The following is a 51,955-nucleotide window of genomic DNA, read 5'->3' as shown; positions in this document are numbered from 1 at the left end:
GAGAGGTTATTCTCCTCGTAGGTCTCGATGATCTTTTGTCGCAAGTCTAAAGAATAGGGCTTCATCGGGTCGTGGCTCCTGCCTAGGTCTATAATTTATTGTCCTCTTCTATTGTACCTCATGCAAGTGCATACCGCTATAAAGTCCCAAAACCATTTTTTAGCAAAGCTGCTACCGATATTCAGCCAGCCCTAATTAGTTAGAGCAAGCCTCAAGAATTCCTAGCAAATTAACTAAGGGGTTATCTTGATGCTTGCTGCTATCAGCTTAATTTTCTTCGTCCGCTTCTGGGGTTGGTTGTGGTAAACGAGCGATAAAATCTTTCATTTTAGGATGATTAAACATTTTCTCCGTGTCTTGCAGAAGACGTTGACCCCAGAGATTTTCCTCTAAAAATTCCAGACTGACATAACGACTATCGCTAGTGAGAGCGGCCTGAGCTAATTTGATGCCCTCCTCGGTTTTACCTTGACTATAAACAGCCACTGCAATAGCTAACTGAGGTTCCAGCTGTTTAGGATCGATTTTCAAAGCGGCCCGCCAATCTTTAAGGGCCGCTTCCTTGTCACCCTGTTCGTATTTAACTAAACCAATATTATTAATAGCGGGCCAAAAATTTTTATCTTGACTAACAGCTTTTTCGTAAGCTGCAATCGCCGCAGGATATTGTGCTAACTTGAGATAGGAATTACCGAGATCAAAAAGAGCGGGGGAGATATCGGGTTTAATTTGCAAACCCGCTTCAATCTGGGCAATAGCAGACTGGTAATCCTGATTCTGAAAATAGGCACTACCGAGGGAAAATTTAATATTAGCTTGGGCCTCGGCGGGAGCAAGGGACAAAGATTGATTTAATGCCTCAATGCCGGGTTGCACCTGATCGTCTTGCAGATATAAACTACCGAGAATAAACCAAGTTTGATAGAGATGGGGGGCTAACTGCACCGCTAACTTAGCCCGTCCGAGGGCCGCATCGGTACGACGAAAACGAGCTAATTGGATGGCATCTTCGGCCATTTCAATTCCCGCTTGTTCCATCTGTTCTAACTCCGGTTCGATGGCGTAGGGGAGTAGCGCTTGGGAAAAAGCCGGCGGGCTGCCAGCGACGAAAAAAATGAGCAAAGAAATGATTAATTGAAGTTTTGGCACAGTTTACCCCCGCGATAGGCCTTTTTTAATCAGTCTATCTCGCTTGGGAGTTGTTGGCTAAAGAAACAACAAAGGCAACTCTAGAGACGTTAGTATATAACCAATTACTTTTGGCTGATCGATGGCAATAACCGTGTTGGGAAAATCAAATCGCCCCCTATTTTGGATATTCGGACTCATGGCTAGTGGTTTTCTGGCGGTGGGAGTGGTTTCTTATCGCTTGCTGCAAACCCCTCCTCCTGCCCTAGAATTGGCGAAAATGACCGTTCCTGCTCAACGGGAAACCCTCGCTGTGGAAATTAAAGCTAGTGGTAGGGTGGAACCGATCCAAAGTGTTAACATTAGCCCAAAAAACCCCGGCCGATTAGTGCGATTATTGGTAGATCAGGGCATGATTGTTAAAAAGGGACAAACCCTCGCCGTCATGGATAATTTAGAGGTGTATGCCCAGGGGATGCAGTCAGAAGCGCATCTGCGGGAAGCTCTAGCCAGTCTGGAACAGGCTAAACGCAGTATTCCCGAAGATATCCGGCAATTACAGGCCCGATTTTATCAGGCCCAGGCCAGTTATAAGCAATTAGAAGCCCGTTTAGCTCAGGCCAAAGAAAGAATTCCCAAAGATTTAGACCAACTGCAAGCTCAGGTACAAGCAGCCCAATCCCGTTTTCGACTAGCAGAAAATCGGGTTAAACGCAATGAAAATTTAGTCCTGGAAGGGGCGATCGCTCAAGACCAATTTGATGCCGTCCTCAATGAATATCTCAACGCTAAAGCCAATTTAGACGAATCGATCCGCCGTTTGGAACAAGCGGATAAAACCGCTTCCCCAGAAGTGGCCGGAATTGAGCAGGAAATGATAGGAGCGGCAGCATCGATCGCAGAAGCGAAATTTGCCCTCGAACAACGCCAAAAAACCCAAGAAACCGAGCTGGCTCGACTAGAATCATCTGTAGCGGCCGCCAGGGCCGATTTAGAGCAAATCAAGATTCAATACCGCGATACGGTCATTACTGCTCCCTTTGATGGCATCGTCACCCAAAAATACGCCACCGAGGGTTCTTTTGTCACTCCCACCACTTCGGCCTCTAGTACCGCTTCCGCCACTTCCACCTCGATTATCGCCCTAGCATCGGGATTGGAAGTAATTGCTAAAGTGCCGGAAGTAGATGTGGGTTTATTGCAGCGCGGCCAACCCGTGCGAATTGTCGCCGATGCTTTTCCTGAAGAAGTCTTTGAAGGTCGAGTTATTCTCGTGGCTCCCGAAGCAATTATCGAGAATAATGTTACTTCTTTTGAGGTCAGAATCGGTTTGGTGACGGGACGGGACAAACTCAAATCGAAAATGAATGTGGATGTAACTTTTGTCGGCCAGCAGTTAGATAATGCTCTGGTCGTGCCGACTGTCGCCATTGTCACCCGGGAAGGCAAGTCAGGGGTTTTAGTTCCCGATGCCGAAAATAAACCCAGTTTTAAACCCGTTTCGATCGGTTTGGTCCTAGACGATAAAACCCAAATTTTATCAGGTTTGGAAGCTGGAGAAAAGGTCTTTATCGATCTCCCCGAAGGGTCCGAAGATACCTCGAAAACTAATAAAAAATCTCAATAATTTCTCTTAACAAATATCTTCAAATTGTCTTTTTTATGATATGGCAGTTTCAGTAATCAGTAATCAGCTTCTGAAGGCAAGAGACAACAGGCAAGAGGCAAAAGACAGAATCGGGCAATTCTCCCAAAAGCTTTTAGCTTAACAAATTAGGTTTTAGATTCGGCCTTTGTTATCAGATGTGAGTTTTCAGTTCACTGATTACTGTTCACTGAAAATACGTCCCAATTCATAATTCATAATTCATAATTCATAATTCCCACTTCCCACTTGCTAATTCATAATTCATAATTTCCCTATATGTTTATCATCGAAAGTTTAAAAATGGCCGTCTCCACCCTAAAGGCCAATAAAGTGCGTAGCGGCCTGACCATGTTAGGAATTATCATCGGTAACGCTTCGGTGGTGGCCATGATCGGTATTGGCCAAGGGGCGCAAACCTTAGCCAATGACCAGTTTGCTAACTTGGGACCCAATACCATTTTTGTGGTGCCGGGGTCGCGACAAGCACGCAATACCACCGTTGATTTACCGAAAACCCTGGTTTTAGCCGATGCTCAGGCAATCGCCGAACAGGTTCCCACCGTCGCCGAAGTCGCTCCGGAAATAAACGCTCGTTTCCTGATTTCCTATCGTAATCGCAACATGACGGCTCTAGTGACGGGAAGCACCTCAGAATACGCTTCTGTCCGCAATTTTACCCTAGAAAAAGGTCGTTTTATCAATAATATCGATCTAGCACGCAACAAACGGGTAACGGTAATCGGCCGTGAAGTGGCAGCGCAACTTTTCCCCACCCAAAATCCCCTCGGTCAACAGCTGCGGATCAAAAATCTCAGTTTTGAGGTGATCGGGATTTTAGAGGCGAAAGGCTCCTTTTTTGGCAATAATCAGGATGAAATGCTGATTATTCCCCTTAGTACCATGAACTCGCAACTGGTGGGCAAAACCTCCCCCTACGGTGTCGAGTTGAGTTGGATTAGTCTCAACGCGCGATCGGGGGAGGAAATCCGCGCTGCTAAGTTCCAAATCCAGAATCTCCTGCGTTTACGCCATAAAATCGTCGCTGAGGATGATTTTCGCGTCGAAACTGCTAAACAGATGATCGAAATCTTCGGTACGATTACCAAGGGTCTAACCCTACTTTTGGCTCTAATCGCCGGTATTTCCCTAATTGTCGGGGGTATCGGGGTGATGAATATTATGCTGGTTTCGGTTTCGGAAAGAACTGGGGAAATCGGACTAAGAAAAGCGATCGGAGCCAGAGAACAGGATATTCTCTTACAATTTCTGATTGAATCAACTCTCGTTTCCATCGCCGGCGGTGCGTTTGGTATTCTCTTCGGTGCAGGAGCGATCGTTCTCGTCTCCAGTTTCTCTCCCCTGGCTGCCACTGTTTCCGCCAGCGCCGTCGCCCTGTCTTTGAGCGTTTCCACGGGTATTGGTCTCTTTTTCGGCGTTTTTCCCGCCTATCGTGCCTCTAAATTGGAACCGATTGTCGCCCTCAGAAGTGTATAATTTTTTAAGTTTTTTCGGGGACGTTTTTGGCAAGGATTGCTTTTATAGCTAAGTTGGGGTTTAATGTGTGGGACGGATTTTATAATCCCGATAACGACGATAATCATTGAGGATGCGATCGTGATCAAAGCATAAAGGTTGGGGGAATTCCCAGAGATGAAAAATCCCGACTTTTTTGGCATCATCGGCAGCGATCGGTTTTCCTTTTGCCGTGGCGATAAAAACGATACTAATGGTGTGTTGACGTGCATCGCGGCTAGGATCGGAATAGACGTGAAATTGCTCGATTAACTGCACCTGCAAGCTGATTTCCTCGTAAGCTTCCCGAATTGCCGCCGTTTCCACCGATTCGCCGTAGTCCACGAATCCCCCCGGAATTGCCCAACCAAAGGGCGGATTTTTTCTCTCAATTAGTACGATCGGACGGTGGGGCGAGTCGATCAGTTCGATGATAATATCAACAGTGGGGGCAGGATTGCGATAGTTTGTCATTTTTTTCAGTTATCAGTGAACAGTTAAGTAAGTAGTTATAATTAAATTGAAGATAGATTTTGCCTCTGATCCCCCCTGCCCCCCTTGATAAGGGGGGTGTCTGACAACTTTTAACACCTACCTACTTATCGGTAATCGGTGAATAATTTCATTTAACACTCATAACCTTAAAATCGAATGCTTTCTAACCAGTCACTGATCAGGGATCACTAATAAGGAGGGGAATAAAAGTTGTTAGAAAATGCCAAGAAAATTACGGTTATAGGTGGGGGAATTTGGGGGCAAACTCTGGCTAATTTGGCTAGACTTAATCACTTAGCTGTTAGGGTTTGGTCGCGTCATAGTGGGGAAGATTTAGGGGCTATTATAGCAGATACTGAGGTAATTATTTCAGCAGTTTCGATTAAAGGAGTTGTTCCCACGATCGAACAATTACAGCAATTACAATTAAATTCTCGCACAATTATCGTCACCGCTACTAAAGGATTAGAGCCAATCACCACTCGTACCCCTTTTCATCTGTGGAATCAAGCTTTTCCCGCTAATCCCCTTGTGGTTCTTTCCGGTCCCAATTTAGCTAAAGAAATTAATCAAGGTTTACCCGCTGCGACGGTGGTAGCAAGTTATCAGCAAAAAGCAGCAATATTGTTACAAAAATTATTATCTGGCGAATCTTTTCGGGTTTATCTGAATAGCGATCCCTTGGGAACAGAGTTAGGTGGCACTCTTAAAAATGTCATGGCGATCGCTTCTGGGGTTTGTGATGGTTTACAGTTAGGTACTAATGCCAAATCTGCCCTATTAACTCGCGCTTTACCGGAAATAATTCGGGTGGGAACTTGTCTAGGAGGTTGTCAAGAAACTTTCTTCGGTTTATCGGGTTTAGGGGATTTATTAGCTACCTGTAATAGTCCTTTATCTCGCAATTATCAAGTGGGTTATCAATTAGCTTTAGGTTTATCTTTGCCGGAAGTTTTGGCGAAATTAGAGGGAACTGCCGAGGGAATAAATACCACAGAAGTTTTGATGAGAATTGCCCAAGAAAAAAATTTATATGTACCGATTACCTGTCAAGTTGATCGTCTTTTGCGCGGGGAAATTTCTCCCCAAGTTGCCGTTTATGAATTAATGCGTCGCGATCTAAAAGCAGAATTTGATTAAGAGACAAGAGATTTTTTAGTAAACAGTAAAAAGTAATCCGTGAGGGTTTGGGAAGTGGGGATGAAGGCTTAACGATTTGCTTTGTTGGTCATCTTAGTAATCAATAAAGTATCAAATAGCCCCAACGGGATTCTCCATTTTTTTAGATAAAGATAGTGCGTTAAGCAAATTATTGTTATTAACAAATATTTTACACACTTCATACAAGATAAGCAGCATGGCTCACCACCACTACCCAATCATTACCTAGTTGCTTTTTTGCTTGATCGATTTTTATAACTCCCCTAATGGCTTCAATTATTATTTACTCAGACTGAGAATCGGGGAGTAACTTAGGTTGAAATAATTGGGAAGGAAGAAAACGAAAACCGCTTTGATCTTCTTGACGAATTAATAATCCTTGTTCTTCCATCGATTTAAGTTGGGGCAAGAGAGCAACAAAGGTTATAGCATCAAGTTTAGCCAAAGTTTGATCAGAAATATTCTCACTAATGCCACCGGCTTGATGAGCAACGTATAATAAATGACGAAACTCAGGACTTAAGCGATAAATAAATTTTTCTTGAAGGATTTGCCAAATTGAATAAAAAGCAGTTTCATCAATAGTTTCATATCCTGCTGAAGCAGCTTGCCTTAATACTTTTTCACAGATAGTATTCAGTTCTCGAGGAATTCCTTGAGCGTAACCCGTAATTAAATTGATGACTTCCTCTGTGAAAGGATAGGGATCATTTCGCTGTTCGTTTCTCGCACTATTAAGATAATTAATAGCAATGTGACGTAAATCATCTTGACTCATGGGTTCAAGGGGAATATCTTCAGAAAAGATACCAAGGGCTTTTAAGGTTGCTTCTTGAAACTCGGTAAAGCCTCTTCCTGTCATGATAAATCCCCGATGTTTTCCCATCCGAAATAAATCTAAACTACTTTCTAAAATTGTCTGGACAACAATGGGGTCTTTTTTGTCAAAATCATCAATAGCAATAACAATACGAGAATAAATTTCTTCGGCTTTATTTAATAAACGAATGAGTAAAGGATAGGGATCAGCATTGGCAGTGGGAGTCAGTTGATTAGCAGGGGATTCTTCCTTTTTGCCAAAGGATAAAAAGCCTAATTTAACTTGTCCTTCAGTAGTGGTTTTATTGCGTTGAATAGAATACCCTAAAAGCGTATTAGCAATGTCTCTTGATTCTTGATCACTATCCGCTAAACTATCGGCTACAGCTAATAATAAAGCACGATAAAATTCCGTGGAACTTTCCCCAGGAATACTGCTAATATAAAGCAATAACATTTTTTCATTTAATTGGTTAACTTCCTGTTGTAACTGGTTAATTAAATTAAAAATTAAGGCAGTTTTACCAATACCCCAAGCCCCCCTAACTAAGATATTACGTCCTTCATAGAGGGTCGGAATAACTATATCTAAAACTTGATCTCGTCCATAAAAAATCTTTGCTAATTTTTTGCGATCATCGGGGGGAGTTGGTCGAAAAGGATTTTCTATAAGTCCCCATTTTTTGAGAGTTGATTGATAACGGCTGAGTCTTGACATTTTTTACGCAGATTGTAGAATTTTTAGTAGATAATTAATTTCCTCTAGTCGTTCCTTATCATTGTTTTCTTGATAATATGTTTGTGCCTCTTTTAAATGACTACAAGCTTGGGAAATCTTACCAATTTGTATTTCTAGATTGCCCAGTGCAGTTGTCACAGAAGCCACATTATCTTGATCACCTAAACGACGGAATAGACGTAAAGAATCTTTAAAATAAAGTCTTGCCTGTTCGAGCCTACCAGTGCGATGATAGAGACGGGCAAGTTCCAATAAAATTGGAGCCAAACTACTAATATCCTTTTGTTTTTGATAAAGTTGCTGACAATTTTCTAAGTGTTCAATAGCTTCTGTATAATATCCGCCCTCAAATAAAGCTTTTCCTAATTGATAGGAATAGTTAAAATATAAGGTTTTGTCTTCGGTTTTTTCAATAATTTCTCCAGCTTGTTTATAAGAGTTAATTGCTTGTTGAATGTCTGTCACTTTACCAAGAAATTTAAATCGTTCTCTGAGAGTATTGGCTAAATTATATTGTGTCTCTGCCCAATCTCCTGGAAAGGCTTGACGGGTATAAATTTTTAAGGCTTCTTGATAACAGACAATTGCATTTTCGATATTCTCGGCTTTATTCCCTCTAATTCGTTCACTGTAAGCATTACCTAAATTATTTTGAGTAGTTGCCCAGTCAAGAGGAAAGGCATCAAAAGTACGAATTGTTAAGGCTTCTTGATAACAGAAAATTGCGGTTTCTATATTCTCTACTATGTCTCCTTTGATTCTGTTTATGTAAGCAGACCCCAGATTATTTTGTTCCCTTGCCCATTCATAAGGAAAAGCATCACGGGTATAGACTTCTAAAGACTGGTTATAAGCAACAATAGCTAACTCTAGATTATCTGCTCTTTCCCCTCTAATACGATCACTATAAGCATTCCCTAGATTATTTTGTATTACTGCCCAATCTTCAGGAAAAGCATCACGGGTATAGACTTCTAAAGACTGGTTATAAGCAACAATAGCTAACTCTAAATTTTCTGCCCTTTCCCCTCTGATACGCTTACGATAAGCATTCCCCAGATTATTTTGTATCCTTGCCCATTTTTCAGGAGAAGCTTGACGGGTATATACTTCTAAGAGGGTCTGATAGCCTGTAATAGCGATTTCTGGATTATTAGCCCAACTTCCCAAGGGAAAATTTTGAATATCAACACATAAATTCTGAATCACCCCGACAATAGCCGCCACTTCTTCTGGTTTCCTTTGAGAAAACACATTTCTAGCCAATTGTTGCAACAGTTGGGCAAAGGTATCATCTAACAGATGTTGACGGCGTTGTAGGATAGGATAAACCACCGTAGGATCGCTATTACTCTCCCATTCTGCTTGTAAGACTTCTGATAAAAACTTCTGATATTCCTCTATACTTCCCGCTTGAGGGTTGAGAAACTGCCCCAATTGTTGCACCATATCGCGTAACCAAGCAGCAGGGTGATTATTTCCCTGTTCTTCTAACCCCGTTGCATAGTTTTCCATCACCTGCAAAAATTGGGGGTCAATCAATTCCTGATTAGCTTGCAGAATATTATTGAGTTCCTCATCATCGGCACGAGCAAGCAACTGTTCAATTAAATTCACATAAGCTTGAGCGCGTTGTTCCTTCATTGCTTTGATTGTGATTGATGTGATGGACGATGATTTTTTCGACAGACCGACCCTATGAATATACTAATTAAAAAAAGGTGGGTTAAGTCCCACCTTGATGACTGATTAGGATTTTTGGCTGAAATAGGCCTCTAGCGCCTCATTGATGATTTGATTCATCGGCCGTTTTTCCGTTTCCGAAGCTTCCTTGAGACGGACAAACATATCATCGGGGACGCTGACACGGTTTTGATTTTTACGCACGCGTTTGGGTTTTGATTCAGTGGTAGTAGTTTCGGTCATTTTAGGTGTGTAGGTGGCTGAAAATGCTTGTAAAGCAGGGAAATTGACTCGATGACAGAATTCTCCGAAGGTTTCGTTATTTTGTTGATCCTGTTGGAAGTAAACGAAAATCGGTTCTAAGACCTTTTCTAGATCATCGATCGCCATTTTATCCAAATAGGGGCGCGCTAGTCGAGTTTGATCGGCTGTTCCCCCTAACCAGAGTTGGTAGGAATTGGGAGCGCTACCCACAAATCCTAATTCTGCCATATAGGGACGCGCGCAGCCATTGGGACATCCTGTCATGCGGATGACAAATTCCTCTTTGCTTAATCCTAAGCGATTAAGCAGGGTGCGAATGCGTTCAATCACGCTGGGTAAAATTCTTTCTGACTCGGTAATCGCTAATCCACAGGTGGGCCAAGCGGGACAGGCCATGGCATAACGAGTTAAAGGGTCAATTTCGGCGGGATTAGTGATAATTCCGTGTTCTTTCAGGATCGCCTCGATCGCTTGCTGATCCTTGGGTTCAATTTCGTAGAGAATGATATTATGGTTAGCCGTCAAGCGCATGGGTAACTGAAAACGCTCGATAATCACTTTTAAAGCGGTTTTTAGCTGAAAACTGCCTTCATTTTTAACCCGGCCATTCTCCACAGAAAGACCAAAAAATAATTTTCCGTCTCCCTGTTCATTCCATCCCAAAAAGTCTTGATATTCCCAATCGGGGAGGGGTTGGTAGGGGGCAATTTTTTGGCCGAAATAACCCTCAACAGTGCTGCGGAATTTTTCTACTCCCCATTCTTCGAGGATATATTTCATTCTCGCATGACGACGTTCGCCGCGATCACCGTAATCCCTTTGGGTTGCCACGATCGCTTTTACCAGATCGTACACCTCTTCTTTGTCCACATAACCGATCGGATCGGCCATTCTGGGGAAAGTTTCCTCCTTATTGTGGGTTCTTCCCAGTCCACCCCCCGCAAGGATGTTAAAACCCTGTAATTGACCGTTTGCGTCGGTAATCACCACTAAACCGATGTCATTGGTGTAGATATCGATGGAGTTGTCTCCCGGCACGGTGACACCCATCTTGAACTTACGGGGCATATAATGTTGACCGTAGATCGGTTCGATCGGATCGTTTTTGTTAATGCCATTTGTATCTTTTTGTCTCGATGCCTTGACTTCTGGCGCTTCTTCTGCACTGATCACTTTTTCGCCATCGAGCCAAATTTCGTAGTAAGCTCCAGTTTGGGGAGTGAGCAAATCGGCGATATTATTGGCATATTCCCAAGCATAGCCGTATTCAGGGCGATTTTTGTAGGGGGCTGGCGGTGCAGTGACATTGCGGTTAACATCACCACAGGCCGCTAAAGTGGATCCCATACTGCGGATAATTTCCCCGAGGGTAGCTTTGAGATTTTTCTTTAAAATGCCGTGTAATTGGAAGCCTTGGCGGGTTGTCACGCGTAAAGTGCCGTTACCGTAGCGATCGGACAAACTATCGAGGGTAAGATATAGTTGCGCGGGAATAAAACCCCCCGGACTGCGGGTACGCAACATCATTTGATAGTCTTTTTCTTGACCTTTGGCTCTATTGTCGCGATTATCCTGTTGATAGGAACCGTGAAATTTGAGGATCTGCACCGCCGCATCGGTAAAATGGGTTGTATCTTCGAGGAGTTCACTGGCCAAAGGTTCTCGTAGATAATTACTGCGTTCTTTGATACCTTCGACTTTAGAAACCTTGGCGGTAGGAGAAATAGGAGTTGTAACCATCGTCTAACAGCACGATAACCTGTGGATAGGTCTTAGGAATAGGAATTTAGACAAGCTCGATCGATCCTAAGAAGTTTTACTAAGATGATCTCTAGAGTTCGTTCCAGACTCTGAGGTTAACAGTAGCGATCGAGACCTTAATTCTATCTTAGCTTCTTACCGTCCCCCGCGAACGCCATCTACCGATCGAGTTTTTATGACCAATTCTCCTAACATTAAAACGGTTATTAGTCAAGAACCCTACATTATTCTTAACAATCAGGGAGAAATTCTCCCTTCTATTAATCTGAGTCGTCCTAATTATAAATTGGGTCGGGATGGTCAACAGGTGGATTTAGTTGTTCCCCAACACTGGACGGTGGTGAGTCGAGTACAAGCTTGTTTTCGTCGTCAGGGAGATGATTACTATATCTACGATGGAGACGGAACTAATCCTAGTTCCAATCAACTTTTTATCAACAATCGCGTCATTACTCCCAAAGAGGGCCATCTTTTACAAAATGGGGATGAGATTAATATCGGTCAAGATGTCAAAAATTCGGTCAAGATTACCTATTATCATCCTAATCAACAGGTAAAAAGCCCACCTTTAGCTTTTAAATCGGTTTCCCTAAGCAATCGCAGTGTAGTTTTAGGACGAGATAATGCTGCCACTGTGGTTTTAGACGCTCCGACAATTTCCCGACAACACGCGATTATCGACAGCGATAACCAAAATCGTTATATTCTCCACGACAAAAGCACCAATGGAGTCTTTATCGACGGACAAAAAGTATCGGGTAGTGCCATTTTAACCAACGGTTGTACAGTGAGAATCGGCCCCTATAGTTTTCGGTTGCAGGGAGACGAATTAGTTTTATTAGATACGGGGGATAATATCCGTCTAGATGCCGAAAATATCGTCAGGATGGTGCGGGATAAAAAGAAACAACCTTTGATAATTCTCAATCATATCTCCTTACCGATCGAACCGAGTCAATTAGTGGCGATTGTCGGGGGAAGCGGTGCGGGAAAATCGACTTTATTAAAGACTTTATTGGGAATTGAACCCACCACCTCGGGGACAGTTTATCTGAATGGGGAAGAGCTGCGCCAGAATTTTAATATCTATCGCACCCAAATCGGTTATGTTCCCCAATACGATATCGTCCACAGGGATTTAACCGTGGGAGAAGTGTTATATTACGCTTCTAAATTAAGGCTACCTCCCGATCTTAATTGCCAAGAAGTGATCGAGAAAACCCTGCAGCAGGTGGAATTGTTAGCAAGAAGAAATACTTTAGTCAGAGACTTAAGCGGTGGTCAGTTAAAAAGGGTGAGTATTGCGGTAGAATTATTAGCCAATCCCAAATTATTCTTTTTAGATGAACCCACCTCGGGATTAGACCCCGGTTTAGATAAAAAGATGATGGAATTGCTGGCAAAATTGGCCAAAGAAGGCAGAACAATTCTCCTAGTCACCCATGCTACTAATAATATCAATCTCTGCGATCGATTAGTTTTTCTCGGTCAAGGAGGCAATTTATGTTATTTTGGTTCTCCGGGGGAGGCCTTAAATTTTTTCTCTTTACCTCAGGGGGATTTTGCCGATATTTATATTCATCTGGAAACTAGGGAAAAAGTTGAGCAAGAATGCCAACGTTTCCAACAATCCGACTACTACAAAAATAATATTGAAGCAAGAATTGGTAAAATATTTCAGCAAAATAATAGTAAACCGCAACAGGTTCAACAATCTTTTTGGCCACAACTACAGGTCTTATGTCAACGCTATAGCCAATTAATTATCCGCGATCAGGTTAGTTTAATTTTATACCTATTAACCGCCCCGATCGGAATTTTATTAATGGCTATGGTTTTAGGTGGCAAAAATCCTTTATTTTTGGGAGATAATCCTAGTTTTGATGAGGCTATCCAATCCGCACCTTTAGCCTTAAAAACTCTCTTTGTTTTTACCTGCGCGGAATTATGGGTAGGTTTTGCCTGTTCCCTACAGGAAATTGTCAAAGAATCGCCAATTTATCGGCGAGAAAGATTAGTTAATCTGGGATTATTACCCTATTTATTCTCAAAAATTCTGGTTTTAGCAGCCTTAGCTTTTCTGCAAACAATTGTAATTACCTGCGTGATATTTTGGGGATTTACTGACCCGCAACCGGAATTAATGACCTGGTTAATTGGCTGTTTTATTACCACATTTTTAACTATATTTGCGGCGATTAATCTCGGTTTATTAATTTCTGCTGGCGTTAATAATATCACCCAAGCAAATAGTGCCTTACCTTTAATTTTAATTCCTCAGATTATCTTTGCTGGGGTATTATTTAACTTAGAAGGTCTGGGAAAATATCTATCATGGTTGATGATTAGTCGCTGGTCGATTGGTGCCTATGGGGTATTAGTAGAGGTGGAAACTATGATTGCAGAAGCAAAAGAACAAAATAGTTTTAATTTCCCTTTACCCTTTGAGGATACCAATCAAGTTTATCAATTATCTATCAATAATTTGTTATTGAATTGGGGAGTATTAATTCTTCATTCTCTTATTTATTTTCTCCTTACCTCTTGGTTGCAAAAAAGAAAAGATATTTTATGATCTGAATGATATAGCGGTTCTCACACCTGGGTGTGACAGTTAAACCTTTGCTGATTAGGCTTTTCAACATCGATAATGTACCTCTTGCGAACAGGAAACGCTATAAATTATGAATGATAAATTATGAATGATAAATTATGAATGATAACTGATAACTGATAACTGATAACTGACGGCTAACCCTACTTAATTTAACTTCAGATCAAGAGCGATCGGACATTCCACTTTCGTTCCCCCTAAACCACAGTAACCGCCGGGATTTTTCGCTAAATATTGCTGATGATAAACTTCAGCATAATAAAATTCAGGTGCGTCGATAATTTCCGTGGTAATTTGACCATGGCCCGCTTTATTGAGAGCTTCTTGATAGATCGATCGAGATTTTTCCGCTAATTGCTTTTGCTGGGGACTATAAGTATAGATACCCGATCGATACTGAGTTCCCGTATCATTACCCTGACGCATTCCTTGGGTGGGATTATGACTTTCCCAGAAAACCTTTAACAGTTGTTCGTAGGAAATCACCCTGGGATCATAGACCACTAAGACCACTTCATTATGCCCAGTCATGCCGGTACACACTTCCTGATAGGTGGGATTGGGGGTGATACCAGCCGCATAACCTACGGCCGTGGTGTAAACACCTTCTAATTGCCAAAATTTGCGCTCTGCTCCCCAAAAACAGCCTAAACCAAACATTGCGGTTTCCATACCGGCGGGAAAGGGGGGCTGCAAAGGATGACCGTTAACGTAGTGGCCGCTAGGTACGGGCATTTTTTCCGATCGCCCGGGTAGTGCTTCCCTTGCTGTGGGCAAAGTTACTTTTTTTCCGAATCCGAATAACACCATAATTAAGAATTTGTCCAGAAAATTTTACCTTACTTTACATTGTCGCTTAATTTTGGGGATTTCAGTGATCAGATTTGAGTTTTCTGATTACTGTTCACTGAAAAAAGCTCCGTCGCTGCCGGTTCAAATTAACCGAAGTGAGGCATAAGAGTCAAAACTCCCAAGTCTAAATCTTTACTATCGATCGATTTTGCCTCGTAGAGGGCTAACATATCGTTTAATTGGGGATTACCGCAGGAGGAACCGGTTACGCCCATGGCAATAATCAAACCACAATAACCCTCGGTATTTTTGATGCGTTTTTGCCAATTGCGGCGTGCGTTACGGTGGTCGGGATCGTCTTCCTCAAATTCCCCAAACAGATAGAGATCACCATTAGCCATTTTCAGAATCCCCAGATCATAACGGGTATCTTCGAGGGGATCTTCGCCGGGGTTAAAACCAATGGCCGCCAAACCGCCAGCTTGTTCGATTTTTTCGATCAGTTCCTTGGCTTTCGGTCGGGAGGTCTGGATCATAACCACGGGGAAACCCTCTCCTTTTGTGGGTACGGATTGGGGTTGATAATGGACTTTTGGACGACTGCGAATTTTATCTAATAATTGCCAGGGAACCATTCCCAGACTCAGATGTGCATTATCAGGGACTAGATTCTCCTTGAGTACGGATTCTTCCTCATCATCCTCATCATCGTCGTCGTCGTCCTCCTCCTCCTCTAAGAGTTGCATAAATTCCGCACATAGATCGGGCATCGTGGCTACTGTCACCGCCACGGTTTCCCCTTTTGCTTGTTCGGGATCGATGGGAATGCGAAAACGACGCTGTAATTCTCCGATCGGTTCTTCGGATAAAGCGGATTGATTGCCTTTAAAAAAGCGCAACAGAGCTATTAAAGCTAAATATACCGTGATTGCTTCTTCTTCATCTAAATAGGGGCGAATACCTTCGTAGGGATGCACGCTGCCGAAAACTGGATGGATTTGGGAGGGGGCGGCCGAGGCTAGATCGTAGTCATCCTCATCATCATCCTCATCATCATCGGCCAATTCGTAGCTTAAAAACCAGCAATCTTGGGAAAGAAAGGCCTTTTCTAATCTTTCCATCGATTTTTCTTCTAAAGCGGACTGCCGGAATTGTTTGAGGGATTCTAGGGAACGATAGAGAATGACTCCGTATTCCCGACCGAGCATTCCCATGACACAGGCGTAAAGATTCGGGAAATCGGAGCGATCGAGCTTAATTTGCAAAATATCGTAATCGGCTAAACAGGACCAGGGTTCAGCTTTCCAAATTTCGTGAGCGGTTTTCACTAAAGCGGACTGCCAAGCGGGAGGAATTGCCGGGGGGCGGTTATTTTGGAATTCGTCGAATCCACGAAAGAGATCATCGATCAGGGGCAAACTGGGGACATAATCGATGGTGATATCGAGATCTTGCAGTACTCCGCGCAGAAAAAACTGTGTTTCTCGATCGCGGACGATAATTTTTTTCGGTCTGGCTGGCCGGGCGGGACTTTGCGGTGTTTCGATGGCGCGGATTAAGGTTCTGACCATGGCCTCCGGCCCGGTTTCGGGGGAAACTACTTCCATAGAGCGTACACAGCCCTCGCTACCATCCACCCAGATCACGCACTCGCCGCCGCTTTCTTGATTTGGTTCTAAGGTGGCCCGGGGCATTCTCTCGGATAAGGATAAAGCACGACGATCTCCTTCCCAAACACTGGGAATTTGGGGAATTTTTTTGAGGCGGCTTTGGGTTGTCCGGGGCAGAAGATTCATCGGAAAATTTAGGGGTAGCTGTGTTAGGATTTTAACCTTTTCTTTTCAAGGATTCCATAGAATTATTCTATCGATTTAGTCGATAACTTGATAAATAAACCGGAAACCTGACCAAGTTCCTAGATCAAAGGCGTATTCATCAATTACACTGCCAGAACTATCCATTTTTAAGCCTAAATCTAATTTTAGATCGCTCCAGAAAGCTCTGGCTATTTCTAGGGGGTTAGTCAGGGTGAGCAGTTGGGTGGCTTCTCCCTTGAGGCTTTGAGTGGCATTGAGAAGGGTCAAGGTGTTCGGGAAAGGATGGCGACTGAGGATCAGTAGATTTTCTCTGATGCCCTTGGGTTGACTAATTTTCCAATGCCCTTGGCGGTCATTGGGGATGGTGGCCTTGGTTTTGGCGGCCACGACAAAGGGGGCTAATGGGCTGGAATCGGTGAAATTATCGGGGTTTTCTGGACGGAAACAGTATAAAAGCGGCTGGCGATCGCTGTTGAGGACAAGGATCATTGCGTAGAGGGGTTGTTCTTCTTGATTCTCAATTTGATAGCGAATTTCCGTCCCGACGGGCAGAATTAAGTCGTTTTTAGCGATATTAGCCCCCCTGCTACCCGGTATTTTTTGGGTTTGGAGCGTCGAGATATAGGTTTGATCGAGGCTTTCCAGGGTGACAATGACGGCTAAACCGGAGGATTCTTGATTGATCAACAAGTGCCACAATTTGCGGGCCAGCAGGGTTTCTAGTTGCGATTGCAGTCGTTTGATCCCCGATTTAATCGCTTCGTTGGCCGCCCCTAAACTACCGATAATTGGGGAGCCATTGGCAGATAATAACTGATAATTGCCAGTTTCTTCGCCACCAACTCGACTTAAGAGACAATCTACCGTTTGTTCGCCAATGTTAACCACGGCGGCCACATCGGGCAAACTGGCAAAGGTACTGGTGGCATCTACCCGTTCAATCCGGGTTAAGTTACTATCCAAACCGACGATTAAGCCGATTTGACCCGGAAAAACCCGCAATTTTTCCTCTAGAATCTGTCCAGTTTCTAGGGAGGCGGTTGCTGATAATAACTGGGCTTTGGCTTTTAAACCCTGACGGGAGAGAATTTGTAGGCTGATTTCCTCCCCAGTCGCCTCAATAAAGCTTAAACAGGAGTTAATCCCGTAATTTTCTAGGATTTCTAAGGGCAGGCCGACCAGATTGACTTCTAGGGTGCGTTCATCAATAAGATTTGTAACAATTGCTGCCCCACCCCTTGACTTTTCTGACGTTGTATGATAGGGCGGCGCAGAATTATTTTTTTGATTACTGGTTAGGATTGCCGGCTGCTGTTGTTCACTGCTGTGACTAGCGACAAGATTACGGAGATGGGGAAAAGCGATCGCAATTGTCGGACTGGGGCAAGCTTGCCAGAGATACTGGGTGAGATCATAGGTGAATAAGCCGGCATTGGGGCTATTACCGCTCAATTCCAGGGCGATTTGCTCTGGTTTAGCGGCAGCGAGAATAACGCCGTTACTAGGCTTATTTTTGAGGTTAAAACGGGTTTTAATATCGGCAGCGAAAGTTAATTCGGCGGGGTTAAGATCAGTAATGGTTTTAGAATAGGAACGAACGCGAAGATTACCGAGATAGGGCTGAGGTTGGGGGAGATGACTACTATCAAAAATCAAGCTAAACTTATCCGTAGCTAGACAGCGAGCCATCAGCAGGATATTTTCCTTAAGTAAAGCATTTTCTGCCCCATCCGCAGCAATAAAAACCTCTTTTCCGGCCCCAACACTGCCATAACCGCTAAAGTGAAAAATTACCACATCCCCCAACCTGGCTTGGGCGATCAGGTGTTCTAAAAAAGCCGCTTTGATCGCTTCTCGACTGGCTTGTTGTCCCGTTAAAGTCACTATATCAGCATCCTGAAAGCCAAAACGATAACGGAGAAGGTCTTTTTGTAACTCCACATCGGTAAGACAGCCGGGCAGCGGCGGAATATTCGCCCCATACTGGTCAATACCGACTAAAAGAGCCAATTTTCGGGGATTGGGGGCGGCGAGAGCAGCCAAATGACGGTTAAGGGTTCCTTGACTAATCGCCAAAGTCAGCAACCCCCAACCTGTCTGCTGGATAAATTCTCGCCTAGTTATCTTCATGATCCTTGCATGGCGCGGATTAATTCGGCAGCTACTTCTGGACGGGAGAATTCCGGAGGTGGTAATTCTCCTTTGCGCAGCAGTTCCCGGACTTTCGTTCCCGAAAGGTGGATTCTTTCTTCCGGTAAACTGGGGCTAGTTTTGGTGGTTGCCATTCCTGAAGTGCGGGTACAGTAGAAAGCGTGTTCAAACTTCATCGGCACGATTCCCAATTCCCCCGGCTCGAACTCATCAAAGATATACTGAGCATCGTAGGTTCCGTAGTAGTCTCCGACTCCGGCATGGTCACGACCGACGATAAAATGGGTACAACCGTAGTTTTTACGGATAATAGCGTGGAAAATTGCTTCCCGGGGGCCAGCATAACGCATAGCTGAGGGGTTGATAGCCAGAATAACGCGATCTTGGGGAAAGTATTTATCCATCATGATCTCATAGCAACGCATCCGCACATCGGCCGGCACATCATCGCTTTTGGTAGCGCCGACAAGGGGATGCAAGAATAAACCATCTACCACTTCTAGGGCGCATTTTTGAATGTATTCGTGGGCCCGGTGGATGGGATTACGGGTTTGGAAACCGACAATCGTTTTCCAAGCTTTTTCGTGGAACATTTTGCGCGATTGCAGAGGATCGATCTGATATTTGGGAAACTGGGGATGAGGATCGCGCTGAAGTAACCATATTGGACCTGCGAGGTTAATTTCTCCCTGTTCATAGAGGACTTTTACCCCGGGGTGTTTCTGGTCGTCGGTACGATAGACGTTAACTGCTTCGTGGGCCTTATTATAACGGTATTTTTGGGTTAGTTCTAGGACTCCGACAAAGTTGCCTTCGCTGTCATCTAAACGAATCCAGTTGCCTTCTTTGAGGGGATCCGCCACTTCTTCCCTAACGGAAAGAGTCACGGGAATTGCCCAGGGTAAACCATTGATTAGACGCATATCATCGACGACTTTTTCGTAGTCGTCCTGTTCCATAAAGCCTTTGAGGGGACTGAAACCACCAATAGCAATCATAACTAAATCCGAGAGCGCTCGTTCATCTAAGGAAACTCGCGGTAGTTTTTCAGCTAAGGCCAGAAATTCTGCTTTTTCGGCAGCGGTAGCAATACGATTAATTAATTGCCCACCGTGGGGCGCAATTCCTTCGGTCAGTACAGTCATAAAAATTTCTTTACATTGTCACGGTTTATCCTATCAGAAGTTGGTTAACCCTTAATCAAGGGGTTGGGACTAGCGATGATTTTCCAGTCGGAACAGTTTACAATAAGATTTGTAAAGAATTATCAATAATTATGAGCGAAAAAGTTGTCCTGATTGTCGGTGCTACGGGGGGGATCGGTGCCACTTTAGCGCGTAAACTAGCTGTTAATGGTCATAAACTCGTATTAGTAGCCAGAAATGCCGATAATTTATCTAATTTAGCGAGTGAGTTGCCTTGTCCCTCTTTAATTGTGCCGACGGATATCACCAATCCAACCCAGGTAGAAACTTTGATGGAAAAAATTGTCTCCCATTACGGCCGGTTGGATGTGTTGGTTAATGCGGCCGGAGCCGGTGTGATGAAACAATACAATAAAATCACGCCGGAAGATTTAGATAAAATGCTCGACCTCAATCTGAAGGGGAGTTTTTATACCTGTCAGGCTGCCGCTAATGTGATGAAGGAAAATAAAGCCGGTCATATCTGTAATGTGGTGGGAATTTTAGGTAAGCATTCTATGGCTATGGCTGCCGCTTATTGTGCTTCTAAATACGGGGTGGTCGGTTTTAGTAAATGTTTGGCCGATGAGTTAAAACGCTATGGTATTAAAATGACTTTATTCTATTTTGGTGGTGTCGATACTCCTTTTTGGGATCAGGTGAGCTTAAAAGTTGATCGCACTAAAATGTTAACCGCTCAAACCGCCGCCGATGCTATCTATTTTGCCATGAATGCTGAACCCCAAGCCGTCCCCATGGAAATTAATATTCAACCCGATAGTCATCTCTTTTTTTAGTCATCAGCTTTTTCAGTTATCAGTTATCAGTTATCAGTTATCAGTTATCAGTGAATAGCATTAAGTGGCAAGTTCGGAGTTTTATTTTCACTGTTTACTGCTCACTGAAAAAACCCTTTTTTTGACTTTATCTATGTTTGTTGATCATATTCATTTTTATGTAGAATCGGCCAAAAAATGGCGAGATTGGTTTGTGCGGGTGATGGATTTTCAGGCGATCGCAAGTTTAGTTAATCTCCACACACACACGGAAATAGTTGGCAATGGCATCCAAAAAGATAAAACTAAACAGATTATTTTTATCTTATCTTCTCCCTTAAATTCCCTTAGTCCCGTGGCGGAATTTTTAAGTAAATATCCTGAAGGGGTGGCGGATGTAGCTTTTCAAGTAGAGGATTTAGACAGTTTAGCTAGGAAAATTAAACAGGATATTTTTATTCAGGAAACTGTTTTGGCTAGGGGTAAGATAAAAAGCTGTCAAATCTCTAGCATTGCTAATCTCAAACATACGTTAATTGAAAGGCAGGGAATCACGCCAATTTTAGCCGATCCTCATCTGATTCAATACGATGGTAGGGAACAATATAATCAGGATATTCTGGCAATTGATCACTTAGTTTTAAATGTTTTTCAAGGGAATTTAGAGTTAACAGCCAATTGGTACGAGGAAAATTTAGGCTTTAAAAAAAGGCAAACTTTTACTATTAAAACGGAGCGTTCTGGTCTTTATTCCCAGGTACTTGTTCACCCCAAAACCGAATTAAAATTACCGATTAATGAGCCAGATAGTAACAGTTCTCAAATTCAAGAATTTTTAGATATTAATCAAAAATCTGGCATTCAACACATTGCTTTAAAAACAGAAAATATTGTAAACTTAACTCAAAAATTAAAAGAAAGAAAAGTAGAATTTTTATCAGTTCCCGACAGTTATTATCAACAAATTAACTATCAAAAAAAAGATTTTAATATTGCTGATTGGGAATGGTCAGAAATAAAAAAAAGGGAAATTCTCATCGATTTTGAACAAAATAGTCATTCCCTCCCAGAAAAGCCAACTTTACTGCAAATTTTCACTAAACCAATTTTTTCCCAGCCGACTTTCTTTTTTGAATTAATCGAGCGACGTCATGCCGCTAGAGGTTTTGGAGAAGGCAACTTCCGGGCCTTATTTGAAGCGATCGAACGGGAACAAATACAGCGAGGAACTTTAGATTAGAATCAGGAAAGCGATAATTTTTCCCCTGAGACTAAGTAGGTAGGTGTTAAAATAAAAGTTTTCAGACATCCCCCTTATTAAGGGGGGATCAAGGGGGGATTAAAGGCAAAATCCATTTTTAATTTAATTATAACCAGCTACTTATCAACGATAACGTAATTCAATCACATCTTTTTTGATCGTGACATCATAGGAACCAAAAAAGGTTTGTCCCAAGAGTCCTAATCCTTCCATTTGGGGAGAAATACCAACAATCTGATTAGATAAAACCACCTCGCCAACTTTAACAGAATTAATGCGACCAAGATACACAGTAACGACACCGCCGGCGGTATGAGCGAGTACTTCCTTTTCCCGTTTGACTTTCATCGCCTTCGCCATGGCATCGGTGAGGACGATACCACTAGCACCTGTATCAAAAAGCATTTCATAATAGTGACGGTGATTAAAAACTACCATCACCGTGGGAATGCCGTTAACCCGGCGTTGAATCGGTAGCTGATAAACTTGCGGGGAATTTTTCCTATTTCTGGATGAACTGCCACAGAGACGGCTAAGATCTATGTGTTGTCCATCTGCTCTTTGGAGAAAGCATTCCGATTGAGCGAGAGTCGTAGGGGTGAAGGGAAATAACAGCAGAGTGCTGGCTAATGCGATCGCAGAAATAGACCTATTCATGGGTTTAACATCGAGAAGACCGACTCGGAAAAGAACGCTTCTAGCCCTATAATTGCCCAAAAATACGGGAAAATAACAGGAGTTTAACCCGGAGGCCAAGCCATTGGGCGATCGCCTAAGAGATGGACATGAAGATGATCGACGGTTTGACCCCCATGTTCCCCATTATTGATCACTACTCGATAACCTTGACTTAATTTAGCTTCGGCGGCCACTTTTTTAACAGTTAGTAACAAATGTCCCAATAAATCTCGATCGCTTTCGCTGGCTTCCTCTAGTTTCGGAATCGGTTTTTTGGGGATAATGAGGATATGGGTGGGTGCTTGGGGATTAACATCTCGAAAAGCGAGAACCAGATCATCTTCATAAACGATCGAGGCTGGAATTTCTTTACGGATAATTTTGCTAAAAATAGTCTCGCTCATAGACAAATTGCTTTTTTTTTCAACTATACCATTAAGCTCTCAGCTTTTCTGGCTAGGTTATCCCGAGAAATAGGCTGATTTTCAGGGTAAATTCCCAGATAAAATCATTTTTATGCGGAAAACTAGCCTAACATCCTGTTTCATTTTCCTAAGAACTCACTTTATTTTTACTTGAGCCAAAATGTTAGCAAGGGTTTGGAGTGCGGCAATTATCGGCATCGATGCCATTAAAATCGGGGTAGAGGTGGATGTATCGGGGGGATTACCCGGAATTGCCGTGGTGGGTTTACCCGATACCGCCGTGCAGGAATCGAAAGAAAGGGTAAAAGCTTCCCTAAAAAATGCCGGATTTGCCTTTCCCATCCGCAAAATTGTCATCAATTTAAGTCCCGCCGATATCCGCAAAGAGGGGCCGATTTATGATTTACCGATTAGTATCGGCATTTTAGGAGCCTCCGAACAGGTAGAAGCCGATTTATTGGGGGATTTTCTCTTTTTAGGCGAATTATCCCTCGATGGTAGTTTGCGTGCCGTGGCGGGGGTTTTACCCATTGCTGCTGCCGCCGAAAAAATGGGGATCAAGGGTTTAGTGGTTCCCGCCGATAATGCCAAAGAAGCAGCCGTGGTCAAAGGCGTACAAGTGTATGGGTTTCGTCATCTATCGGAAGTGGTAAATTTCTTAAATGAACCCGATCGCCATTCACCGATGACTTTTAACGCTGCCGAGGAGTTCGGGCGATCGCGGGTAAATCTCCCCGATCTCAAGGATGTCAAAGGCCAAGCGATTGGCCGGCGGGCCCTGGAAATTGCCGCAGCTGGAGGTCATAACCTAATTTTTGTCGGGCCGCCGGGCAGCGGTAAAACCATGTTAGCGCGACGTTTACCAGGAATTCTGCCCCAGCTTACCTTTGCCGAATCCCTAGAAGTCTCCCAGATTCATTCCGTCGCCGGATTACTGAAGGATCGAGGTTCCCTGGTGCGCGAGCGTCCTTTTCGCAGTCCCCATCACTCCGCTTCCGGAGCGGCACTGGTGGGAGGTGGCACTTATCCCCGACCGGGGGAAATCTCCCTTTCCCACCGTGGTATTTTATTTTTGGACGAATTAACGGAATTTAAGCGCAGTGTCTTGGAATATCTCCGGCAACCCCTAGAGGATGGTTATGTGAGCATTTCTCGCACTCGTCTTTCCGTCGCTTTTCCGGCCCGTTTTACCCTGGTAGCCAGCACCAATCCCTGTCCCTGCGGTTATTACGGCGATTCGGTGCAACCCTGCAGCTGTTCCCCGCGACAACGGGAACAATATTGGGCGAAATTATCGGGGCCGCTTTTAGACCGTATTGACCTACAAGTGACGGTAAATCGCCTGAAACCAGAAGAAATGACCCAAGAGAGTCGGGGAGAAGCTTCTGAGCAAGTGCGGCAACGGGTAGAAAGGGCCAGACAAAAGGCCAGCGATCGCTTTCAAAATACGGGGATTCGCTCTAATGCGGAGATGAATTCCGAGCATTTGCGGCGTTTTTGCGCTCTTGATCATAGCAGTCGCCATATTTTAGAAGGGGCAATCCGAAAATTGGGTTTATCGGCCCGAGCAATGGATCGCATTCTCAAAGTTGCCCGCACCATTGCCGATTTAGGAGATAGTGAAATGCTGAAAAGTTCCCACGTTGCCGAAGCAATTCAGTATCGCACTCTCGATCGTTTAAGTTAGGGTTTGCGGCAAAAAGTTTGTTGCTGGGGTTAGGAGTCGGTCGTCGGTCGTCGGTCGTCGGTCGTCTGGAGATAGGGTTTTAGGGTTTTAGGGTTTTAGGGTGTTGGGGTTTTAGTTGAAATTCCCCCAATACCCCACTACTCCACTTCCCCATTCCCCACTTCATAATTCATAATTCATAATTCCCACACCCTACACCCCACACCCCACACCCTACACCCTACACCCTCTTTCAAGTCAGGAGTCAGGAATCGGGCGATTCTAAGCGTTTTTGCCATTCTCGATCGATTTTATCCGAGCGCTCGATCTCTTGTTCGAGATAGTCTTGATCCGTAGAATAACTAATATCAGCATCCCTAATCACTTTTTGGTCAGCAAATTGACGAGAGTAGGCAAGTTTTTGTTCTAATTCAGGATTATTTTGGGCTAATAGATCTGCTCTTTTCTCTCGCTGTTGATTGCGTTGATTAACCCGCTCATTTCTCCACTGCAAAAAGAAATAACGACCGAGGGGAATCCCCAAAAAAGCAGCGGCATAACTGAGGAGAAAACCGTAGATCCCTGTGACTATCGACCCCAGAGAACCGCTCAAATCAACACTATCACTGTTGAGCAAATATCCTAAAACTAAAGCGAGGATAAAGTTAACCACCCCTAAACCTAAAGCTAAGATAATTTGACCGCTATCTGCTTCGCTAAACTTCCAGCGTTTTTCCCTTAGATAGGGTGACAATGCTTGTACTTTTCTCTCTTTGGTTGTCACCTGTAGATCGGGAAAATAATAGATAATATCGCCTCGATCGGACACTTGCGGCAATCCATTAAAGCGGGTTAAAACTGGGAGTATATAATCTTCTGTCTCCTCCTGACTGGGGGTAATACTATCGAGATAGGGGGCAATTTGTGGAGCGATAATCGAGCCACGATTATTTTGAATTACTTTACCGATAGTTTGCCAGCGTCTCTCCTCTAAATTAAAATTAGGATCGCCATCGCCAAAAAGAAAAGAAAAAACTGACTCGAGAAAATTCATCTTACTAGGGGGTTTTTCTGCCTTAACTTCCCTATCTCTTTTTTCGTAGTAGTTATTACCAAAATCGGGATAAAAAATCCAGAAAAAGTCCGTGGGAAAGAAGTTAATATTAATGTTGTTATTTCCCGAATTGTTATCCGAGTCACTATCTTTAAACATTGAAGCTATCAGGATCGCCAGAATAGCAAACAAGAGGATTAAAATCGAAATAATTAAAACAATGCCAAAGGAAATGCGAATAACATAAAAAACTACTTTCCAGATTTTACTGGCGAAAGCTTTTAACTGCAATTGCCAATATTTATTCAGAAGAATTGACCGAAAATTTTCGGGAAAAAGATAGATAATCTCCCCCGTATCTGCTACCTGTAAATGTCCCCCCGCTTCCGCCGCTAAAGCTAATAATCCCTGTTGTGCGGCGTTAATCTCTAAACCCGATTTTGCCGCCACATCACCCACCGTAACCCGATAGCCTAATTTTTCGATCGATTGTAATAGAGACTCTTGGGGATTCATAGAAAATACTGTTCCTGTCGATTATCCTATTTTCTAGTTTAGTTTTGATTTTGTCTTTTTGGCAGCGGCTATCTTGATTGACAGGTGCGGCATTTTGGACTCGATCGAGAAAATATCGTTATAATTGTTCCAATAGTCGCAAAAAGCAGGGCTAAACTGTATAAATAGTTACTTTATAAGCAATTATCAGAGGTGAGCATGAATGCGTCGGAACAGGCAAAAGGATTAGAATTAACGGCGAAGATCGCCACACTCGTCAACCTGTTTAAACAACAATTCCCCGATGCAAAGGCAGATCTGAAACCTTGGCGCAATGATCCCCACACAAGGGAGTTAACGGACCCCGACTCGATCGATATCGCTTTCCATTTTCCCGGCTGGAGTCCCAGAATTCAAGGGCGCAGTATTCTGGTACAAATTCGTTTTCATCTCGATAGCGAGGATCAGCATCAGCGTTTGATTGGCTTAGAAATGCAGGCTTTTAACCATCAAGGAACCGCTTGGCGACTATCTACGGTGGAAAATTGGCAATTAGTCGGCAATTATCAACCTTCTGCTAAGGTGGCTGATAAGTTAAAATATTTCAGCCGGCAGGTGTTTGAAGTTTTTAAAAATGAGCATCGATAGCTGATACTAAATCCGTTGAGTATAGGCTACATATCAGGGGAGGCAAAAGGCAAGAGGCAAAAGGCAAAAGAGGGAATAAATAATCAGTTTGTAATAGCCAGATTTAGGCTGATTTATCAATAATTTGATCTACAATTTTTCTAAGGCTTTTCTCTCTTTTTCAGTCACTTCTCGCCATTGACCGGGTTGTAATCCTGTTAAGCATAATTTATTGTTTTTGTCAATAGTAATGGCTGTTCTAATTAATCTTAAAGTGGGATAACCAACGGCTGCCGTCATCCGTCTTACCTGACGATTTCTCCCCTCAGTTAAGGTAATTTCTAACCAAGCGGTGGGGACAGATTTTCGATAACGAATCGGTGGCTCTCTGGGGGGTAAATCTGGTTCAAAATCTAGTAAATTAACTATTGCCGGTCGAGTGCGATAATCCTGAATAGGAAGACCTTGACGCAATTTTTCTAAAGCGTTTAGGTCTGGAATTCTTTCGACTTGTACCCAATAGGTGCGCGGATGTGCAAATTGACGATGACCCAAACGATGCTGTAATTGACCGTTATCTGTGAGTAATAATAATCCCTCGCTGTCCCTATCTAAACGACCGACAGAATAGATATTTGGGATGGGAATATAATCTTTTAAAGTCGAGCGACCATTTTCATCAGTAAACTGACATAATACATCGTAGGGTTTATAAAAAAGGATATATTTATTCAAGGGAAAAAGGAGTCAGGAGTCAGGAGTCAGGAGATAGGAGTCAGGAGCTTTTTGCTTTTATCAGTAAACAGTAAACAGTAATCCGTGAAAATAAAGCTCAAAACTTGCCACTTAATACTGTTCACCGAATACTTAAATCTGATAACTGATAACTGATAACTGATTACTGATTACTGATTACTGATCACTGATTCAATCCCGTTGATGGGAGAATTGATAAGCACCGACAATCGAGAGAAGAATAGCGACGATTAATAAAATAGGGATAGCGAACCAAGGAAATTGACTAATATCGTAGGCTGCGGCTCTTAATCCCAGACTAGCATAGGTGAGGGGTAAGGAATAAACAATAATTTTTAATGGCCAGGGTAAGGTTTGGGGATCGAAAAAAGTTGCTCCTAAAAAAGACATCGGCACGATTAAAAAGTTATTATAGAGACCGACACTTTCGAGGGATTTAACTCGCAATCCGACAATTGCCCCTAAACCGGCAAAGACGGCACAATTTAAGATTAAAACTAATAAAAAGAGGGGATTGAGAAAACTGACAAATTTTCCTGTAAATAAGATAGCAACGAGAATCACTGATGCAGAAGTCATTACACCGCGCAAAATTCCCGCGAAAACTTTGCCTAAAAATAATGAGAGGGGATGGACGGGAAGTAATAATAATTCCTCGAAGGTTTTACTAAATAAGCGATCGCCACAGATGGAAAAGGTGGTTCCCCCGAAACTGATCGCCATTGAGGACAGGGCCACCATTCCGGGTAAAATAAATTCTAGATAGGAATCGCCGAGCGAGGGTTTCATCGAGCGATCGAGGGCGCTTCCCAACCCCAACCCGAAACCGATAATATAGATTAGGGGAGAAACTAAACCTGTGGCGGCGATCTGAAGGACTCTCGCGCGTAAATCTAGCCATTCTCCCCAAAATACGGTTAAAGTGTCTGTTAATATCGTCTGAGCTTGAGCTAGTTTCACTGGTATTTTGGTTAATTAGTAAATACACTTTTAATAATAATTAATAATTGTCCCCTTTTTCAAGAGTGAGCTTTTCGCACCAGAAAAATAATCATCGTCTAAGGATAGGCAAGAGGCAACAGTAAAGGGATTGGGGGAGATTCAGCTAATTTAAGGATAGGCAAGAGGCAAAAGGCAAAAGGCAACAGTAAAGGGATTGGGAGAGATTCAGCTAATTTAAGGATAGGCGGTTAAAATCCGTTTTAGCTTACTTAAGTAGGTAGGCGTTAAAAATTATCAGATGCCCCCCTTATTAAGGGGGGATCAAGGGGGGATTAAAGGCAAAATCCATTTTTAATTTAATTATAACCAGCTTACTTATGATAAAATGCTATCAAAGACAGGTAAAGGGAACCTTCAATTATTCACCCGATAAAATAGCCGAGATGAAACCCTGTTACTGCATTAATCCCGATTGTTCTCAACCGGAGCATCCGAGTAATAATAACTCGAATACTCGTTACTGTCAAAGTTGCGGCTCTCAATTGTTGTTAAATGGTCAATATAGAGTAAGTCGGTTATTGAGTGATACGACTGGTTTTGGGGTTGTTTATGAGGTTTTTGAGGGTTTTACAGCCAAAATCCTCAAGGTATTACAAGAAAAATGGAATAATGAACCGAAGGCATTGGAATTATTTAAACGGGAATATGACGTTTTATTGGAGTTGAGTCATCAAAATGTCACCGGTGTTCCTCGCGCAGATGCCTATTTTCAATATGCCACGAGGGAGGGGAAAATATTACACTGTTTAGTTATGGAAAAAGTGGAGGGGATTAATTTAGAACAGTGGCTAAAGCAGTATGATAAGTTAAGTCAAAAACGAGCCTTAAAATGGCTGAGAGAAATTACTTTAATTCTCGATAAAATTCATCAACAGAACTGGCTGCATCGTGATATTAAACCCCCTAATATCATGCTGCGGAATAGTGGCGAGTTGGTGTTAATTGATTTTGGCACAGCAAGGGAAGAAACCCAAACCTATCACCAAAAGGTAAAAGGTCAACAAGTAACAGGTATTACCTCTGCCGGATATACACCCAATGAACAACAACATGGCCAAGCAGTGATTCAATCAGATTTTCATGCTTTAGGACGAACTTTTGTACATTTATTAACCGGAAAACATCCCTTAGAAATTTATGATCCGATTAATGATGTTTTACCTTGGCGAGAAGAAACGGAAAATATTCACCCGTTATTGTTGGATTTTATTGACGAGTTGATGGGAAGATTGCCAAAGAATAGACCGGCTAATACTAGGGTTATTTTACAGCGTTTGGATGAGATTGAAAGGCAATTAAAGTTACCTACTATAACTCCTAATAGACCATCTCCACCACCACCAAATCCGCAGCCTGTTGTAACTCAAAAACAACCGCTGGTTATTCCTAAGATTAATCCTTCTCCGCCGGTTTCACCCGTAGCTGTACCCAAAAAAACACCGGCACAACTGGTTAAAAATAATAATCTGAGAAATGGATTAATAGCGCTCAGTGGCGTTTTGTTATTAGGAATAGGAATAACTCAAGGTTACGGTTATTTTAAAAGTCAAGAAGTAAATCCTCAAATTGCACCAATAAACTCACCCACCAATAAACTCACCACAAGAAAAAAAATTTCAGAACATAGTTTTCTCGATAAAACCCTAACTGGTCATTCTGACTCAGTTCGATCAGTAGTATATAGTCCCGATGGCCGCTATTTAGCTAGTGGGAGTGGTGACAAAACTATCAAAATTTGGGAGGTAGCAACGGGCAAACAATTGCGTACTCTTACTGGTCATTCTGATACGGTTTCGTCACTGGTATATAGTCCCGATGGCCGCTATTTAGCTAGTGGTAGTAATGACAAAACTATCAAAATTTTGGAGGTAGCAACGGGAAAACAATTGCGTACTCTTACTGGTCATTATGGGGAGGTTTACTCAGTGGTATATAGTCCGGATGGCCGCTATTTAGCTAGTGGTAGTTGGGACAAAACTATCAAAGTTTGGGATGTAGTAACGGGAAAACAATTGCGTACTCTTACTGGTCATTCTAGCCCAGTTTTATCAGTGGTATATAGTCCCGATGGCCGCTATTTAGCTAGTGGGAATGGTGACAAAAATATCAAAATTTGGGAGGTAGCAACGGGAAAACAATTGCGTACTCTTACTGGTCATTCTGGTAGTGTTTGGTCAGTGGTATATAGTCCCGATGGCCGCTATTTAGCTAGTGGGAATGGTGACAAAACTACCAAAATTTGGGAGGTGGCAACGGGAAAAGAATTGCGTACCCTTACTGGTCATTCTAAGGTGGTTTGGTCAGTAGTATATAGTCCCGATGGCCGCTATTTAGCCAGTGGGAGTTGGGACAAAACTATCAAAATTTGGGAGGTAGCAACGGGAAAACAATTGCGTACCCTTACTGGTCATTCTAGTCCGGTTTACTCAGTGGTATATAGTCCCGATGGCCGCTATTTAGCTAGTGGGAGTGATGACGAAACTATCAAAATTTGGCGGGTGGGACGGTAAAGAAGTCCGAAGTCAGAAGTCCGAAGTCAGAAGTCCGAAGTTAACGCATCTACATCAACAAACTATAATCTACATGAAAGAAATGTCCTAATAATTTCGCCTGTTCTTGGGTAATTGACCCTTTTCCCTCAATTAAACTCGAGGCAATTTTGTCAGAGCCAAGGATTCTGGCTATGTCTTTCTTATTAACGCCTTGCTGCTCCATCAAAAACACTAACATAGAATGAGGCGTGGTTGATTCTTGTAGATAAAAGCTCTTTTCAAAATTCCCAATTAAAAAAATTAGAAGCTCATAAAGTTCATCTTCTTCGGGAGTTCGATGCTGACGGTGCATTAATTCTTCCACAATAGCCAAAGCTTTTTCATTTTCTTCCTCTGTTTTAATAACTTTAGGTAAATGGCGAGCTAGTAATTCTTTGTATTTTTCTGGATTAAAAGTAAGGGTCATTTTTCCATTGCTCCTTATCGTATTCAGCGTGAGTTAAAACATACTTGATATAAATTAGCCGCTTCTGATAATCGATACTGGTTATGAGACGATAACTATTCCCTTTAATGTTAAAAACAGTAAAGTTACCAACTGCTTCTGCTTTAGGAAATACTGTTTGAACCTCAACTAAATTATACCAAATCGCTTGACTGGCAATTTTATACCAATTCTCTAAAGCTATTCGGGAATCAGCGTGTTTATTCGTAAATTCTCGTAGTCTTCGATAGCTGATGACGTGCATTTATAAAAACAAACATAAATTATCTCTGGGGGTGATTCGCTGCCAAAGTTGTTTTTCTCTGGGTAATTCAGTTGCCTGTAATCGTCCAGTCTTCTGCTCTTAAACCGGCAATTTGCCCAAAATCTGAGAGATTTCGCGTCAGCAGGATAGCCTGATTAACCATTGAGATAGCAGCAATCTTCAAATCCATCGAACCCAAACGAGGGTAAGTTACCCGAAGTTCTTGAAAAACTTGACCTGCCTTTTCATCAAAGCCGACAATGGGAATCGTGCGATAATTAGCGAGGTGCTTTTCTAGCCTTCGATAGGCAACAACTTGGGTTTCAATCGAATTGGTCTTGGCTATGTAACTGAGCCATCCCCGCATTTGTTCTTCGTAGGTGATAATTGTGGTGGCAACTTTGCTGCTCGTAATAGCAGCCAGCTTTTTCAGCAATTGTTGTGCCGGTTGTCCCCCGCGATCGAGAATACTAATATGATCGGTGTCAAGGAGATACATTTCAGGATTCGGATGCTTCCTCGGCTAAAGGTTTTAGAGACTGGCGGTACTCTTGACCAAACTGCATTGCCTCTTCGTAAACCGGATCGTCAGCAAAAGTGCCGACAATTTTTTCCCACCAGGGAGTTTCGCTGACAGTAGGTAGCAAACGCTTAAGCAGTGCTACTTCAGCTTCTAAAGTTGCTAGTCTTATCTCTAGATCAGTGCTTAACATGGTTGACATATCCTCCCATTCTGCTCTTGCTCGAAGGTTAGCTCTAAAACAAAATTTGTTTCAACGCCAGAAGCCATACGATGAACTGATGAAACCATACACAGCACTCCGGGTAAAATTATTGATGAACGATGATTGAGTTGCGACTCATTTCTATTAGGGAATGTTGAGTAAAAAGTGCTTTTATTTGAGGTAAATTATTCTGAAATAATGCTTCTAATTCAACATTCGTAATATTACCCGTAGTCACTAGCAGAAGCTTATAAGGTTCTTGACTAATCAAAAATGAATCGAGAAAATCTGTGTCTTTGGTAATAACAATACGATTTTGTTGAATTGAAAGAGCGTTAATTTCTGCATCTGTCGTGGCATTTTGTTGGGGTAAATCTTTAGTATGAATTGTATCATGACCAGCAGCTTGCAAAAAACGGGCTAAACGAACTGGCAATTGGGCATCGACTAAAAAGTTCATGGTGCAATTTGGTAGATGCTTTTTACCTGAGTTAATCGAGTGGCAAACAATAACGCCGCTAGAATATCCTCCCGTTCCAAATCATCGTAGTCGGCTAAAATATCTTCGATACTCATGCCAGAACTAAGTAATTCTAGGATAAATTCAACAGGATAACGCAATCCTCGAAGGCAAGGTTTACCATGACAGATATTTAAATCGAGGGTGATTCGCTGCCAAAGTTGGTTTTCCATAGGTAATTCAGTTGCTTGTAATCGTCCAATCTTCTCTCCGCCTACTTCTACTATGCACAATTCTGTCTTTAAGTCAAGTTGCTTTAGAAAACTTTAAGCAATTTCTTGACAAAATTTAACCTTTTTTCTCATTTTTGAACCCTCACAAATTAATTATGCAAGAGGTTTAATCTACTATACACAACTAGGGATACTATGAGAACTAACACTGTCATTGATGACCAACTCATGGCTGATGCTCTTAAAGCTACTGGACTCTCCTATTCTTTGTGTGATAAATTTAACTTCTATAGTAGTGATCGATCTTTGTGTCCTTTGTGTCTCTGTGGTTCGTTCCCCTCACTATTTATTGCCGGCAGTCTTCATTGACTATCTAGACCAAAAAAAACCAGTCTTCCCTAATTTTTCGGGAAAACTGGACAAGCTAATCTCTAGATTTTAACCAACCTTAGCGGTTTGTTTTTGGCTAAAAAATGCCGCTAAAACCTGTTGGGCAATCTGGGGACTGGTTAAACCCAAATCAGCGAAGGATTCCTCTGGTGTTGCGTGGTCGACTAATTTATCGGGAACCCCGAAACGCTTGACCGGAACTAGAATATTAGCATCCTGTAAAGCTTCCAAAACCGCAGAACCAAAACCACCCATCAAACAACCTTCTTCTAAAGTCACCACCTTACCAAGACGTTGGGCAAGGGGAAAGATAAGTTCTGTATCAAGGGGCTTGACAAAACGGGCATTAACCACTGTGGCTTCGATACCGTGTTCGCTGAGGATTTCGGCCACCTGTAGGGAAGTGTTAACCATCGTGCCGTATCCCAACAGGAGAATATCATCACCACTGCGGAGAATTTCGCCCTTACCGATGGGTAAAGCCTCCCACCCCTCTTCCATCAGGGGAACCCCTAAACCGTTGCCCCGGGGGTAACGCATAGCAATGGGGCCGCTGGTATGATTAATCCCCGTCACCACCATTCTTTGCAGTTCTGCCTCATCTTTCGGGGCCATAATGGTCATATTGGGGATACAACGCAGATAGGCGATATCGTACATCCCTTGGTGGGTCGGTCCATCGGCCCCGACAATACCGGCCCGGTCCATACAAAAGAAAACCGGTAGATTTTGAATGCAGATATCATGAATAATCTGATCAAAAGCCCGCTGCAGGAAAGTAGAGTAAATAGTGACAACCGGGCGCATTCCTTCGCAAGCAAGACCACCAGCGAGAGTAACGGCGTGTTGTTCGGCAATTCCCACATCGATATACTGTTTCGGTAGTTTTGCCTGAAATTTATCTAATCCCGTCCCGGTGGCCATAGCGGCGGTGATACCGATAATGCGCGGGTCATTTTCCGCCAATTTAGTGAGAGTATGCCCGAAAACTTTGGAATAAGCGGGAGGTTTCGGTTTACTGGAGGGAATCGGTTTACCCGTGGCTAAATTAAAGGGATTTTGGGCATGATAACCCACTTGATCTTTTTCGGCCCATTCGTAGCCTTTGCCTTTAACGGTGGCAACGTGGACGAAAACCGGTCCGTGGACCTTATGGGCCTGTTTAAAAGTGGCGATTAATTCGGGAATATTATGACCATCAATCGGGCCAAAATATTTAAAGCCCAATTCCTCAATCACTGCGCCAACTTTGGGAACTGCTAACCGTTTCATTCCTTCTTTGACTCGTTCCATTTCGGGAGTGAGGGAGTCACCGAAGAAGGGTAGATTTTTCAATTGTTCCTCGAGATTATCGGCGATAAACTGGACGGGTTCGCTAAGACGAACTTTATTGAGATAGCGGGAAATTGCCCCGACGTTCGGGGAAATGGACATCTCGTTATCGTTGAGGATAACCATGATGTTGGTGTTCGGTAAATGTCCAGCATGGTTAATCGCTTCTAGGGCCATACCCCCGGTTAAAGCGCCATCCCCGATGATCGATACCACCTTGAAATCTTCCCCCTTGGCATCCCGGGCTAAAGCCATTCCTAACCCCGCAGAAATGCTCGTAGAGGCGTGTCCAGCCCCAAAATGGTCAAATTTGCTCTCGCAACGTTTTAGATAGCCCGCAACGCCGTTTTTTTGGCGCAGGGTGTGAAAATCGTTATAGCGGCCGGTGAGGAGTTTGTGCGGATAAGCTTGGTGTCCCACGTCCCAAAGGACTTTATCGCGATCGAGATCGAGGGTTTGGTAAAGGGCGATCGTTAGTTCTACGACTCCTAACCCGGGTCCCAAATGTCCACCGGTAGCGGCGATCGTCTGGAGGTGTTTTTCGCGAATCTGACGGGCAATATCTTCTAATTGACGGAGTGATAAACCATGTAACTGGTTGGGATGAGTAATTTCACTTAGGTGCATATCGGCTTCTTTTTCAAAGTAGTTTATCCCTATACCAACTGTATAGGATCTTCAGCCTGAGATGAGGGAAAATCTAGGCTAATCTGGCCGCCGTGCGTAAAATTTGGCCGGCTAACATGGCAGCCCCAAAACCATTATCTATATTAACCACACCGATACCGACCGCGCAGGAATTGAGCATAGTTAACAAAGGAGCAATACCGCCGAAACTGGTTCCGTAACCGATACTGGTGGGAACGGCGATCACCGGACGATCGACTAATCCCGCTACCACACTTGGTAAGGCTCCTTCCATTCCCGCAACAACAATTAACACATCGGCGGCATCCAGTAGATGGCGATGATTCAAGAGGCGATGAATTCCCGCTACTCCCACATCCCAGAGACGCTGCACGGAAAAACCGCATAATTGAGCAGTAACCGCCGCCTCCTCCGCTACGGGAATATCGGCAGTTCCCGCCGTTAGGATGGAAATTATCCCTTTTGGGGTATTTTCTGGAGCGGCTGCGGCAATGGCACAGATGCGGGCTAAGGGATAATAAACTAAGTCTGTTACCTGTTCCTGTAGCTGGGCTGCTATCTCTGCTTCAATCCGGGTGGCCATAACCACGGGACTATTTTGACGCAATACACCGATAATTTGGGCGATTTGAGCCGTAGTTTTACCCGGCCCCCAGATAACCTCCGGAAATCCCGTTCTTAATTGACGATGATGGTCAATTTTAGCGAAGTCTTCCACCGGTTCAAAGGGGAGATGTTTAAGTTTATTTAAGGCTGTCTCCGGGTTAATTTCTCCCCTGGCAACGGCGGTCAGCAGCGATCGCAAATCGGCAGCATGGAACATGATCAGTTATCAGTTATCAGTTATCAGTTATCAGTGGGTAAGTTAACAGTTATCAGATTTGAGTTTTAAGTGAGCAGTATGTGTTAAGTGACCAGTATTAAATAGCAGTTTCTTGCCATCTTTTCACTGTTTACTGATCACTGATTACTGATTACTGCTCACTGCTATTAGGAGGCCATGGTGGCTGCGGGACGACGGCGGCGATAAGTACGATTGTTCGCTGGTTGCGTTGCCGCCGCTTGCAGGAGGAAAATCACTAGAGGTTGACTCTGTAACTCCCGTTTGATTAAACGTTGCAAAGTCGTCTCGATTTCGGCCCGCAAACGGTCCCAATCCGGGGACCCCGTGGCGGTTTTAAATTCACCGATGCGATCGCTTAAACAGCGTTCGATCGCCCGAATAATTAACTGATTCAGCAGCGAGATTTCCACTTTTGTGACCACACCGCGCAAATTAATCTCTGGAGGTGCGCTTAATTGTCCCTCACCGTTAACGAAGGATGCGATCGTAATCACACCATCTTCGGCTAACTGTTGTCTTTCCTGCATAATGTGTTCGTGGACTACACCCGCTTGATCGACTAACTCGATTCCCGAAGGCACTGGAGCGCCGATGGCAATGCGATCGCCAGTTAACTCGATCGTGTCACCATTTTTGACAATCACCATATTTTCGGCAGCAATACCCATACTTTGGGCCATCTGAGCGTGTTTGACCAGCATTCGGTGTTCTCCATGCACTGGCACAAAAAACTTCGGCCGGGTCAAAGATAGCATCAATTTATGGTCTTCTTGGGAACCATGGCCGGAAACGTGAATTCCCTTATCGCGTCCGTAAACCACGTTAGCACCCTGCATCATCAGGCGATCAATTGTATTGACCACAGCGATGGTATTACCCGGAATCGGATTAGCGGAAAAGACAATCGTATCCCCCTGACGCACGCGAATATGAGGATGTTCACCCTTAGAAATCCGCGTCATGGCCGCTAAAGGTTCCCCCTGGGAGCCTGTGGTTAAAATGACGATTTTATCATCGGCTAAATTGCGGGTCGCTTTCAAGGGTTCAAACAGATCATCGGGACATTTTATATACCCCAAATTGCGCGCATGAGCGATGACATTTAACATCGATCGACCCACTACCACCACTTTCCGGTTAAATTTCTGGGCCAATTTCAACACCAGATTAATCCGATGCACCGAGGAAGCAAAGGTAGTGATCATAATCCGTCCCGTTGCTTGGTTAAAAACCCGCTCTAAACCGGGATAAACGGAAGCTTCCGAGGGAGTATAACCGGGTACTTCCGCGTTAGTGGAATCACTCAATAAACATAGCACCCCTTTCTCGCCATGTTCGGCAATTTTTTGTAGATCAAAGAATTCGCCATCCACAGGAGTATGGTCAATTTTAAAATCTCCCGTGTGAATAACTACCCCTAAAGGAGTGTGAATTGCTACACAAAAACTATCGGCGATCGAGTGGGTATTGCGGATATATTCCACCATGAAAGATTTACCTAAACGCACCATTTGCCGAGGAACTACGGTTTCTAATTTGGTACGATTTGCTAATCCTGCTTCTTCCAATTTATCCCGCAATAAAGCCATCGCTAGACGCGGACCGTAGATAATTGGTACATCAAATTGTTTGAGATGGTAGGGAATGCCACCGATATGATCTTCGTGACCGTGGGTAACGATCATACCCTTAATTTTATGGCGATTTTCTCTTAGATAAGTCATATCGGGAAGCACTACATTGACCCCGTGCATATCATCGGAAGGAAAAGCTAAACCGGCATCCAAGAGAATAATCTCATCATCGTATTCAAAAACACAGGTGTTTTTGCCGATTTCGTGTAATCCTCCTAGGGGAATGATCTTTAGTTTTGCTTCGGTTTTATCTTGATTCATTAGGTATCCTTTGATGGTAAGTTATGGTGATTTTTCAGGTGGGTTTTGTAGACAGGAAATCTCAAAAAATGAATAGTTAGAATAAGTCTGACTAGGGGAATAACACCTAGCTAAATTCACTTATATCAATACTTTCTCGCCGTTCTAAACTATATTTCTTTTCTTCTAGTTAAGCTATTAATATTATAACCTACTTTCTCGAAAAAATCCTAGTTTAGTTAGCCAAATTTTCTAGTATTTTTCTAGATTAAAGCCAATTCTTGCATAATTTTTGCTAATCCTTCTTCTAGTTCGGGACTTAAGGAACATAGAGGAAGTCTTAGACCCCCCACTTCCCAACCGACTAGATTTAAGGCCGCTTTAATTGGAATTGGATTAGTGGCACAGAATAAACCTTTAAACAGGGGAAATAATTTCAAATTAATCTCGATCGCTTTGGCCGCGTCTCCAGTTAAGAAAGCTTGAATCATCCCTTGGATTTCTTCTCCTACTAGATGACTAGCAACACTGACCACCCCCACCGCACCACAGGTCATCAGGGGTAAGGTGAGAAAATCATCGCCGGAATAAATAGCGAAATTTTCAGGGGTGTGACAGTAAATCTTGCAGGTTTGTTCTAAATTACCACTAGCTTCTTTTACCGCCACAATATTATCAACTGCCGCCAGTTTAATAATCGTTTCTGGGGTCATATTTTGACCAGTACGACCAGGGATATTATAAAGCATTACTGGCAGATCGGGACAAGCTTTGGCAATGGCACAAAAATGCTCGTATAAACCCTCTTGGGGTGGTTTATTGTAGTAGGGAACCACTTGTAAAGAACCATCTAAACCCAGTTTAGCAGCCTGTTGGGTAGCTTCGATCGCTTCGGAAGTGGAATTAGAACCCGTCCCCGCGATCACTTTTCCCCGACCATTAACCGCTTTTTTGACAATACTAAATAGTTCGTATTCTTCCTGCCAACTTAGGGTGGGTGATTCTCCCGTCGTCCCACAGACCACTATACCATCGCTACCGTGGGTAACTAGATAATCGGCCAATTTTTCCACCATCCCATAATTAACTTGACCCTCGACGGTGAAGGGTGTCACCATCGCCGTAATTACTCGTCCAAAATATGTTTCACTCATTGATCAGTTATCAGTTATTAGTTATCAGCAAAAAAAGGTTATCAACTAAGTACATTGAAGCTTTTAGCTTAACAAATTAGGTTTTAGATTCGTCCTTTGTTATCAGTTTTTGAGCGATCAGCAATCAGCTTTCAGACTTTATTTACCCGATTAATTAGCTATTTTTATAGTTATCATCGCCTTGATTTAGCTGATGGCTGATAGCTTAATTATCAAACTGTTGCTAATCTTGAACCGACGAGATTTTTCTTGACTAAAAGTTCGGCAATTTGTACGGCATTTAAAGCCGCACCCTTGCGAATTTGATCACCGCATAGCCACAATTCTAGACCGTTAGGATGGGAGATATCTTGACGGATACGGCCCACTAATACATCATCGCGACCGGTGGCATCAATTGGCATGGGAAAATAATTAGCGTCCCAATCTTCCACTAATTTTACCCCCGGAGCGGACTGAAGAATTTCTCTGGCTTTCACTACAGAAAAAGGCCGACTAAATTCTAGGTTAACCGATTCCGAATGGGCCCGCAGGACGGGAACCCGTACACAGGTGGCGCTAACCCGCAACCCCGGACAAGCAAAAATCTTGCGTGTCTCATTCACCATTTTCATTTCTTCCTCGCAGTACCCTTGACCATTAATCGGGGTATTGTGGGGAAAAAGATTAAAAGCGAGGGGATAGGGGAAAGAATTGGTCGGAGGTTGCCGATTGTCAAGAATTGCTTGTGCTTGCTGTTTTACCTCCTCCATTGCTCGCGCTCCAGCACCACTAGCGGACTGATAAGTAGAAACTACTACTCGCTCGAGCGCCTGTACTTGGTGAAGAGGCCAGATCGCCACTCCTAAAAGAATTGTCGTACAGTTGGGATTAGCGATAATGCCCCGGTGATTGTCCACACTGTCGGGATTGATTTCCGGGACAACCAGAGGCACTTCCGGATTCATGCGAAAAGCACTGGAGTTATCGATAATTGTCGCACCGGACTCGACAATAGTTTTCGCCCAAGCTTTTGAGGTGGAACCCCCCGCAGAAGCGAGAACGATATCCACGTCCTGAAAAGAGCGCTCGTTTACCGCTTCGATGAGGAGACTTTCGCCCTGAAAATTGAGGGTTTTTCCAGCAGAACGCTCGGAAGCGAGTAATTTTAGACTAGCGAGAGGAAATTGACGACTAGCTAATAACTCTAGTAATTCCGTTCCCACGGCCCCGGTGGCTCCTAAAATAGCGACCCGTACTTTTTGACTCAAATTGTGTGACCTCCTGACGAGTTGGGTGATGATAATGATCCGAAGAAATCGTTAAAGTAAAAATCTTTTTCTGCCCACCGAGTTATTCTCAAGCTTGGACTTATCGGCTTTTGATCAGCAAAATTTTCTGATTGGGCTTAACTGCCCCAAGGACGGAATAAATTAAATATACCCCATTGACCGCTAAAATAAAAAGATTGTGAGAGCTTGGGGAGCAACTGCAGCTATTCCCCTAGAATATCATGAGCGGGACGTATCCACCGCAGGCGTAAACACCGCTCACTCTATTATAAACGTTCCTTGTCGTAAGAGCTAGAAAAATCAATGAAAGTTATTCAGGAAAAGCTTCCTGCCAGTCAGATAGGTTTAGAAATTGAAATTCCCGCCGAAACCACGAAAAACACCCACGAGAAAGTGGTAAATAATTTAGCGAAGTCGGCCAATATACCCGGTTTTCGTCCCGGGAAAGTTCCCCGTCAGATTCTTCTGCAAAGATTGGGAACTAAGGCGGTAAAAGCGGCAGTAATTGAGGAATTAATCGAGAATTGCCTCGAATCTGCCCTGAAACAGGAGGGGATCGAGTCCCTGGGCAATCCGCAGCTATTGTCTAAGTTTGAGGATTTGATCGCTGCCTATGAACCGGGTAAAGTTTTGACTTTTTCAGCTTCCGTGGATGTGGCCCCGACAATTATTCTCGGAGATTACGAAAATCTGAGCGTTACTGCCGAAGAAACCGCTTATGATCCCGAATCCGTGGAAAGTTGGTTTAAAGAGCGTCAAGAACAATTAGCGACATTGGTTCCCGTGGAAGATCGCGGGGCGCAGCTGGGAGATGTGGCGATCGTTGATTATCGGGGAAAATCCGCCGAAACTGGCGAAGATATCCCGGATATTGACGGTGAAGATCTGCGGGTGGATATGGAAGCAGGACGCTTTATCGAGGGGATGGTGGAAGGAATTGTCGGCATGAAACCGGAAGAAGTCAAAGAGATGACTTTAACTTTCCCAGAAGATTATCCCAAAGAAGATGTGGCAGGAAAGCCGGTAATTTTTACCATTACGATGAAAGAGTTAAAAGCCAAGGAATTACCAGAGCTTGACGACGATTTTGCCCAAGAAGTCAGCGATCAGGAAACAATCGCCGAATTAAGAGCAAGTTTAGAGAAACTTTTCCAAGAACAAGCGGAAAAGGAAACCAAAGACAGCATTTATGAGGCTTTAACCAAGGAATTAGTCAAAGGTGCGACTTTAGATTTACCGGAGACGCTGATCGAAAAGGAAGTGACGCAAATTTTGACCCAAAGCTTCATGCAGTTCCAACAAATGGGGCTAGATGTCAACCAGTTGTTTACAAAAGATAATATTCCCAAACTGCGGGAAAGCACCCGTCCCGATGCGATCGAAAGTCTGAAACAGACTCTCGTGGTGCAGGAATTGGCCAAAGTCGCAGGCATTGAAGTCAGTCCCGAAGCGGTAACGGAAAAAATCGCCAAAATCATGGCGCAATTGTCCGATCGCGACATAGATAGAGAGCGTCTGGAACAGGTGATCGCCGAAGAAATCCTGGCGGAAAACACCCTGGCATGGCTGAAAGAAAAAGCTACTATCACCCTCGTCCCCAAAGGTTCCCTAGAGGAGGAAGCAAGCGAGGAGGAGGAAACAGAAGAAACCTTCGCATTCACCGAAGTGGAAGTGTTGGCAGCCGAGGAAGAATAACCGTAAGGAGTTAGCAGTCGTTTTGGGGTGTTGGGGTTTTAGGGTATTGGTTGAATTCCCCCATCCCCCCATTCCCTGATAACTGATCAGTGATCACTGACAACTCGACCGAATCTAAAACCTAATTTATTAAGCTAAAAGCTTTGATGTGCTTAGTTTCTAACCTTATTTTTAGGTAAGACAATTGCCAGATTCTTTCTTTTGCCTTTTGCCTTTTGCCTTTTGCCTTTTGCCTTCACAAGCTGATCACTGATAACTGATCACCGATAACTGATGACTGATTCCTGCCAACCGGGGGAAACTTAGGGCATAATAGATGGACAGAAGTGCTAAAGATGCTTAACATTTGCCAGTAAAAGCTCCACAGCCAAGCAAAACCCCTAAGATTGTGATAGCGGAACCGAAAAAATTATGCTCGAATCGAGATCACCTGACTACCCAATTACCAGTAATTGTCGCCCTGCTATCTACGCCAACACGGGGAGAAACTCCCTAGCTAACGTTTTACCCGTGGTAATCGAACAGTCTGGCATGGGTGAACGGGCTTTTGATATCTATTCTCGACTCCTGCGCGAGAGAATTGTCTTTTTGGGAACCCCCGTCGATGATCAGGTCGCTGATTCGATCGTCGCCCAACTCCTCTACTTGGAAGCAGAAGATCCCGAAAAGGATATCCAACTTTATATCAACTCCCCCGGTGGTTCCGTTTATGCCGGACTAGCTATCTACGACACCATGCAACAAATTCGCCCCGACGTGGCGACAATTTGTTTCGGTTTAGCCGCTAGTATGGGAGCATTCCTGCTTTGTGGTGGCGCGGCAGGTAAACGGATGTCCCTACCCAGTAGCCGGATCATGATTCACCAACCCCTCGGCGGCGCCCAAGGTCAAGCTAGTGATATCGCCATCCAAGCCAAAGAGATCCTCTATATTAAACAGAGACTCAATACCATGCTGGCTCATCACACCGGTCAACCCTACGATCGTATCGCCAACGACACCGAACGGGACTTTTTCATGTCGGCCGTCGAAGCCAAAGAATATGGGTTAATCGATCTGGTGATTTCCCGTCCCGAACTGCCCGATCCTACCGTTCCCGTTACTTCCCTGTAAATAAACTATGTCTAAGTACGACTCCCACCTCAAGTGTTCATTTTGCGGCAAATCCCAGGAACAAGTGCGAAAATTAATCGCCGGGCCGGGGGTCTATATTTGTGACGAGTGTGTGGAACTGTGTAACGAAATTCTCGATGAGGAATTGATGGAACCGCCCAGTCCGGTCGCCCCAGTGGAGGAACGTCCCAACAAACGGCGATCGGGCCAAAACAAAACCACTTGGGAACAAATTCCCAAACCCAGAGAGATTAAAAAATACCTCGATGACTACGTTATCGGTCAAAATGAGGCGAAAAAAGTGCTTTCTGTGGCCGTTTATAACCATTACAAACGCCTCAAAGATATCCAAACCCAAAAAGCCGGTGGCGGTAGTCCAGAAGATAGCATCGAACTGCAAAAATCCAATATTCTGTTAATTGGTCCCACAGGATCGGGAAAAACCCTTCTAGCTCAAACTCTGGCCAAAATCCTCGATGTACCTTTTGCCGTCGCCGATGCCACCACTTTAACCGAGGCCGGTTATGTGGGGGAAGATGTGGAAAATATTCTCTTGCGTCTGTTACAAGTGGCAGATTTGGACGTGGAAGAGGCGCAGCGGGGCATTATCTACATCGATGAAATCGATAAAATTGCCCGCAAGAGCGAAAATACCTCGATTACCCGGGATGTGTCCGGAGAAGGGGTGCAGCAAGCTTTACTGAAAATGTTAGAGGGAACGATCGCCAATGTTCCCCCCCAAGGCGGCCGCAAACACCCCTATCAGGATTGTATTCAGATTGACACCAGCAATATCCTGTTTATCTGCGGTGGGGCGTTTGTCGGTTTAGATAAGGTGATCGATCAGCGTCTCGGTAAAAAATCCATGGGCTTTATTCAACCGGGAGATGGCCAAGCTAGTAAGGATAAGGTAGCGGCAGGGTTATTAAAACAAATGACTCCCGATGATTTAGTCAAATTTGGCATGATTCCAGAGTTTGTCGGTCGGATTCCCGTCCTAGCGGCACTGTCACCCCTGGATGAGGAAGCTTTAATCGCTATCCTGACGCAACCCCGCAACGCTTTGGTGAAACAGTATCAAAAACTGTTGAAGATGGACAATGTACAGTTAGAGTTTAAATCTGATGCCGTCCTAGCGATCGCCCAAGAGGCCTATCGTCGCAAAACTGGGGCCCGGGCCCTGCGGGGTATTGTCGAGGAATTAATGCTCGATGTCATGTACGAATTGCCCTCGCGCAAAGACGTGAAACGATGTTTAATCACCCGCGAAATGGTGGAAAAACGTTCCACGGCAGATCTATTGGTTCATCCTTCCTCTCTACCCAGTCAAGAATCCGCTTAAGGGGAAAAATCGAGGTTAACCATGCTGAACACCGTTCCCGCGATCGTCAAAGAAGGCCGGATCGAACTCCTCGAATCTGTGCCGATTCCAGAGGGTACTAGGGTTTTAGTCACCCTCATCCCGGAGGAGACAAACTCGGATTTCTGGCAAAAAGTCAGCGAAACTGCACTGGCTAAGATTTGGGATAATCTGGAAGACGACATCTATCATGAAAACTCAAATAATAGATAAAACAATCACTGTCCGCGGTGTTCCCCACTATTACGAGTGGATTCGACAGTCGGAATCTGCCCAGAAAAAGCCAGTCATGGTGTTTATTCATGGTTGGGGAGGATCGGGACGCTATTGGCGATCAACGGCTGCGGCAATTTGCGATCGCTTTGATTGTTTATTGTACGATATGCGGGGTTTTGGTCGGTCTAAATTGCCGGAAAAATCCCCCGATCTTTCCTACGATTTAGAAGAATATGCCCTTGATTTAGCCTTGTTTTTAGATAGTTTGGAAATTGAAAAAATCTATCTCAATAGTCACTCTATGGGGGCATCGGTGGCGACTTTTTTTATTACTATGTACCCCGAAAGAGTAGTCAAAGCAATTTTAACCTGTAATGGCATTTTTGAGTATAATAAAGCCGCTTTTACTGCTTTCCATAAATTCGGTAAGTATGTGGTACAGTTTCGTTATGATTGGTTTTTAAAAGTACCTTTTGCTGATCGATTATTTATGGCGAGATTTTTGCATCGATCGATCCCAAAATCAGAAAGAATTGCTTTTTTAGAAGATTTTTTGGCGGCGGATTACGAGGCCGCCCTAGGCACAATTTATACATCTGTGAGTAAAAAGGCAGTGGAAATTATGCCGGGTAAATTTGCAGAGATTAAGGTACCAACTCTTTTAGTATCCGGGGAAAAAGATATTATCATCCCCGCCAAAATGGGCAAAATGGCGGCGGATTTGAATAATAATATCCAGTATGTGGAGATGGCTAATACCGCTCACTTTCCCATGTTAGAAGATGCCCCTACTTATCTAAAAAAATTGCGAGATTTTTTGGAAATTAATTAGGGTTTGCTAGGGGAAATGAGTTTCCATGATGTGACTCGCAAGTATATTGAGGATAAAGAGTTACGCCGTCAGGGTGGATATTTGGGGGTACAGCGTCGCCAGGATTTAAAACCAGAAATATCTGCTGCTGTGTTTGCTACGAAACCTCCTCAGTTGCTTAAACCTATTGTGAAAGCTAAAGGGATAAGCTTGATTTTAGTGGAGGAAATTATACAGCCAGAGTTAAATGATCAGTTACGCTATCAAATTTGGTCAGAGTTGTTTGGCGAGTGGCTTAAGGACAAGGTTGGAGTAGTTCAACTCATCAATAAAAGTAAATAGAAGCTATTTTAAGTAGATTTTTTATCCGAAAATAGCTTCCTATTTAGAGACAAAAAAATCAGGTTTACCTAGGTAAATCCTAGTCTTTTGTCTCTAAATAGAATTTACACTGTAAATTCTATGCTAAAATTGTAAGGATTCAGGTGTCTCAAATGCAGTCACAGAGCGGCTTCTAAAATCTCAGAACTCGCTAAACTAACAGTTTTATTCTCAATAAGCACGAAAATTAAGGCTTTCAGCGTTTCTTAATGAGAATGAGCATTTGTCGATAATTCCCCTAAATGCTTACACAGCAAGGGGTTGACTGCTTTTTGTATGACCTGAATCCTCACCTAAAATTTTCTTTACACCCCATAAAATGCCAGCCGATATAGCCGCCCCAACTGCCACACCTCCTGCGAAACACGCACCACTACTAACTGTAGGTGTAGTTGGTGTAGATCCACCATTGATTCTCTGGTATTCAGATTCATGTACTTCATCTAAAAAGCTTTCAGAATCAAGGAATAAATCATATCCAGCAGGACACTCTAAGTTGTCAATCGTGATTTTTTGCATAATACTCATCCTTTATTTTTATTCTGAGATCGTCCAAGCAATAACACCAACTGCGGCGATACCAACAACCACTCCACAAGCAAAAGTGGTCACAACAACTGTCTTTAACGTTGTCTTTGTCACTGTCGTTATCGTCCCTACGGCTCCACCAGAAACAATGTAAAGCTCGTCATCATTTAGATAATCTAAAAAGCTTTCAGAATCAAAGAGTAAATCCGCACCAGCAGGGCGTAACTCAGAAATAGTAATATTAGCCATTTTTACTTCCTCTTTGGAAAGGGGATAGAACTTACGCAGAGGTAATCAGATTTATGTTTTTCCTTTCCCTACGAGTAGTATTATTGCCTAACTCTCCAACAATGACAATAGGTTAAACAACTTTCAAATTCATCTAAATGACTCAATTATGTCTCAATTTTAGCGACTAAACACCGTAACTTCATGTAGATTATGACCGCAAATGCCCATACTCTCGTATCAACGAGGTTGGTTTTTCAAGACATAAATAACCCAATTATGTCTTTTTTATATCTCTCTGCCCAGGGTTCGGGAGGTGGCGGGTCAAAAAAATAGCCCCATGACCTAATGAGGCTAAAATCTACGGCTCTTCTCGACTTTGTGTGATAATTTTTGCTTATGTAATCCTGAAGTGCTTATTTGGCAAGACTTTTAGGACTATTTTGCGGATATTCTATCAGTATAGACCTCGTTTCCACACAGAAACCAGAAGAGCCAATCTACCGACGGGCCGATCACTCTTTGATTCCCAGATAGGCGACTAATATCAGTCTGCCAACTCTAATCCCTGATAAACATCCTCAGAATCAGCATTCAAATAAGGACGCTGCCAATCAATCCCCAACCCAGAAAACTGCTCAGAAATAGCAGCAATCCGACCCGCCGCAGAATTGTCCTCCTGTTGCCAAGCCATCAACAACCCATTGGCTATAATCTGACAGCGATTCATCCCAAAACTCTCCTCACTGCCAAACTTTTTGTCCGGTTCTTCCGCCAACCCCAAACCCGGCGCTAACTCCAGAGTAAACAAAGGTATTTCTGGCTTAAAAACAGACCGATTTTCTTGATAAACATGAGCCACAACCTGCCTGACCAAATCATAATCTGTTTTGCCAAAATAAAGCACCCCAGCATCATATCTTTGATAATCAACTGGATTATATAAAGCCTTAAAACTAAAAGGAATCCCCCTCTCATTTAACCTTTCAGTCAACCCAGTCATCACAGCCACTGCGCCTTCGGGAGTAACATTAAAATAGAGCCGCACCATAGCTTGCTCTCTCTGTAAACCGGCATTACCCACCGCCATATAAAAGCCATTTTGTACAAAATTCTTAGGCATCAAAACTGACACAAAACCGCCCACTGCCGCCGCTTGCTCAGACTCTTGAAGATGCTTTTCCCGTTGGATATGCAGTCGCAAACCGCCCTTAGTCACAGCCAAACTGCCATCGGTTTCCTCTCTCAAAATTGACCAACCCGAATCAAAATATCCCTCCCCCTTGTTCGCTGCTTCCAACTGTAAAAAAAAGTCCATAGCTACGCCAGCAAAACTATTATTCTCCAAATCTAATTGCTGACCCTTATTCTCAGAACCTAATGCTTGCGATGCTTGCATCGACCCATTATAATAAATGCCATAAAGAAAACTCCTCAACTGTAAACTCATATATTTATCCTGTATTTCCTTCGGTAAAGCCTGAATCCGAGACAACATCTCAGCAGGCATTTCCCAGGGTTGATAGTTAGGATGACGAATCGAAAAATCGGCGGAAATTTCGAGATTTTCAACAATATCTAACAAAGCTTCCTTTAACCGACCTCTAACCTCAGGGGCTAAATGATGAAATTGAGAATTAAGTAATGACATAATTTTTCAAGATACTCAACGATATTAAACTTGGCCAACAACAGAAGAATTCATCTGATTTAACTGAGTAGCAGTAGCTCCAAAAATCGTGGGCATTGATGATTCCGGACGACATAACAAAGCCTTGGCTACCTGAAGCATAGCAATTCCGGTATTATTAAAGATTTTTTGATACTGAACCATGGCCAAAATTGCAATAATTAAAGAAAAACCAGCCAACTGGACTACTTGCTTTAAGAAATCAGGACGATATTCTAAGATTTCTGGGAAAGTTTCTAAATAAGCTAAAGTTAACCCACCGATAGATGGCTGCAGTAATTCTAGGGGAGTAGTGGCTAGTCGCAGAGACTCTTCAATACTGAGAGAATTACTAATCACCAAGCTACCCAACCAAATTTGTAGATAACTAGCGATCGCCATGCCCAAATCAAATGCTGGATCTCCCCAATCAGACCTTTCCCAATCAATCAACCGTATCGCATTTCCATTAATATCTTCCCAGTTTCGATTCAGAAGAATATTATTCAGCTTGATGTCATTGTGAGTCAGACAAATAGGAGAAATAGTTTCACTGGCTCGATGAACTGCTTCTCCTAAGCTATCATATCGTTGATAAAGTGCAAAAAATTTCAATCCATCCATCGGAGCCAGTCCAAAAATTTCAGGACCGATCCTTTCCAAACTCTCTAATAATAGCGGAGATACTTTCGGTTTTCCAGCAAACTCTTCTTTGACAAAAAATTCCCGATAAATACTCTGATTCCAGGTATCACGGTGAATTGTCGCCAAACAACTGCCGATTTGAGTAGCAACCTGAGCCGGAAAGAGATTCTCTTTAGAATAAAACTCTGCTAAATCCTGATAATTATCCAGATAAGTAGAAACTAAAATTGAGTTATCAGCATCGTGGAGCAGTAATTCTGGCAGAAAACTACGCCAATGGTCAATTTCAGGAAAGTTCTCTAGAAATTTGGGGATTCGCCATTCCCCAAAAAACTCACCCACCGTTTCCTTTTGTAAATTAATAAATTGTTCTTGTTTAACCAGTAACTTTCGCCCCTCTGGTAAAGTCACTAATAAGTTAAAATTTTTAGCCTGAATCTGCTCTACTCCCGGATTTTCTAGAAAGCGATCGCAGATTTTTTGGTCGATTAAATAGTCATAAACATTTTGAGAACTTAACACAAATTTCATAATTACAATTATTCTCAAATATCGCTGATCTGTTTTTATTGATTTTAATTATAATTGATGATAGCCTTATTGCCAAGCTATTCATCTGCATTAAAAAAACATAATTAACACAATTATGTCTAAACTTCAACTAATCGCGCCAGTCAACCTACCTGTTAGATTGGTTTAGGGCTAATTGCGATCGCTCCATAGACAAAGAAACCCGGTTTCTCAACTGGAAACTGGGTTTCTCCACAGGGACAAGGCGGCTTTTGCTGCCTTCCATAAATTCGGTAAGTATATGGTACAGTTTCGTTATGATTGGTTTTTAAAAGTACCGGCTCTTTTGGATTTGGTGGGTAAAATGTATTCTGAGATACAGTCCTGCTGGCGAGGGAGTGGAGGGAACCACAGAGACACAGAGGACACAAAGATCGATCCTATGTAAGTTAAACTTATCACACAGAACCTAGAAGAGCCAAGTACCTTTTGCCGATCAATTATTTATGGCGAGATTTTTGCATTGATCGATCCCAAAATCAGAAAGAATTGCTTTTTTAGAAGATTTTTTAGCGTCGGATTACGAGGCAGCCCTAGCCACAATTTATACATCTGTGTGTGAAAAGGCAGTGGAAATTATGCTGGGTAAATTTGCTGAGATTAAGGTGCCAACTCTTTTAGTATCGGGGGAAAAAGATATTATTATTCCTGCCAAAATGGGCAAAATGGCGGCGGATTTGAATAATAATATCCAGTATGTGGAGATGGCTAATACTGCTCACTTTCCCCTGTTAGAAGATGCCCCTACTTATCTAAAAAAATTGCGAGATTTTTTGGAAATTAATTAGAATGCCAAAAAGTTAGGAAAAACGCCCCCAGGCCACACCAATCAGGATAGTAACCCCGAAAAAGAGACGATACCAGACAAAAACCCAGGTACTCTGTTTTTTGAGATAATCTAATAACCAAGCGATCGAAAGATAGGAAAATATCGCCGAGGAAATTACCCCAATACCCAGGGGAATTAATTCACTGGTGTTAATCTGGTCGAGAACGCCTTTAAATTCCACTAAACCGGCTAAAGTTATCGCCGGAATCCCCAGCAGAAAGGAAAATCGCGCTGCTACGGCCCTTTCTAAACCCATGAATAACCCGGCAGTTAAGGTGGACCCAGAACGAGATACCCCCGGTATTAGGGCTAAAGCTTGGGCTAATCCCATTAAAACCCCGTCTTTTTGTCGCAAAGTCTCAAAACTGCGTTTATGTTTCCCGATTTTTTCGGACGTAGCTAAGAGTAAAGACATGACTATGGAGGCACAGGCGATCGCTGTCATGCTTCTCAAGGGGGAGTTATCTAAATCGGGAATGAAAAGTTTCATTAACAAACCGAAGAAAACGATCGGAATTGTGCCTAGGATAATCCCCAGGGCTAAACGAAAATCCTGGGAACGATAATCGGAACTAGCCACCGCTTTCACCATTCCTGTGGATATTTGCCTTAAATCCTGCCAAAAATAGGATAATACCGCCGCAATACTGCCCAATTGAATCACTGCTGTATAGGTGACACCGGGATCTCCCCAACCCAAAAAGACGGGAATCGCTTTTAGATGAGCGGTACTGCTAATCGGCAAAAATTCCGTCACTCCCTGCACAAATCCCAAAAAAATCGCCTGTAACCAGTTAATTTTTGCCAGAGGTATGGTGCTAGTGGTTGATTGGGCAATGGCGGCGGGTGTAATCGCCAAAATCACCGTTATTATCGCTAGTCCTAGCCATTTATAGCTTTTTTTCAGGAAGGAAAACATCATTTTTCAGTAAAAAAAGGGGTTGGGGTGTGGGGAGAAGTGGGAATTATGAATTATCAATTATGAATTATGAATTGGGAGGTGGGGAAGTAGGGAGAGGGGAGAAGTGGGAATTATGAATTATCAATTATAGACCTCTTGCAAAAATCAAAAATCTTCCGTTAGGTGAGGAGTCAGAAGCCAGTAGTCGGTCGTCAGGAGAATTAAGAATGAGCATTAATCAATTAAATGCTCTATTTAGGGATTTTATGCAATTTTATGTCTATTTTTCTCATTTTTGCACTCTCAAAAATTAATTATGCAAGAACTCT

General features: G+C 43.2%; 46 protein-coding genes and 1 pseudogene. 17 read left to right on the top strand and 30 right to left on the bottom strand.

The annotated features are described in order from the left end of the window. Positions 1-267 precede the first annotated feature (267 nt). A complete protein-coding gene (locus IM473_RS06140; RefSeq protein ID WP_287657936.1) occupies positions 268-1,149 on the bottom strand; it encodes a tetratricopeptide repeat protein in 882 nt (293 codons plus the stop codon). Between the two features lie 121 nt (positions 1,150-1,270). On the opposite strand from IM473_RS06140, the gene IM473_RS06135 reads away from it, so the two are divergent. Further along, positions 1,271-2,755 carry an efflux RND transporter periplasmic adaptor subunit gene (locus IM473_RS06135; RefSeq protein ID WP_287657935.1) on the top strand — a complete coding sequence of 495 codons (1,485 nt, stop codon included), beginning with the start codon at positions 1,271-1,273 and terminating at the stop codon, positions 2,753-2,755. Between the two features lie 297 nt (positions 2,756-3,052). Further along, positions 3,053-4,270, top strand: coding sequence for an ABC transporter permease (locus tag IM473_RS06130; protein ID WP_287657934.1), 1,218 nt, complete (start codon positions 3,053-3,055; stop codon positions 4,268-4,270). Between the two features lie 60 nt (positions 4,271-4,330). On the opposite strand, the gene IM473_RS06125 is transcribed toward IM473_RS06130, so the two are convergent. Further along, positions 4,331-4,762, bottom strand: a complete 432-nt coding sequence (locus tag IM473_RS06125) for an NUDIX domain-containing protein (protein WP_287657932.1) — start codon at positions 4,760-4,762, stop codon at positions 4,331-4,333. 231 nt (positions 4,763-4,993) lie between these two features. Between IM473_RS06125 and IM473_RS06120 the strand changes: the two genes are divergently transcribed. Further along, entirely contained in the window at positions 4,994-5,923 is a 930-nt protein-coding gene (locus IM473_RS06120) for an NAD(P)H-dependent glycerol-3-phosphate dehydrogenase (protein WP_287657931.1), read from the top strand. Positions 5,924-6,227: 304 nt separating this feature from the next. Here the strand turns inward: IM473_RS06120 and IM473_RS06115 are convergent, their stop codons facing one another. The 3 genes from IM473_RS06115 to sir all read right to left on the bottom strand — a co-directional run bounded on the left by IM473_RS06115 (position 6,228) and on the right by sir (position 11,189). Beyond that, positions 6,228-7,481 (bottom strand): P-loop NTPase fold protein, encoded by a 1,254-nt coding sequence (locus IM473_RS06115; protein WP_287657929.1) that lies wholly within the window; start codon positions 7,479-7,481, stop codon positions 6,228-6,230. A gap of 3 nt (positions 7,482-7,484) precedes the next feature. Continuing rightward, positions 7,485-9,146 carry a tetratricopeptide repeat protein gene (locus tag IM473_RS06110; protein WP_287657927.1) on the bottom strand — a complete coding sequence of 554 codons (1,662 nt, stop codon included), beginning with the start codon at positions 9,144-9,146 and terminating at the stop codon, positions 7,485-7,487. A gap of 105 nt (positions 9,147-9,251) precedes the next feature. Continuing rightward, the gene (sir, locus tag IM473_RS06105) at positions 9,252-11,189 is read right to left on the bottom strand and encodes a sulfite reductase, ferredoxin dependent (protein WP_287657926.1); all 1,938 of its coding nucleotides are present in this window, start codon (positions 11,187-11,189) and stop codon (positions 9,252-9,254) included. Positions 11,190-11,385: 196 nt separating this feature from the next. Here sir and IM473_RS06100 point away from each other — a divergent pair, with 196 nt between their 5' ends. After that, the gene (locus IM473_RS06100; RefSeq protein WP_287657924.1) at positions 11,386-13,785 is read left to right on the top strand and encodes an ATP-binding cassette domain-containing protein; all 2,400 of its coding nucleotides are present in this window, start codon (positions 11,386-11,388) and stop codon (positions 13,783-13,785) included. Positions 13,786-13,971: 186 nt separating this feature from the next. Here the strand turns inward: IM473_RS06100 and msrA are convergent, their stop codons facing one another. The 4 genes from msrA to sat form a co-directional block, all read right to left on the bottom strand. After that, positions 13,972-14,634, bottom strand: coding sequence for a peptide-methionine (S)-S-oxide reductase MsrA (msrA, locus tag IM473_RS06095; RefSeq protein ID WP_287657923.1), 663 nt, complete (start codon positions 14,632-14,634; stop codon positions 13,972-13,974). Positions 14,635-14,762: 128 nt separating this feature from the next. Continuing rightward, positions 14,763-16,412 carry a DUF6930 domain-containing protein gene (locus IM473_RS06090; protein WP_287657922.1) on the bottom strand — a complete coding sequence of 550 codons (1,650 nt, stop codon included), beginning with the start codon at positions 16,410-16,412 and terminating at the stop codon, positions 14,763-14,765. 75 nt (positions 16,413-16,487) lie between these two features. After that, complete coding sequence (locus IM473_RS06085) at positions 16,488-18,563, bottom strand: caspase family protein (RefSeq protein ID WP_287657921.1); 2,076 nt, start codon at positions 18,561-18,563, stop codon at positions 16,488-16,490. Continuing rightward, entirely contained in the window at positions 18,560-19,729 is a 1,170-nt protein-coding gene (sat, locus tag IM473_RS06080) for a sulfate adenylyltransferase (RefSeq protein WP_002803711.1), read from the bottom strand. Before sat ends, IM473_RS06085 begins: the two co-directional genes overlap by 4 nt. A 131-nt stretch (positions 19,730-19,860) precedes the next feature. Here sat and IM473_RS06075 point away from each other — a divergent pair, with 131 nt between their 5' ends. Continuing rightward, a complete protein-coding gene (locus IM473_RS06075; RefSeq protein ID WP_002757862.1) occupies positions 19,861-20,565 on the top strand; it encodes an SDR family oxidoreductase in 705 nt (234 codons plus the stop codon). A gap of 133 nt (positions 20,566-20,698) precedes the next feature. Next, a complete protein-coding gene (gene hppD, locus IM473_RS06070; protein ID WP_287657919.1) occupies positions 20,699-21,784 on the top strand; it encodes a 4-hydroxyphenylpyruvate dioxygenase in 1,086 nt (361 codons plus the stop codon). A gap of 144 nt (positions 21,785-21,928) precedes the next feature. Here the strand turns inward: hppD and IM473_RS06065 are convergent, their stop codons facing one another. After that, positions 21,929-22,462, bottom strand: a complete 534-nt coding sequence (locus IM473_RS06065; RefSeq protein WP_287657916.1) for a retropepsin-like aspartic protease family protein — start codon at positions 22,460-22,462, stop codon at positions 21,929-21,931. An 83-nt stretch (positions 22,463-22,545) separates the two neighbouring features. Beyond that, on the bottom strand, positions 22,546-22,887 hold the full coding sequence (locus IM473_RS06060) for a histidine triad nucleotide-binding protein (protein WP_149989075.1): 342 nt from the start codon (positions 22,885-22,887) through the stop codon (positions 22,546-22,548). Positions 22,888-23,068: 181 nt separating this feature from the next. Here IM473_RS06060 and IM473_RS06055 point away from each other — a divergent pair, with 181 nt between their 5' ends. Further along, positions 23,069-24,595 (top strand): YifB family Mg chelatase-like AAA ATPase, encoded by a 1,527-nt coding sequence (locus IM473_RS06055; RefSeq protein WP_287657914.1) that lies wholly within the window; start codon positions 23,069-23,071, stop codon positions 24,593-24,595. 244 nt (positions 24,596-24,839) lie between these two features. Here the strand turns inward: IM473_RS06055 and IM473_RS06050 are convergent, their stop codons facing one another. Beyond that, on the bottom strand, positions 24,840-26,144 hold the full coding sequence (locus IM473_RS06050; protein WP_287657912.1) for a hypothetical protein: 1,305 nt from the start codon (positions 26,142-26,144) through the stop codon (positions 24,840-24,842). Between the two features lie 198 nt (positions 26,145-26,342). Here IM473_RS06050 and IM473_RS06045 point away from each other — a divergent pair, with 198 nt between their 5' ends. After that, positions 26,343-26,771: a Tery_1686 family protein gene (locus tag IM473_RS06045; RefSeq protein WP_002798813.1), complete on the top strand. Its 429-nt coding sequence runs from the start codon at positions 26,343-26,345 to the stop codon at positions 26,769-26,771. A gap of 129 nt (positions 26,772-26,900) precedes the next feature. On the opposite strand, the gene IM473_RS06040 is transcribed toward IM473_RS06045, so the two are convergent. Together IM473_RS06040 and IM473_RS06035 are read right to left on the bottom strand one after the other, a co-directional pair. Then, on the bottom strand, positions 26,901-27,485 hold the full coding sequence (locus IM473_RS06040) for a pseudouridine synthase (RefSeq protein WP_002793040.1): 585 nt from the start codon (positions 27,483-27,485) through the stop codon (positions 26,901-26,903). Between the two features lie 192 nt (positions 27,486-27,677). Continuing rightward, positions 27,678-28,466, bottom strand: a complete 789-nt coding sequence (locus tag IM473_RS06035) for an ABC transporter permease (protein WP_287657911.1) — start codon at positions 28,464-28,466, stop codon at positions 27,678-27,680. Positions 28,467-28,891: 425 nt separating this feature from the next. Here IM473_RS06035 and IM473_RS06030 point away from each other — a divergent pair, with 425 nt between their 5' ends. Continuing rightward, positions 28,892-31,018 (top strand): serine/threonine-protein kinase, encoded by a 2,127-nt coding sequence (locus tag IM473_RS06030; RefSeq protein ID WP_287657937.1) that lies wholly within the window; start codon positions 28,892-28,894, stop codon positions 31,016-31,018. Between the two features lie 49 nt (positions 31,019-31,067). Here the strand turns inward: IM473_RS06030 and IM473_RS06025 are convergent, their stop codons facing one another. The 6 genes from IM473_RS06025 to IM473_RS06000 form a co-directional block, all read right to left on the bottom strand. After that, on the bottom strand, positions 31,068-31,466 hold the full coding sequence (locus tag IM473_RS06025) for a helix-turn-helix domain-containing protein (protein ID WP_287657909.1): 399 nt from the start codon (positions 31,464-31,466) through the stop codon (positions 31,068-31,070). Continuing rightward, the gene (locus tag IM473_RS06020) at positions 31,450-31,749 is read right to left on the bottom strand and encodes a type II toxin-antitoxin system HigB family toxin (protein WP_002797368.1); all 300 of its coding nucleotides are present in this window, start codon (positions 31,747-31,749) and stop codon (positions 31,450-31,452) included. Before IM473_RS06020 ends, IM473_RS06025 begins: the two co-directional genes overlap by 17 nt. Positions 31,750-31,816: 67 nt before the next feature. After that, positions 31,817-32,248: a type II toxin-antitoxin system VapC family toxin gene (locus IM473_RS06015; protein WP_287657908.1), complete on the bottom strand. Its 432-nt coding sequence runs from the start codon at positions 32,246-32,248 to the stop codon at positions 31,817-31,819. Between the two features lies 1 nt (position 32,249). Next, positions 32,250-32,462: a hypothetical protein gene (locus tag IM473_RS06010; RefSeq protein ID WP_149977555.1), complete on the bottom strand. Its 213-nt coding sequence runs from the start codon at positions 32,460-32,462 to the stop codon at positions 32,250-32,252. Between the two features lie 118 nt (positions 32,463-32,580). Continuing rightward, positions 32,581-32,934 carry a DUF5615 family PIN-like protein gene (locus tag IM473_RS06005; RefSeq protein ID WP_002777887.1) on the bottom strand — a complete coding sequence of 118 codons (354 nt, stop codon included), beginning with the start codon at positions 32,932-32,934 and terminating at the stop codon, positions 32,581-32,583. Then, positions 32,931-33,167, bottom strand: a complete 237-nt coding sequence (locus IM473_RS06000; RefSeq protein ID WP_002758607.1) for a DUF433 domain-containing protein — start codon at positions 33,165-33,167, stop codon at positions 32,931-32,933. The genes IM473_RS06005 and IM473_RS06000 overlap by 4 nt, the downstream gene beginning before the upstream one ends. A 195-nt stretch (positions 33,168-33,362) precedes the next feature. Here IM473_RS06000 and IM473_RS22490 point away from each other — a divergent pair, with 195 nt between their 5' ends. Further along, entirely contained in the window at positions 33,363-33,536 is a 174-nt protein-coding gene (locus IM473_RS22490; protein ID WP_002797375.1) for a type II toxin-antitoxin system VapB family antitoxin, read from the top strand. Positions 33,537-33,605: 69 nt separating this feature from the next. Here the strand turns inward: IM473_RS22490 and dxs are convergent, their stop codons facing one another. The 5 genes from dxs to IM473_RS05975 form a co-directional block, all read right to left on the bottom strand. After that, the gene (gene dxs, locus IM473_RS05995; RefSeq protein WP_287657907.1) at positions 33,606-35,516 is read right to left on the bottom strand and encodes a 1-deoxy-D-xylulose-5-phosphate synthase; all 1,911 of its coding nucleotides are present in this window, start codon (positions 35,514-35,516) and stop codon (positions 33,606-33,608) included. 73 nt (positions 35,517-35,589) lie between these two features. Then, positions 35,590-36,360, bottom strand: coding sequence for a nickel pincer cofactor biosynthesis protein LarB (gene larB / locus IM473_RS05990; protein ID WP_287657906.1), 771 nt, complete (start codon positions 36,358-36,360; stop codon positions 35,590-35,592). Between the two features lie 167 nt (positions 36,361-36,527). Further along, positions 36,528-38,276: a ribonuclease J gene (locus IM473_RS05985; RefSeq protein WP_287657904.1), complete on the bottom strand. Its 1,749-nt coding sequence runs from the start codon at positions 38,274-38,276 to the stop codon at positions 36,528-36,530. 242 nt (positions 38,277-38,518) lie between these two features. Then, positions 38,519-39,409, bottom strand: coding sequence for a 4-hydroxy-tetrahydrodipicolinate synthase (gene dapA, locus IM473_RS05980; RefSeq protein WP_287657903.1), 891 nt, complete (start codon positions 39,407-39,409; stop codon positions 38,519-38,521). Between the two features lie 212 nt (positions 39,410-39,621). Next, entirely contained in the window at positions 39,622-40,659 is a 1,038-nt protein-coding gene (locus tag IM473_RS05975) for an aspartate-semialdehyde dehydrogenase (protein WP_287657902.1), read from the bottom strand. A 324-nt stretch (positions 40,660-40,983) separates the two neighbouring features. Here IM473_RS05975 and tig point away from each other — a divergent pair, with 324 nt between their 5' ends. The 6 genes from tig (at position 40,984) to IM473_RS05945 (ending at position 46,217) form a co-directional block, all read left to right on the top strand. After that, positions 40,984-42,375, top strand: coding sequence for a trigger factor (gene tig / locus IM473_RS05970; protein WP_287657900.1), 1,392 nt, complete (start codon positions 40,984-40,986; stop codon positions 42,373-42,375). A gap of 411 nt (positions 42,376-42,786) precedes the next feature. After that, on the top strand, positions 42,787-43,488 hold the full coding sequence (clpP, locus tag IM473_RS05965) for an ATP-dependent Clp endopeptidase proteolytic subunit ClpP (protein WP_002736918.1): 702 nt from the start codon (positions 42,787-42,789) through the stop codon (positions 43,486-43,488). A 7-nt stretch (positions 43,489-43,495) separates the two neighbouring features. Continuing rightward, complete coding sequence (gene clpX / locus IM473_RS05960; RefSeq protein WP_008207299.1) at positions 43,496-44,830, top strand: ATP-dependent protease ATP-binding subunit ClpX; 1,335 nt, start codon at positions 43,496-43,498, stop codon at positions 44,828-44,830. A 21-nt stretch (positions 44,831-44,851) separates the two neighbouring features. Beyond that, the gene (locus IM473_RS05955) at positions 44,852-45,061 is read left to right on the top strand and encodes a hypothetical protein (protein WP_002752152.1); all 210 of its coding nucleotides are present in this window, start codon (positions 44,852-44,854) and stop codon (positions 45,059-45,061) included. Continuing rightward, positions 45,039-45,896 (top strand): alpha/beta fold hydrolase, encoded by an 858-nt coding sequence (locus IM473_RS05950; RefSeq protein WP_287657899.1) that lies wholly within the window; start codon positions 45,039-45,041, stop codon positions 45,894-45,896. Before IM473_RS05955 ends, IM473_RS05950 begins: the two co-directional genes overlap by 23 nt. A gap of 15 nt (positions 45,897-45,911) precedes the next feature. Further along, the gene (locus IM473_RS05945) at positions 45,912-46,217 is read left to right on the top strand and encodes a peptidylprolyl isomerase (RefSeq protein WP_287657898.1); all 306 of its coding nucleotides are present in this window, start codon (positions 45,912-45,914) and stop codon (positions 46,215-46,217) included. Positions 46,218-46,502: 285 nt separating this feature from the next. Here the strand turns inward: IM473_RS05945 and IM473_RS05940 are convergent, their stop codons facing one another. The 4 genes from IM473_RS05940 to IM473_RS05925 form a co-directional block, all read right to left on the bottom strand. Then, entirely contained in the window at positions 46,503-46,784 is a 282-nt protein-coding gene (locus tag IM473_RS05940; protein WP_287690384.1) for a hypothetical protein, read from the bottom strand. A gap of 9 nt (positions 46,785-46,793) precedes the next feature. After that, complete coding sequence (locus tag IM473_RS05935; protein WP_287657896.1) at positions 46,794-47,033, bottom strand: hypothetical protein; 240 nt, start codon at positions 47,031-47,033, stop codon at positions 46,794-46,796. A 526-nt stretch (positions 47,034-47,559) separates the two neighbouring features. Next, positions 47,560-48,663, bottom strand: a complete 1,104-nt coding sequence (locus IM473_RS05930) for a T3SS effector HopA1 family protein (protein WP_287657895.1) — start codon at positions 48,661-48,663, stop codon at positions 47,560-47,562. A 24-nt stretch (positions 48,664-48,687) separates the two neighbouring features. After that, positions 48,688-49,857, bottom strand: a complete 1,170-nt coding sequence (locus IM473_RS05925) for a phosphotransferase (RefSeq protein WP_287657894.1) — start codon at positions 49,855-49,857, stop codon at positions 48,688-48,690. A 461-nt stretch (positions 49,858-50,318) separates the two neighbouring features. Here IM473_RS05925 and IM473_RS05920 point away from each other — a divergent pair. Beyond that, a pseudogene (locus IM473_RS05920) lies at positions 50,319-50,684 on the top strand (alpha/beta fold hydrolase); the annotation flags it as partial. 12 nt (positions 50,685-50,696) lie between these two features. On the opposite strand, the gene IM473_RS05915 reads toward IM473_RS05920, so the two are convergent. Next, complete coding sequence (locus tag IM473_RS05915) at positions 50,697-51,647, bottom strand: undecaprenyl-diphosphate phosphatase (RefSeq protein WP_287657893.1); 951 nt, start codon at positions 51,645-51,647, stop codon at positions 50,697-50,699. Positions 51,648-51,955 lie beyond the last annotated feature (308 nt).

Origin of the sequence: Microcystis sp. M015S2, from assembly GCF_020245945.1 — a bacterium.
GTDB lineage: Bacteria > Cyanobacteriota > Cyanobacteriia > Cyanobacteriales > Microcystaceae > Microcystis.
The sequence above is the reverse complement of the archived record's forward strand: the minus strand, read 5'-3'. Positions and strand labels throughout refer to the sequence as shown.

Excerpts from the sequence above, each read along its gene's own strand:
- IM473_RS06135 (WP_287657935.1), top strand. The coding sequence starts at position 1,271 with ATGGCAATAACCGTGTTGGGAAAATCAAATCGCCCCCTATTTTGGATA.
- IM473_RS06130 (WP_287657934.1), top strand. The coding sequence starts at position 3,053 with ATGTTTATCATCGAAAGTTTAAAAATGGCCGTCTCCACCCTAAAGGCC.
- IM473_RS06125 (WP_287657932.1), bottom strand. The coding sequence starts at position 4,762 with ATGACAAACTATCGCAATCCTGCCCCCACTGTTGATATTATCATCGAA.
- IM473_RS06115 (WP_287657929.1), bottom strand. The coding sequence starts at position 7,481 with ATGTCAAGACTCAGCCGTTATCAATCAACTCTCAAAAAATGGGGACTT.
- IM473_RS06110 (WP_287657927.1), bottom strand. The coding sequence starts at position 9,146 with ATGAAGGAACAACGCGCTCAAGCTTATGTGAATTTAATTGAACAGTTG.
- sir (WP_287657926.1), bottom strand. The coding sequence starts at position 11,189 with ATGGTTACAACTCCTATTTCTCCTACCGCCAAGGTTTCTAAAGTCGAA.
- IM473_RS06100 (WP_287657924.1), top strand. The coding sequence starts at position 11,386 with ATGACCAATTCTCCTAACATTAAAACGGTTATTAGTCAAGAACCCTAC.
- msrA (WP_287657923.1), bottom strand. The coding sequence starts at position 14,634 with ATGGTGTTATTCGGATTCGGAAAAAAAGTAACTTTGCCCACAGCAAGG.
- IM473_RS06090 (WP_287657922.1), bottom strand. The coding sequence starts at position 16,412 with ATGAATCTTCTGCCCCGGACAACCCAAAGCCGCCTCAAAAAAATTCCC.
- IM473_RS06085 (WP_287657921.1), bottom strand. The coding sequence starts at position 18,563 with ATGAAGATAACTAGGCGAGAATTTATCCAGCAGACAGGTTGGGGGTTG.
- sat (WP_002803711.1), bottom strand. The coding sequence starts at position 19,729 with ATGACTGTACTGACCGAAGGAATTGCGCCCCACGGTGGGCAATTAATT.
- IM473_RS06075 (WP_002757862.1), top strand. The coding sequence starts at position 19,861 with ATGAGCGAAAAAGTTGTCCTGATTGTCGGTGCTACGGGGGGGATCGGT.
- hppD (WP_287657919.1), top strand. The coding sequence starts at position 20,699 with ATGTTTGTTGATCATATTCATTTTTATGTAGAATCGGCCAAAAAATGG.
- IM473_RS06065 (WP_287657916.1), bottom strand. The coding sequence starts at position 22,462 with ATGAATAGGTCTATTTCTGCGATCGCATTAGCCAGCACTCTGCTGTTA.
- IM473_RS06060 (WP_149989075.1), bottom strand. The coding sequence starts at position 22,887 with ATGAGCGAGACTATTTTTAGCAAAATTATCCGTAAAGAAATTCCAGCC.
- IM473_RS06055 (WP_287657914.1), top strand. The coding sequence starts at position 23,069 with ATGTTAGCAAGGGTTTGGAGTGCGGCAATTATCGGCATCGATGCCATT.
- IM473_RS06050 (WP_287657912.1), bottom strand. The coding sequence starts at position 26,144 with ATGAATCCCCAAGAGTCTCTATTACAATCGATCGAAAAATTAGGCTAT.
- IM473_RS06045 (WP_002798813.1), top strand. The coding sequence starts at position 26,343 with ATGAATGCGTCGGAACAGGCAAAAGGATTAGAATTAACGGCGAAGATC.
- IM473_RS06030 (WP_287657937.1), top strand. The coding sequence starts at position 28,892 with ATGAAACCCTGTTACTGCATTAATCCCGATTGTTCTCAACCGGAGCAT.
- IM473_RS06025 (WP_287657909.1), bottom strand. The coding sequence starts at position 31,466 with ATGACCCTTACTTTTAATCCAGAAAAATACAAAGAATTACTAGCTCGC.
- IM473_RS06020 (WP_002797368.1), bottom strand. The coding sequence starts at position 31,749 with ATGCACGTCATCAGCTATCGAAGACTACGAGAATTTACGAATAAACAC.
- IM473_RS06015 (WP_287657908.1), bottom strand. The coding sequence starts at position 32,248 with ATGTATCTCCTTGACACCGATCATATTAGTATTCTCGATCGCGGGGGA.
- IM473_RS06010 (WP_149977555.1), bottom strand. The coding sequence starts at position 32,462 with ATGTTAAGCACTGATCTAGAGATAAGACTAGCAACTTTAGAAGCTGAA.
- IM473_RS06005 (WP_002777887.1), bottom strand. The coding sequence starts at position 32,934 with ATGAACTTTTTAGTCGATGCCCAATTGCCAGTTCGTTTAGCCCGTTTT.
- IM473_RS06000 (WP_002758607.1), bottom strand. The coding sequence starts at position 33,167 with ATGGAAAACCAACTTTGGCAGCGAATCACCCTCGATTTAAATATCTGT.
- IM473_RS22490 (WP_002797375.1), top strand. The coding sequence starts at position 33,363 with ATGAGAACTAACACTGTCATTGATGACCAACTCATGGCTGATGCTCTT.
- dxs (WP_287657907.1), bottom strand. The coding sequence starts at position 35,516 with ATGCACCTAAGTGAAATTACTCATCCCAACCAGTTACATGGTTTATCA.
- larB (WP_287657906.1), bottom strand. The coding sequence starts at position 36,360 with ATGTTCCATGCTGCCGATTTGCGATCGCTGCTGACCGCCGTTGCCAGG.
- IM473_RS05985 (WP_287657904.1), bottom strand. The coding sequence starts at position 38,276 with ATGAATCAAGATAAAACCGAAGCAAAACTAAAGATCATTCCCCTAGGA.
- dapA (WP_287657903.1), bottom strand. The coding sequence starts at position 39,409 with ATGAGTGAAACATATTTTGGACGAGTAATTACGGCGATGGTGACACCC.
- tig (WP_287657900.1), top strand. The coding sequence starts at position 40,984 with ATGAAAGTTATTCAGGAAAAGCTTCCTGCCAGTCAGATAGGTTTAGAA.
- clpP (WP_002736918.1), top strand. The coding sequence starts at position 42,787 with ATGCTCGAATCGAGATCACCTGACTACCCAATTACCAGTAATTGTCGC.
- clpX (WP_008207299.1), top strand. The coding sequence starts at position 43,496 with ATGTCTAAGTACGACTCCCACCTCAAGTGTTCATTTTGCGGCAAATCC.
- IM473_RS05955 (WP_002752152.1), top strand. The coding sequence starts at position 44,852 with ATGCTGAACACCGTTCCCGCGATCGTCAAAGAAGGCCGGATCGAACTC.
- IM473_RS05950 (WP_287657899.1), top strand. The coding sequence starts at position 45,039 with ATGAAAACTCAAATAATAGATAAAACAATCACTGTCCGCGGTGTTCCC.
- IM473_RS05945 (WP_287657898.1), top strand. The coding sequence starts at position 45,912 with ATGAGTTTCCATGATGTGACTCGCAAGTATATTGAGGATAAAGAGTTA.
- IM473_RS05940 (WP_287690384.1), bottom strand. The coding sequence starts at position 46,784 with ATGAGTATTATGCAAAAAATCACGATTGACAACTTAGAGTGTCCTGCT.
- IM473_RS05935 (WP_287657896.1), bottom strand. The coding sequence starts at position 47,033 with ATGGCTAATATTACTATTTCTGAGTTACGCCCTGCTGGTGCGGATTTA.
- IM473_RS05930 (WP_287657895.1), bottom strand. The coding sequence starts at position 48,663 with ATGTCATTACTTAATTCTCAATTTCATCATTTAGCCCCTGAGGTTAGA.
- IM473_RS05925 (WP_287657894.1), bottom strand. The coding sequence starts at position 49,857 with ATGAAATTTGTGTTAAGTTCTCAAAATGTTTATGACTATTTAATCGAC.
- IM473_RS05915 (WP_287657893.1), bottom strand. The coding sequence starts at position 51,647 with ATGATGTTTTCCTTCCTGAAAAAAAGCTATAAATGGCTAGGACTAGCG.